General features: G+C 42.2%; 50 protein-coding genes, 1 tRNA gene and 1 pseudogene (2 of these 52 cut by a window edge). 29 read left to right on the top strand and 23 right to left on the bottom strand.

Annotated elements, in window-relative coordinates:
• From GKD17_RS01340 to GKD17_RS01315, 6 genes are all read right to left on the bottom strand, one after another.
• A protein-coding gene (locus GKD17_RS01340) for a MobC family plasmid mobilization relaxosome protein (RefSeq protein ID WP_004310825.1) crosses the window boundary here: on the bottom strand, positions 1-299 show its 5' portion. 85 nt of this gene lie to the left of the window's left edge; the window shows 299 of its 384 coding nt (coding positions 1-299); its start codon is at positions 297-299; the stop codon falls past the left edge of the window.
• A gap of 147 nt (positions 300-446) precedes the next feature.
• Entirely contained in the window at positions 447-1,412 is a 966-nt protein-coding gene (locus GKD17_RS01335; protein ID WP_007834807.1) for a toprim domain-containing protein, read from the bottom strand.
• 163 nt (positions 1,413-1,575) lie between these two features.
• Complete coding sequence (locus GKD17_RS01330; protein ID WP_032936089.1) at positions 1,576-2,649, bottom strand: AAA family ATPase; 1,074 nt, start codon at positions 2,647-2,649, stop codon at positions 1,576-1,578.
• Between the two features lie 5 nt (positions 2,650-2,654).
• Positions 2,655-2,942: a helix-turn-helix domain-containing protein gene (locus tag GKD17_RS01325; protein WP_005633171.1), complete on the bottom strand. Its 288-nt coding sequence runs from the start codon at positions 2,940-2,942 to the stop codon at positions 2,655-2,657.
• A 125-nt stretch (positions 2,943-3,067) separates the two neighbouring features.
• A complete protein-coding gene (locus GKD17_RS01320) occupies positions 3,068-3,976 on the bottom strand; it encodes a hypothetical protein (protein WP_005782044.1) in 909 nt (302 codons plus the stop codon).
• Positions 3,977-4,215: 239 nt separating this feature from the next.
• Positions 4,216-4,299: transfer RNA gene (locus GKD17_RS01315), tRNA-Leu, on the bottom strand.
• A gap of 184 nt (positions 4,300-4,483) precedes the next feature.
• On the opposite strand from GKD17_RS01315, the gene GKD17_RS01310 reads away from it, so the two are divergent.
• Positions 4,484-5,527 (top strand): mannose-1-phosphate guanylyltransferase, encoded by a 1,044-nt coding sequence (locus tag GKD17_RS01310; protein WP_007842037.1) that lies wholly within the window; start codon positions 4,484-4,486, stop codon positions 5,525-5,527.
• Positions 5,528-5,615: 88 nt separating this feature from the next.
• Here the strand turns inward: GKD17_RS01310 and GKD17_RS01305 are convergent, their stop codons facing one another.
• From GKD17_RS01305 to GKD17_RS01295, 3 genes are all read right to left on the bottom strand, one after another.
• Positions 5,616-6,023 (bottom strand): HIT family protein, encoded by a 408-nt coding sequence (locus GKD17_RS01305; RefSeq protein WP_007834797.1) that lies wholly within the window; start codon positions 6,021-6,023, stop codon positions 5,616-5,618.
• Positions 6,024-6,075: 52 nt separating this feature from the next.
• Entirely contained in the window at positions 6,076-6,540 is a 465-nt protein-coding gene (gene greA / locus GKD17_RS01300; RefSeq protein ID WP_007834796.1) for a transcription elongation factor GreA, read from the bottom strand.
• A 200-nt stretch (positions 6,541-6,740) separates the two neighbouring features.
• Positions 6,741-7,889, bottom strand: coding sequence for a thioredoxin-like domain-containing protein (locus GKD17_RS01295; protein WP_008655597.1), 1,149 nt, complete (start codon positions 7,887-7,889; stop codon positions 6,741-6,743).
• A gap of 215 nt (positions 7,890-8,104) precedes the next feature.
• Between GKD17_RS01295 and pnp the strand changes: the two genes are divergently transcribed.
• Positions 8,105-10,240, top strand: coding sequence for a polyribonucleotide nucleotidyltransferase (gene pnp / locus GKD17_RS01290; RefSeq protein ID WP_032936087.1), 2,136 nt, complete (start codon positions 8,105-8,107; stop codon positions 10,238-10,240).
• A 182-nt stretch (positions 10,241-10,422) separates the two neighbouring features.
• Here pnp and rd read toward each other — a convergent pair whose 3' ends face one another.
• Together rd and GKD17_RS01280 are read right to left on the bottom strand one after the other, a co-directional pair.
• Positions 10,423-10,587, bottom strand: coding sequence for a rubredoxin (rd, locus tag GKD17_RS01285; protein ID WP_005845392.1), 165 nt, complete (start codon positions 10,585-10,587; stop codon positions 10,423-10,425).
• Positions 10,588-10,661: 74 nt separating this feature from the next.
• Entirely contained in the window at positions 10,662-11,360 is a 699-nt protein-coding gene (locus tag GKD17_RS01280) for an SIR2 family NAD-dependent protein deacylase (RefSeq protein ID WP_007842034.1), read from the bottom strand.
• Positions 11,361-11,487: 127 nt separating this feature from the next.
• Between GKD17_RS01280 and GKD17_RS01275 the strand changes: the two genes are divergently transcribed.
• From GKD17_RS01275 to GKD17_RS23840, 3 genes and pseudogenes are all read left to right on the top strand, one after another.
• Positions 11,488-12,072 carry an FKBP-type peptidyl-prolyl cis-trans isomerase gene (locus tag GKD17_RS01275; RefSeq protein ID WP_005845388.1) on the top strand — a complete coding sequence of 195 codons (585 nt, stop codon included), beginning with the start codon at positions 11,488-11,490 and terminating at the stop codon, positions 12,070-12,072.
• Between the two features lie 21 nt (positions 12,073-12,093).
• Positions 12,094-12,960, top strand: a complete 867-nt coding sequence (locus GKD17_RS01270; RefSeq protein ID WP_007834791.1) for an FKBP-type peptidyl-prolyl cis-trans isomerase — start codon at positions 12,094-12,096, stop codon at positions 12,958-12,960.
• 113 nt (positions 12,961-13,073) lie between these two features.
• Positions 13,074-14,294 (top strand): annotated as a pseudogene (locus GKD17_RS23840) (IS256 family transposase).
• Between the two features lie 63 nt (positions 14,295-14,357).
• Here GKD17_RS23840 and GKD17_RS01260 read toward each other — a convergent pair.
• A complete protein-coding gene (locus GKD17_RS01260) occupies positions 14,358-16,049 on the bottom strand; it encodes a Na/Pi cotransporter family protein (RefSeq protein ID WP_007834786.1) in 1,692 nt (563 codons plus the stop codon).
• Between the two features lie 143 nt (positions 16,050-16,192).
• On the bottom strand, positions 16,193-17,884 hold the full coding sequence (locus tag GKD17_RS01255; protein WP_007834785.1) for a Na/Pi cotransporter family protein: 1,692 nt from the start codon (positions 17,882-17,884) through the stop codon (positions 16,193-16,195).
• An 81-nt stretch (positions 17,885-17,965) separates the two neighbouring features.
• Here GKD17_RS01255 and GKD17_RS01250 point away from each other — a divergent pair, with 81 nt between their 5' ends.
• Positions 17,966-19,639 carry a nucleoside kinase gene (locus GKD17_RS01250; RefSeq protein ID WP_085961431.1) on the top strand — a complete coding sequence of 558 codons (1,674 nt, stop codon included), beginning with the start codon at positions 17,966-17,968 and terminating at the stop codon, positions 19,637-19,639.
• Between the two features lie 63 nt (positions 19,640-19,702).
• Here GKD17_RS01250 and GKD17_RS23075 read toward each other — a convergent pair whose 3' ends face one another.
• The gene (locus tag GKD17_RS23075) at positions 19,703-19,885 is read right to left on the bottom strand and encodes a hypothetical protein (protein WP_007834783.1); all 183 of its coding nucleotides are present in this window, start codon (positions 19,883-19,885) and stop codon (positions 19,703-19,705) included.
• A gap of 99 nt (positions 19,886-19,984) precedes the next feature.
• On the opposite strand from GKD17_RS23075, the gene hypD reads away from it, so the two are divergent.
• Positions 19,985-22,366, top strand: a complete 2,382-nt coding sequence (gene hypD, locus GKD17_RS01245; protein WP_050764883.1) for a trans-4-hydroxy-L-proline dehydratase — start codon at positions 19,985-19,987, stop codon at positions 22,364-22,366.
• Between the two features lie 4 nt (positions 22,367-22,370).
• Complete coding sequence (locus tag GKD17_RS01240; RefSeq protein ID WP_007834781.1) at positions 22,371-23,279, top strand: glycyl-radical enzyme activating protein; 909 nt, start codon at positions 22,371-22,373, stop codon at positions 23,277-23,279.
• A 51-nt stretch (positions 23,280-23,330) separates the two neighbouring features.
• On the opposite strand, the gene GKD17_RS01235 is transcribed toward GKD17_RS01240, so the two are convergent.
• Positions 23,331-24,704: an aminopeptidase P family protein gene (locus GKD17_RS01235; RefSeq protein ID WP_007855045.1), complete on the bottom strand. Its 1,374-nt coding sequence runs from the start codon at positions 24,702-24,704 to the stop codon at positions 23,331-23,333.
• 128 nt (positions 24,705-24,832) lie between these two features.
• Here GKD17_RS01235 and rpoN point away from each other — a divergent pair, with 128 nt between their 5' ends.
• From rpoN to GKD17_RS01205, 6 genes are all read left to right on the top strand, one after another.
• A complete protein-coding gene (gene rpoN / locus GKD17_RS01230) occupies positions 24,833-26,302 on the top strand; it encodes an RNA polymerase factor sigma-54 (protein WP_007834779.1) in 1,470 nt (489 codons plus the stop codon).
• Positions 26,303-26,306: 4 nt separating this feature from the next.
• Positions 26,307-26,963 (top strand): phosphatase PAP2 family protein, encoded by a 657-nt coding sequence (locus GKD17_RS01225; protein WP_007834778.1) that lies wholly within the window; start codon positions 26,307-26,309, stop codon positions 26,961-26,963.
• A gap of 36 nt (positions 26,964-26,999) precedes the next feature.
• A complete protein-coding gene (gene gcvH / locus GKD17_RS01220) occupies positions 27,000-27,380 on the top strand; it encodes a glycine cleavage system protein GcvH (protein ID WP_007834777.1) in 381 nt (126 codons plus the stop codon).
• A 126-nt stretch (positions 27,381-27,506) separates the two neighbouring features.
• Entirely contained in the window at positions 27,507-28,016 is a 510-nt protein-coding gene (purE, locus tag GKD17_RS01215) for a 5-(carboxyamino)imidazole ribonucleotide mutase (RefSeq protein WP_007834776.1), read from the top strand.
• Between the two features lie 80 nt (positions 28,017-28,096).
• Positions 28,097-29,941, top strand: coding sequence for a 4-hydroxy-3-methylbut-2-en-1-yl diphosphate synthase (locus tag GKD17_RS01210; RefSeq protein ID WP_007842021.1), 1,845 nt, complete (start codon positions 28,097-28,099; stop codon positions 29,939-29,941).
• A 13-nt stretch (positions 29,942-29,954) separates the two neighbouring features.
• Entirely contained in the window at positions 29,955-30,869 is a 915-nt protein-coding gene (locus GKD17_RS01205) for a glutaminase (RefSeq protein ID WP_007847168.1), read from the top strand.
• A gap of 719 nt (positions 30,870-31,588) precedes the next feature.
• Here the strand turns inward: GKD17_RS01205 and GKD17_RS01200 are convergent.
• From GKD17_RS01200 to dut, 6 genes are all read right to left on the bottom strand, one after another.
• Positions 31,589-31,957 carry an RNA recognition motif domain-containing protein gene (locus GKD17_RS01200; protein WP_007834772.1) on the bottom strand — a complete coding sequence of 123 codons (369 nt, stop codon included), beginning with the start codon at positions 31,955-31,957 and terminating at the stop codon, positions 31,589-31,591.
• Between the two features lie 344 nt (positions 31,958-32,301).
• Complete coding sequence (locus GKD17_RS01195) at positions 32,302-33,660, bottom strand: M64 family metallopeptidase (RefSeq protein ID WP_229054380.1); 1,359 nt, start codon at positions 33,658-33,660, stop codon at positions 32,302-32,304.
• A complete protein-coding gene (locus GKD17_RS01190) occupies positions 33,657-34,991 on the bottom strand; it encodes a murein hydrolase activator EnvC family protein (RefSeq protein WP_007834770.1) in 1,335 nt (444 codons plus the stop codon). The genes GKD17_RS01195 and GKD17_RS01190 overlap by 4 nt, the downstream gene beginning before the upstream one ends.
• Positions 34,991-35,824 (bottom strand): DUF4292 domain-containing protein, encoded by an 834-nt coding sequence (locus GKD17_RS01185; RefSeq protein ID WP_007842008.1) that lies wholly within the window; start codon positions 35,822-35,824, stop codon positions 34,991-34,993. Before GKD17_RS01185 ends, GKD17_RS01190 begins: the two co-directional genes overlap by 1 nt.
• Positions 35,821-37,629: a tetratricopeptide repeat protein gene (locus GKD17_RS01180; protein WP_007842003.1), complete on the bottom strand. Its 1,809-nt coding sequence runs from the start codon at positions 37,627-37,629 to the stop codon at positions 35,821-35,823. Before GKD17_RS01180 ends, GKD17_RS01185 begins: the two co-directional genes overlap by 4 nt.
• Before the next feature lie 9 nt (positions 37,630-37,638).
• Complete coding sequence (dut, locus tag GKD17_RS01175) at positions 37,639-38,073, bottom strand: dUTP diphosphatase (RefSeq protein WP_005845350.1); 435 nt, start codon at positions 38,071-38,073, stop codon at positions 37,639-37,641.
• 220 nt (positions 38,074-38,293) lie between these two features.
• Here dut and GKD17_RS01170 point away from each other — a divergent pair, with 220 nt between their 5' ends.
• Positions 38,294-39,625, top strand: coding sequence for a deoxyguanosinetriphosphate triphosphohydrolase (locus GKD17_RS01170; RefSeq protein WP_007834767.1), 1,332 nt, complete (start codon positions 38,294-38,296; stop codon positions 39,623-39,625).
• A gap of 88 nt (positions 39,626-39,713) precedes the next feature.
• Here the strand turns inward: GKD17_RS01170 and GKD17_RS01165 are convergent, their stop codons facing one another.
• Together GKD17_RS01165 and GKD17_RS01160 are read right to left on the bottom strand one after the other, a co-directional pair.
• Positions 39,714-40,694, bottom strand: coding sequence for a GNAT family N-acetyltransferase (locus GKD17_RS01165; RefSeq protein ID WP_007834762.1), 981 nt, complete (start codon positions 40,692-40,694; stop codon positions 39,714-39,716).
• 24 nt (positions 40,695-40,718) lie between these two features.
• Positions 40,719-41,537, bottom strand: a complete 819-nt coding sequence (locus tag GKD17_RS01160; protein ID WP_008655575.1) for a 1-acyl-sn-glycerol-3-phosphate acyltransferase — start codon at positions 41,535-41,537, stop codon at positions 40,719-40,721.
• A gap of 367 nt (positions 41,538-41,904) precedes the next feature.
• Between GKD17_RS01160 and mraZ the strand changes: the two genes are divergently transcribed.
• The 14 genes from mraZ to GKD17_RS01090 form a co-directional block, all read left to right on the top strand.
• Positions 41,905-42,369: a division/cell wall cluster transcriptional repressor MraZ gene (mraZ, locus tag GKD17_RS01155; RefSeq protein WP_007834758.1), complete on the top strand. Its 465-nt coding sequence runs from the start codon at positions 41,905-41,907 to the stop codon at positions 42,367-42,369.
• On the top strand, positions 42,366-43,280 hold the full coding sequence (gene rsmH, locus GKD17_RS01150) for a 16S rRNA (cytosine(1402)-N(4))-methyltransferase RsmH (RefSeq protein ID WP_007834756.1): 915 nt from the start codon (positions 42,366-42,368) through the stop codon (positions 43,278-43,280). The genes mraZ and rsmH overlap by 4 nt, the downstream gene beginning before the upstream one ends.
• Before the next feature lie 4 nt (positions 43,281-43,284).
• Positions 43,285-43,659: an FtsL-like putative cell division protein gene (locus GKD17_RS01145; RefSeq protein WP_007847173.1), complete on the top strand. Its 375-nt coding sequence runs from the start codon at positions 43,285-43,287 to the stop codon at positions 43,657-43,659.
• A gap of 4 nt (positions 43,660-43,663) precedes the next feature.
• Complete coding sequence (locus GKD17_RS01140; RefSeq protein ID WP_007834752.1) at positions 43,664-45,844, top strand: penicillin-binding transpeptidase domain-containing protein; 2,181 nt, start codon at positions 43,664-43,666, stop codon at positions 45,842-45,844.
• A gap of 72 nt (positions 45,845-45,916) precedes the next feature.
• Positions 45,917-47,317 (top strand): UDP-N-acetylmuramoyl-L-alanyl-D-glutamate--2,6-diaminopimelate ligase, encoded by a 1,401-nt coding sequence (locus GKD17_RS01135; protein ID WP_371741509.1) that lies wholly within the window; start codon positions 45,917-45,919, stop codon positions 47,315-47,317.
• A gap of 12 nt (positions 47,318-47,329) precedes the next feature.
• Entirely contained in the window at positions 47,330-48,598 is a 1,269-nt protein-coding gene (gene mraY, locus GKD17_RS01130) for a phospho-N-acetylmuramoyl-pentapeptide-transferase (RefSeq protein ID WP_007834748.1), read from the top strand.
• 9 nt (positions 48,599-48,607) lie between these two features.
• Positions 48,608-49,942 carry a UDP-N-acetylmuramoyl-L-alanine--D-glutamate ligase gene (murD, locus tag GKD17_RS01125; protein WP_007834746.1) on the top strand — a complete coding sequence of 445 codons (1,335 nt, stop codon included), beginning with the start codon at positions 48,608-48,610 and terminating at the stop codon, positions 49,940-49,942.
• A 23-nt stretch (positions 49,943-49,965) separates the two neighbouring features.
• Positions 49,966-51,363, top strand: a complete 1,398-nt coding sequence (locus GKD17_RS01120) for an FtsW/RodA/SpoVE family cell cycle protein (protein ID WP_007834744.1) — start codon at positions 49,966-49,968, stop codon at positions 51,361-51,363.
• A gap of 64 nt (positions 51,364-51,427) precedes the next feature.
• Entirely contained in the window at positions 51,428-52,558 is a 1,131-nt protein-coding gene (gene murG / locus GKD17_RS01115) for an undecaprenyldiphospho-muramoylpentapeptide beta-N-acetylglucosaminyltransferase (protein WP_007834743.1), read from the top strand.
• Positions 52,548-53,924 (top strand): UDP-N-acetylmuramate--L-alanine ligase, encoded by a 1,377-nt coding sequence (murC, locus tag GKD17_RS01110; protein ID WP_007834742.1) that lies wholly within the window; start codon positions 52,548-52,550, stop codon positions 53,922-53,924. The genes murG and murC overlap by 11 nt, the downstream gene beginning before the upstream one ends.
• A complete protein-coding gene (locus GKD17_RS01105; RefSeq protein WP_007834741.1) occupies positions 53,921-54,658 on the top strand; it encodes a cell division protein FtsQ/DivIB in 738 nt (245 codons plus the stop codon). Before murC ends, GKD17_RS01105 begins: the two co-directional genes overlap by 4 nt.
• Before the next feature lie 3 nt (positions 54,659-54,661).
• Positions 54,662-56,173 (top strand): cell division protein FtsA, encoded by a 1,512-nt coding sequence (gene ftsA, locus GKD17_RS01100; protein ID WP_007834740.1) that lies wholly within the window; start codon positions 54,662-54,664, stop codon positions 56,171-56,173.
• Between the two features lie 37 nt (positions 56,174-56,210).
• The gene (gene ftsZ, locus GKD17_RS01095) at positions 56,211-57,515 is read left to right on the top strand and encodes a cell division protein FtsZ (RefSeq protein WP_007834739.1); all 1,305 of its coding nucleotides are present in this window, start codon (positions 56,211-56,213) and stop codon (positions 57,513-57,515) included.
• Positions 57,516-57,536: 21 nt separating this feature from the next.
• On the top strand, positions 57,537-57,671 hold the 5' portion of the coding sequence (locus tag GKD17_RS01090) for a GatB/YqeY domain-containing protein (protein WP_007834738.1). 315 nt of this gene lie beyond the right edge of the window; the window shows 135 of its 450 coding nt (coding positions 1-135); it begins with the start codon at positions 57,537-57,539; the stop codon falls past the right edge of the window.

The following is a 57,671-nucleotide window of genomic DNA, read 5'->3' as shown; positions in this document are numbered from 1 at the left end:
TCCACCGCCACCAGTGCGAAACCTCCAGCATTCGCCCGGTGCGCCAGTTGGTTGATGTTGTTGGCTTCCCCTGCCAGCTTGCGGATGGTGTCCGCATCCTGCCTGTTCAGCCGGGGTATGACCTCCGCCGAAACAACCGCCTGCCGGACATACTCACTGACACGCAACCCGGCTTCCCCGGCTCGCTTCCTGATGGCGTAATACTGCAACTCGGTCAGCTTCGTGCTGACTACCCGTTGCTGCTTCTCTATCCGTTTTTTTGCCGGACGTCCCCCCGGCTTATCCTTTATATTCGTCATGGTTTTTTACATTTAAATGGTATCTTAAAAATTGCGACCAACGGGAGAAATTTTCTTTGCTGTCAAGCAAAGCAAGGTAGTTTCGGTCTACCGAAACATAACCTTGCTCTCCAAGTTAAACCGCCTGCCGCTGGTAATCCTACCGGACTAAATACCCCTGCCTCTCTTTTGTCTTGGGGCGGCACGTTGTCCGGTTTCCTGCTTTATCGCCTGCGCTTGGCTGGTACTGTTCTTCTGTTCCTGCTTCCTGCCGCACAGGTAATCGTTCAAGTCCGAATACCCCCTGTAATTGTCCGAGAAGTCACGCACACGGTAGGAGTATTCCAATTCGATAGCCCGTGTCGCTTCATATCCTGACTTGTCATTGTCAAGCATACAGTGGATGCGTTCATACGGGTACAGCACGCCAATGGCTTTCGGCACATTGACAGTAGAGTTGAGTATAACATAATCCTGCCTGTCAAGGTCGGGCATGGTCGGACAGTTCTTCATCCGGAGCGTGAGGAAAGAAAGATAGTCCATAAAACCCTCGAATACCAAACACTTCTCTCTCGGCTCTCCCTGCTGCCGTATATGGGTGATGTCTTTCGGGGCGATGCAGCCCTTAAAAAAGGAATTGCGAACCTCGTAACCTCCTGCCATATTCGGGAAACCGATAGCAAAGAACGGTCTGCCGTTATGGGTGAAATGAAGTTCCTTACATTCTCTTTTTGCCAGTTCGACATTGATACCCCGTCCCTGCAAGTAACGGAGCAATGCCGGATGGGTCAAGCCACAGACTTCCAAATGTTGGAAACTCGGTTCTGTCCTACGCTGGGGAAAAGAAAAACTGACCGGGCGGACGTGCGGTGTCTGTTCCGCTATCCGGTTTAAAAGGTATGGCAGGCTGTCGGAACAATAGAGTTCCTTTGCCAATGCGATGATGTTGCCGCCCTTGCCTGCGCCAAAGTCATACCAAAGGTTGCGGTCAGTGTTCACCTTGAAAGACGGTTCGTGTTCCTCCCTTAACGGTGATTTGTACCATAAACCGTTACCCTGCCGCTTGACGGGCGAATAACCTAAACTATGCAGATAATCTGCGATGGGTATTTGTTTCACATCTTCGATGTTCATAATATTTTCTTTTTGGGGATTAAAAAATCGTTGAAAAGTGCGCCAGTCCTGTTTAGTCCGTCATATATATACCCGTACCATACTAAACCTGCCTGCTGTCGATACCGGGAAACAGACAGTCCGTTCCGCTTATATATACACCCGGACTAAACCAAACCGACTTTTAATAATGAAAATCGGGATTGTAGCGATAGCCCTTACCCTCTTTCACAATCATGCGCTTGTTCACAAGGAACTTGTTAAGCGACACAAGGACATTGCGTCCACGCTCGTAACCTATACTTGCGTAACCTTGTTTCAATGCCGCTATCACATTGGAATAGCCTTGTACAACCTGCTTGCCAAAACCGTTCTCCAATGCTTCCCGGTGCTGCTGTTCCGTCAGCTCTGTAAGCGGAAAGTTCCTGTCTTGTTTGGGTTGCTGGAATACATAACCGTCCATGACTTCGGGCAAAGCGTTGTCATTGATGCGAAATGCGAACGGGTCAAACTCACGGTCACGTATATGCATCGCCTTTACTTCGCTTATATTGCCGTCCTGCGTGCTTTTCGTGATTTGCAGGACGGTTTCAGCCTTGTTGTTCAGCTCTGTACCAATATGTCCTCTTGTGTTATCATCCCCCTTGTTCAAATGCAGTACGGTGTGGATATGCAGGTTATACCCACTTGACCAGCGCATCAAAAGGTTGATTAGGTCGGTCGATTCGCTCGGACTGTTGATGTCGTACATCAAATCACGGATTCCGTCAATAATGAGCAACCCCACATCGGGCATATTCTCCAACATATAGCCAATTATCTGCTTACGCTTGTCGGGGGTATGTTCTCTTAACACAATGAAAACAAAATCGTCCACATCCTTATCGGTCGGCAGTCCGGCAAGGCGCAAAATACGTTCCATGACCTTATGACAATGGTACTTGCTCTGCTCGGTATCAACATAGAGAATTTTGCGCTTGTTCGGTGGCAGATATGCCGAATACTTCAGAACCTCGTCATTCTTCAATGCAGCCGCAACAATGGCGGAAATGTTGAATGTCTTTTTGCTCTTGGCTTTGCCTGTGGATGCGCTGAAATTGCCCAATGTGCCGATAGTAGAACCGTTCACCCAAAGAATTTCGGGCGGTATTTCATAAGTGTCCGTCACCTTTAGACGAATGGTTTTCCAAAGGGCTGCAAAATCTTCTTTCGTCATGGCTGTGCCTTGTCCGATTTCCTCTTTCTTCTTGTTTTCCATAGCCATTATTTCTTTAGAGGACGGTTAAGGATATACTTCTGCGCTTCCTGCTCTATCTGCGCCTGCGTCTTCACCGGGTTCTGACGCAACCATGCTTCCAGTTCAGCTTTTTCAAAATAAAGCATTTTGCCCTGCGGCTTGTAATGGGGTATCAAGTTACCCGAAGTCAGCTTGTACAGGTAACTTTTAGAAAGGTTCAAGAACCTGCTCGCTTCATCGAAGCTAAGCACATTCTTTGAAAGGAACAACATCTTTTCGAGTTCGGAAACTCTTAACTCCAAGTCTTTTTCCATATCGTTTGGGAATTTAGGTGAAACAATATGAAGGTGCGCACCCTCGTCTTTTGTGTTAACGGGGGCAAAGTTAAGAGGTTGAAAATGAAGTCTAATTGACCTTTGTTTGAGCGTTCAATCTATGCTCAACCTTTTTGCAGTTGTTTGATGTATTTGTCTATGATTTCATATCCTTTCGGATAAATGTTCTTCGCCTGGTCTGTCGCACTCGACAAGTCAGTACGTGTAAGCGGTTCTCCTTTTATCTTCTTCAATATCAACTTGTTGTTTGCTATAACTGACTGCCACTCATAAACGATGTAGTTATAACAGCTGAGTTGCATCATTAGATAAGCCAACAGACGGGTATTATTAACTTTCAATACACCGTCCAACTTACAGTTGAAAAAATCGGTAAGTATTTTGGTGCTGACAGTAGTAGTAAACATATTCGCTTCGTTCACACATTCAGTCAGAAGTTTGATTTCATTGGCTTTCAAAGTGGATTTGAAGGGATTGCTTTTACCCACAATCTTGGCTGGAGTGGTTTCTACACTTTCATCTTTTTCTTTTGGCAAGACTTGTTCTTTAGTGGCAACAGAATCTGTATAGTATTTGCTCTCCTGCTCTTGCAGAAAGTACAAATACTTGGAAAGTACCACAAGGCTAACGATGATGGAAAAATAGGGAAGCCGTTCATCATAGCAAGACGGTTCATGCAAATATGCATCCATATCAAAATCAGAACAGCGGAAAACGATGTACTTTTTCCTCTCATCAGAGTTCAAGTCCTCAAAATAACCGCTTTCCCACAAAAAATCGGGAACATCCATATCCTGTACAATATCACGCACGACACGGTATTTTTGCTGAATGGCTACTATATTTTCAGTGACACGGAAAATTTCCTGTCGCAAATAATCCTTTAGCTGAGCCTGTGTCAGATATTCACGCTTTAAAAATAGTGCATCTACTTTAGTTTTATAGCCATGCGATACGCAACTATCTAATATCTTCTGTATCTCTCTGAAATTGGTTTCTATATGATTTTCCATAACTGTACCTTTATAAATTTGTTCTCAGATACAAATATAAGGTGGAAATCGCATTTTCCGAGAAAACATCAGCAATAATAAGACAGAAAAGAATGCATAAGAGTTAAGAAATCATAAAGATGAAAGGATGAAAACCACAAAAGTACACTCTATTCTTGTTTTTGTCGCTCAGTACACATTTAGTACGCCTTACAGAAAGGAAAAACCCTGATAATCAGTCGATTATCAGGGTTTATTAGTACCCAGACCCGGGGTCGAACCGGGATGGAAGTGAATCCACTGGTGTTTGAGACCAGCGCGTCTACCGATTCCGCCATCTGGGCATCTTTTAAAACCTTATTTGTTTCTCGATTGCGGTTGCAAAGGTACTGCTTTTTTTCATATCTGCAAACTTTTCGGCACTTTTTTTCAAAAAAAGATAAATATACTACGATTTATGGGATAACGGACAATGGTTTTCTAAAAATAAGCCCTATATTAGCGGAAACTTTAAAACGATTTTATATCATGACAAACAGCAATAATTATTGTGTCATCATGGGGGGAGGTATAGGTAGTCGGTTTTGGCCATATAGCCGCAAAAACCTTCCTAAACAATTCCTTGATTTCTTCGGGACTGGACGTTCTCTAATACAACAAACGTTTGATCGTTATAAAAAAATAGTCCCTATAGAAAACATCTTTATTACAACCAACGTGCTGTATAAAGAACTGGTCCAAGAACAACTCCCAGAATTGGACAAATCACAAATTTTATTGGAACCCACTCGCAGAAGCACTGCTCCATGTATAGCTTGGGCTTCCTATCACATAAAAAAATTCAATCCAAATGCCAATGTCATTGTCGCACCGTCCGACCATCTGATTTTAAAAGAAGATGAATTTAAAGCTGCAATTTTGAAAGGACTGGAATTTGTTTCAAACTCTCCTCAATTACTAACATTAGGCATCAAACCTAACAGACCGGAAACCGGTTATGGCTATATTCAGATTGAGGAAGAAAAACAAGGAGACTTCTTTAAAGTAAAAACATTCATTGAAAAGCCCCAACTGGAATTTGCCAAAGTATTCGTAGAAAGTGGAGAATTCTATTGGAACTCAGGGATCTTCTTATGGAATATCAATACAATTTTAGAAGCCTTCAATGAGATTATGCCCGAAGTTTGTACCAAACTGACTAACGGAGAAGAAGATTTCGCTTCCTGTCCCAATATCTCCATTGACTATGGAATCATGGAGAAGGCCAACAATGTTTTCGTCCAATTGTGCGACTTCGGATGGGCAGATTTAGGTACATGGGGCTCCCTGTATGATATATCATCCAAGGACCAAGAAGGTAACGTTGTAGTAAACGGAAACTCCTTATTATATAACAGCTATAATAATGTAATAGTAGTGCCAGAAGGGAAATTAGCCGTAATACAGGATCTAGAAGGTTATTTAGTAGCCGCAAGAGACAATGTATTACTCATTTGCAAAAAAGATGACGAAAGCGCTATCCGAAAATTCGTGAATGACGTACAAATCAAGCTAGGAGATCAGTTTGTATAAAGACAGGTGACCGGAGTTTAATCATAAAGGAAAGCGGGAAACAGAATATCCGTTTCCCGCTCTTTATATTTACTAAGAAAGAAAAAGATTACTTGTCACCACCTTCCCAGGCTTGATTGATTGCTGTCGCCACCTCCACAAATTCTTCATTTGTCAGTTTCAACTTCGGATTAGAAAAAATCATATCCGACTCTTTCTGAATAGGAATCAGATGAATATGTGCATGAGGGACCTCTAATCCGATTACCGCCTCACCTACTTTCTTACACGGAAAAACTTTTTGAATGGCAAGTGCCACGCTCTTTGCAAAAACATGCATAGCAGCCAGTTCATTGTCCTCCAAATCAAAGATATAGTCCACCTCACATTTCGGAACAACCAACGTATGCCCTTTGGTTAACGGATTGATATCCAAAAAAGCATAGAACTGATCATTTTCAGCCACTTTGTAGCTAGGAATCTCACCTGTAATAATTCTACTAAATATTGTTGCCATATCTATAAGTATTAAATAAGGCAGCCCCGCATAGCGGACCTGCCTTATAATATTAAAATGAAATATTCACAACTTCTAAGCTGATTTTACCCTGCGGAATAGTGATTTCAGCCACATCACCCACTTTTTTTCCTAACAAACCCTGTGCTATCGGAGTATTTACCGAAATCTTGCCCAATTTTAAATTCGCCTCGCTTTCGGCTACGATAGTATAAACCATCTTCATTCCAGTCTTGACATTCTTCAATTCTACTTTCGTCAAAATTTGCACTGTATCTGCGTTCATTTTTGAAGTATCAATAATTTTAGCATCACCAATAGTTGATTTCAGCTGGCTGATCTTCATCTCCAACAGACCTTGCGCCTCTTTGGCAGCATCATATTCGGCATTTTCTGACAAGTCCCCCTTATCACGCGCTTCGGCAATAGCCGACACAATTTTGGGACGTTCTACTGATTCCAGATATTTCAGTTCCTCAATCAGTTGCTTGTAACCTTCTTCTGACATATAAGCCATAATGTTTTCCTCCTTTTAAATTATATAATTATTTATTGTTCCAGTTATACCTATAAAAACAAAAAGAATTCCGACATGGAAATGTCGGAACCCTCTTTGGTATTTCAAGTACTGCAAAGATAGACTTTTATCTAATACGAGTCAAGTTTATAAGGATGCTATGTAACATGTTTAAACAAATTCAACTCATAATTAGCTTTTTACAAGAGTTTTTTAATGGCTTCATCCAAATCTTTAATATTCTCACCACGAGCACTCAATTCATTATTACGATTTACCAAAAATATCGAAGGCAGATTAGTTACGTTATATAATGAAATGTATGAAGAATAAACACCATTAGCATCACGTACACAGACCCAAGGCAGATTATCTGCAGATGTTTTCCAAAAGTGTTCATCACCATCCAGTGAAATCTGGTAAATCTCGAACCCTTGAGAAGCATACTTATTATAAAGTTCACGTAACGCCAAATTATGCGCAGCAGACATTGCATTGTTATATACAGTAAAATCGATCAGCACCACTTTACCCTTCAAATCGGTCAGACTGCGTGTATTGCCTTTCAAATCCTTCAGCTGAATATCAATAATGCTAGCTTCTTTGATTTTATCTTCAGGGATTTCCATGGTTTGCTGACGGGGAGTACGGGTATTCTTCATTCCTTTTATAACCATATTATACAGGTTACGTGAACGGTCTGCATGTGGATAAGCATTATTCAGACTCGTAGCCACCGCAGCGAAACACTTCACATCCTCCTTATTTGTCAAAGGATCAAAAATCATATACCCATTCAACGACTGGAATAAAGCGAAATAAGCGTATGGCATATTTGGAGCCGCAAAGATATATTCTCGTTTCACTTTATTCTTGTAATTGTTTACCATAGCCAAAAGACTGTCTTGTGCGATACCCGCAGGGATATTACGATTCTGGCCGAGTTTGTCCACATTCTTCTGCAAATCAGCTTGTAGCAACACCAATTCCTTAATTTTCAAATTGTTTTCCGAACCTTCAATACGATAGGCAGTCGCAAAATCATTTATCTCAGCCTTAACTGATACAGTTTCCGTAGAGTCTACAGCAAAGTTTATCACTTTATTATCCAAACGCAAACGATAGAATTCAGGAGATTCCGGACGCTTCTGCGCAAAACTAAAACTTCCGCTACTGCCCAATTTTGTCGAATCAAGCGCTACTATGCCATCCAATCCCGACGCTTCCAAATAAAGCATCTTATCTTCAGCACCATTAATTTCACCTTGAACTTTGAACTTCGGTTCATTGTCGCAGGCGCTCAACCCTATCAACAGAAGTGCGAGCAAAAAATATACATTCTTTTTCATCGCTAAAATTAATATAAATGTGTGTTCTCTTAATAATTTTGAATGCAAAGATACGTCTTTTCGTGGTTTGTCAAAGCATTTATCCACCTTCTTACACATTAAAATGAAAAAAAACAGTAATCATAGTAACTTTTTATCTCATTCTCACCAAATTAGAAGAATAAATGCCTATCTTTGCACGAATTTTAGACGAAAAATATATTAAAACATTTTTTATGATCAATCCTATTGTTAAGACGATCGAGCTTCCTGATGGTAGAACCATCACACTCGAAACGGGAAAGCTGGCAAAACAGGCAGACGGTTCTGTAATGCTCCGCATGGGTAACACCATGTTGCTAGCTACTGTTTGTGCAGCAAAAGATGCAGTTCCCGGTACAGATTTTATGCCCCTCCAGGTAGAGTACAAAGAAAAATATTCAGCATTCGGACGTTTTCCCGGTGGCTTTACCAAAAGAGAAGGCAAAGCTTCGGATTATGAAATCCTGACTTGCCGACTGGTAGACCGCGCATTGCGTCCTTTATTTCCCGATAATTTCCATGCAGAGGTTTACGTAAACATTGTTCTTTTCTCAGCTGATGGAATAGATATGCCTGATGCATTGGCAGGATTGGCCGCTTCAGCAGCATTAGCCGTTTCCGACATTCCTTTCGGCGGACCGATTTCTGAAGTACGTGTAGCACGTATCGATGGTCAGTTCGTTATCAACCCCACTTTCGAACAACTTGGGAAAGCTGATATGGATCTGATGGTTGCTGCCACATATGACAACATCATGATGGTAGAAGGCGAAATGCAGGAAGTCAGCGAACAAGACTTACTGGCTGCTATGAAGGCTGCTCACGAAGCAATCAAAGTTCATTGCAAAGCGCAGATGGAGCTGATGGAAGAGGTCGGTTCTACAGTAAAACGTGAATATTGCCACGAAGAAAACGATGAAGATTTGCGCAAAGCTGTACGCGAAACTTGTTACGATAAAGCATACGCCATCGCTGCTTCAGGAAACAGAAACAAGCATGAACGTCAGGATGCTTTTGACGCCATCCGCGATGAATTCAAAACTCAATATACAGAAGAAGAACTGGAAGAAAAAGGTACATTAATCGACCGTTACTACCACGATGTGGAAAAGGAAGCTATGCGTCGTTGTATTCTTGATGAAGGCAAGCGTCTGGACGGACGTAAGACGACTGAAATTCGCCCTATCTGGTGCGAAGTAGGTTATCTGCCCGGTCCTCATGGTTCTGCCATCTTCACCCGTGGTGAAACTCAGTCTTTAACTTCTGTCACATTAGGTACCAAACTAGATGAGAAAATTGTAGACGATGTTCTGGATCAACACAGAGAACGATTCTTGTTACACTACAACTTCCCTCCTTATTCTACTGGTGAAGCAAAAGCACAACGTGGTGTAGGTCGTCGTGAAATCGGGCACGGGCACTTGGCATGGCGTGCTTTAAAAGGACAAATTCCTACAGGATACCCGTACACAGTACGTGTAGTATCTGATATCATGGAATCAAATGGTTCTTCTTCAATGGCTACTGTCTGTGCAGGAACCCTTGCATTAATGGATGCCGGTGTTGCCATGAAAAAACCAGTTTCAGGTATTGCCATGGGCTTGATTAAGAATGCAGGTGAAGAAAAATATGCCGTATTATCTGATATTCTTGGCGATGAGGATCACTTGGGTGATATGGACTTTAAGGTTACAGGTACTCGTGATGGTATCACTGCTACACAGATGGACATCAAGGTAGATGGCCTGTCATTCGAAATCTTGGAAAAAGCGTTACTGCAAGCAAAAGAAGGCCGCGAACATATTCTTAACAAGTTAACCGAATGTATCGCCGAGCCTCGTAAAGATTTGAAACCGCATGCTCCTCGTATTGAAACGATGACTATTCCTAAAGAGTTCATTGGGGCTATCATCGGTCCGGGCGGAAAGATTATCCAAGGTATGCAGGAAGAGACTGGAGCAACCATCACGATTGAAGAAACTGATGGGGTAGGCCGTATTGAAATTGCGGGAACAAACAAGAAATGTATTGACGATGCTATGCGCATTATCAAGGGTATCGTTGCTGTTCCCGAAGTCGGTGAAGTCTATGTAGGTAAAGTCCGTTCAGTAATGCCATATGGTGTGTTCGTAGAATTCTTGCCTGGAAAAGACGGATTGTTGCATATCTCTGAAATTGACTGGAAACGTCTTGAAACAATAGAAGAGGCCGGTTTAAAAGAAGGGGACGAAATAGAAGTGAAATTACTTGATATTGACCCCAAAACAGGTAAATTTAAACTCTCTCACAAAGTATTACTGCCTCGTCCTGAAAAACAAGAAAAGAAATAAGAACATTCTTTATTTATACCATAAAGAGCGCAACCTGTTATAGGTTACGCTCTTTTTTTAAAAGATTAACCATTTATAATAATGTAAAATAAATAGCGCAACTAAATAATTAATCGCGCTATCTGATATATCATACAGAAGAAACTCCTCCGCTTTATATGATATCCGGTTATAAGATGGGATCAATCTTCTTGAACTTCGAAATCATCTTTACCTACTCCGCAAAGAGGGCAAACCCAATCATCTGGAATATCTTCAAATGCTGTTCCCGGAGCTATTCCACCTTCAGGATCTCCTTCTGCCGGGTCATAAACCCAACCACATACTGTGCAAACGTACTTTTTCATAATTGTCTCTGTTTTATGTTTTAAATGTTCTTTAAATACATAACAAATATACAATGAAATTGTTTACTTGCAAACTATCTCACTAATATTTTTTTTAACTCTTCCATTCCTTCGGACGCACCTTTCTGAATTACATGCACTTTACGCCCCGATGCAATGGGCACCTGCTTAGGATCTATTAAATAAACAGGAGTGTTGGCAGGCACATAATTCAACAAACCGGCAGCGGGATATACATTAAGCGAAGTTCCTATAATTAAAAAGATATCAGCTGTTTCAGCATATTCAATTGCAGTTTCAATCATAGGAACAGATTCACCAAACCATACAATGAATGGACGAAACTGAGAACCGTCTCCGGCCAAGTCTCCCAAATGTATCTCATATTCTTCCGGCTTTAATTCTTTAATATAAGCTGGATTATTAGGTTCCCAACTAGATGTCACTTTGGTCAGTTCGCCATGTAAATGAATAATATGCGAACTTCCAGCACGCTCATGCAAATTATCAATATTTTGAGTAATTACAGTCACATTAAAGAATTTTTCCATCTCAGAGACCAGTTCATGCCCCTGGTTAGGCTTTACAGCAAACAACTGTTTACGACGCTCATTATAAAAATCAATCACCAATTTAGGGTTTGCCGCATACCCTTCTGGAGTAGCCACTTGCTCCACCGGATACTGATCCCATAAACCACCTGCATCACGAAATGTACTGATACCGCTTTCAGCACTCATTCCAGCACCTGTTAAAACTACTAAATTCTTCATTTCTAGTCCTCCTCTTTTAACTAAACACACAAAAATAAGAAAAATTAAATTGTTAAAAACAGATTCATTCAAATAAAACACCTACCTTTGTGCGTTTTGTATAAAACATCTTATAAAATAAATAGTTATGGATAAATTCAGTTACGCCATCGGCCTTGGTATTGGCCAGAATTTATTGAGCATGGGTGCTCAAAGTATTAATGTTGAAGACTTTGCTCAAGCAATCAAAGACGTATTAGATAGAAAAGAAACGGCTATCAGCCACAACGAAGCACGTGAAATCGTAAACAAGTACTTTGAAGAGCTGGAAACCAAATTGAATGCAGAGAATATTGAAAAGGGAAAATCATTTTTGGAGGAAAACGCAAAAAGACCGGGAGTCGTGACACTTCCCAGTGGCTTACAGTACGAAGTGATTACAGAAGGTAACGGAAAAAAACCGAGTGCAACCGACCGTGTAAAATGCCATTATGAAGGTACCTTGATTGATGGGACTTTGTTTGACAGCTCTATCAAACGCGGCGAGCCGGCTATCTTTGGTGTGAACCAAGTAATCAAAGGATGGGTGGAAGCACTCCAACTGATGACTGAAGGTGCTAAATGGAAACTTTTCATTCCTTCAGAACTAGCCTATGGAGCACAACAAGCAGGAGAAATGATTCCTCCTCACAGCACATTGATTTTTGAAGTAGAATTAATCGAAGTATTATAATTATTAAAGCATTTAAGGCAAATGAAAAAAATTAGTTTTTTTGTAGCAATCGCTGCTGCAGCCAGCTTGGCTTCTTGTACAGCCCAAGCACCGAAAGCAAACATGAAGAATGACGTAGACTCACTTTCTTACATGATGGGTATCACCAACACGCAAGGTCTGGATATGTATATGAGCCAACAACTAGGCGTTGATACAGCCTATATGTCCGACTTCATCAGAGGTGTTAAAGAAGGTACCAGCAAGACTAGCCCTAAAGACGTTGCTTATATGGCAGGTCTTCAGATTGGTCAACAAGTTGGTGGACGTATGTTCGATATGATGAGCCAACGTATTTTCGGAAATGACTCTACTCAAAGTTTAAGTAAAGAAAACTTTCTGGCAGGTTTCATGGCTGCTTTGCAGAAAAAAGGCATGAATGTTACTATGGAAGAAGCCAACGCTTACGTTCAGTCTAAGGCAGAAGCAATCAAAGCAAAAGCTACTGAAGCCCAGTTCGCTGAAAATAAAGCTGCCGGTGAAAAATTCCTAGCTGAAAATGCAAAGAAAGAGGGTGTTAAAACTACATCAAGCGGCTTACAATATAAGATAATTAAAGAAGGTAACGGCGCTATTCCTACCGATTCTTCTAAAGTAAAAGTAAACTATAAAGGTACTTTGATTGATGGAACTCAGTTCGACAGTTCATATGATCGTAAAGAACCGACTACTTTCCGTGCTAATCAGGTAATCAAAGGATGGACTGAAGCGCTAACAATGATGCCAGTAGGATCTAAATGGGAACTTTACATCCCTCAAGAGCTAGCTTATGGTGCACGTGAAGCCGGTCAGATTAAACCTTTCTCTACTTTGATTTTCGAAGTAGAACTAGTTGGCATCGAAAAATAACCTCATTTAATACGATTTAGGCACTATAAAATATTTTGTGTAAATGTAAAATACGGGATTCAGTATTGGGTTCCGTATTTTTTATTTAATAGCTTTGCAAAATGAAGAAGATTATGAAAGAGAAGAATCATGCAGTGCCTGATGAGGTATTAAGTAAGAAGTTCCTTAACCAGTTCAAGACAGAAGCTGATGTCAGCAAGTTTCTGAAACAACTACACGCGCAGGTATTGGAGAAAATGCTTGAAGGTGAGATGGATGCGCATCTGGGTTATGAGAAAAATTCGGTTTCCGGTCATAACAGCGGTAATTCCCGTAACGGCAGCTACCCCAAGAAAATCCAAACTGAACACGGTGAAGCGATCATACCTATTCTCCATGACCGTAACGGTGAATTCGAGTCCATAGTTGTTCCCAAACACGAGGGTCGTGGGTTTTCCATAGAAAAACTTGTTATCTCCCTATATGCCAAAAGAATGAGCGTGTCCGACATTGAAGAGGAAATGCGTGAAATCTATGAAATAGAACTGTCCACATCAGCCATTTCCATCATCACGAACAAAGTCAACCAGGGCTGCTCAGGAATAACAGAACCGCCCTTTGGATCCGGTCTATCTCATCGTTTGGATGGATGGTATTGTATTCAAGGTTCGTGACAACGGAAAAATCATCAACAAGACTGTCTATCTCTGTGTCGGTTTGAAACAGAACGGCTTGAAAGAAGTCCTTGGCATGTGGGTGGGAAAATCAGAAAGTTCTTCATTTTGGATGGGTGTCCTGACAGATTTGAAGGCCCGCGGAGTGCAGGACATACTGATTACCTGCACTGACAACCTGAACGGGTTTACCGACATCATACGTGCCGTATTTCCTCTGTCTTCCACGCAAATACGTGTTGTATATCAGATCAGGAACTCCTGTAAATATGTCGTTTACAAGGACAAGAAAGAGTTTACAGCCGATATGAAGAGCATCTATAACGCGCCCAACAGGAGGCTGCTGCCGTGGAACTGGATAATTTGGAAAAGAAATGGGGAGGGAAGTACCCTTATGCCATCCTCTCATGGAGGAATAACTGGGATGACCTGACTGTTTTCTTCCAGTTCCCATTGGAAATCAGGAAAATAATCTACACTACAAACCTCATTGAAAATCTGAATGGAAAAATCAGAAAGTACACTAAATCAAAACTTTCATTCCCGTCGGATGATGCGGTGAAGAAAATGGTATACCTCGCTCTGATGGAGATTGAGAAGAAATGGACAATGCCGATTACTAACTGGGGATTGATTATGAACCAATTTATGCTTATTTTTGAAAACGGGATTCAGATATAAGAGACTTATAACTGAATCCCGTTTCTATTTACACAAAATATGGATACTACCACGATTTACAAATCAAATTTTCTTTTCCTTTATATCTGTACGCGCCTCAACAACATTAACTACATAATCGCCTAATTTTTCGCATTCACTGATAATATCCATATAATGAACCCCCATCTGATAATTATATTCCTTATTATTCACATCCAATACATTCTGATCCTTCAACTGGTTACGGTAATTGTTTATCTCATTCTCTATATTAAATGATTTGTTAGGATCAACCAAATAATATTCGTCTTCTTCCAAAGATACCATTTGTTGTAGTGCATTATCCGTCAATTGAAGCATCTGATGAATATGGTCATATTGTTTTTCCGTAAAATCTTCATTCCCTCTGAATTTATGATTGATAGTACGCGCCAAATGATAACAGCTGTCACCAATACTTTCCAACTCAGTCACTTCACGCAACATGGTACGTATTTTCAATTTACTTTCTGAACTCAGCCGCCCTTCAGAAACTTCATTCAGATAATTGGCTATCTCCAGCTCCATATTATCACTGATATTTTCATATTTCTCTATCCGGCTAAATAATTTGTTGAAATCATTCTCATTCGTAGTATGCAATAGATCACGCACCATACCAAACATACGGCGAGTACGCTCAGCAAACAAATTAATTTCTTTCCTTGCCTGGACAATAGACAATTCAGCAGTAGATAACATACCACCAGAGATAAAACGCAAACGGAATTCCTCCTCATCCTCTTTTGGTCTGATTACCCAACAGACCACCTTTTCAATCGGTCCAATAAACCAAATCAATATCAACACATTACAGATATTAAAAGCTGTGTGGAAAGCCGAAAGTTTATAAGTAATTGCCACTTCAGGCGATACTCCTGGAAATAAGCGGTTAATCATTCCACTCACCATATCTACAAACGGATGGAAAATACATAAAATCCATACCACCCCAAATATATTAAAAATAAAATGAGCCAACGCCGCCCGCCTTGCTTGCGTATTCGCCGTCAAAGCTGCAATATTAGAAGTTACAGTAGTACCAATATTCTCGCCCATCACCAGTGCAATGCCCAAATACAAATCAAGCACACCACTGGAACAAAGAATCAATGTAATGGCCATAACCGCAGCAGAAGACTGTGCGCACATTGTTATTATTCCACCTATCAACAAGAATGATAAAATGGAAAAAAATCCCCATTCCTTGCAAGAGGTAATAAAACTGATGATAGCTGCATTATGCTCCAAATCCATATGCATGGCATTCTCACGTAACGTAGTCAATCCCAAAAACATGAACGAAAATCCAAAAATAAATTCCCCAAAAGATTTTTTCTGACTTTTATTAGAAAAGATTAAAGGAACAGCCAATGCAAAGAGAGGAAAAATAAGATTATTCATATCGATCTGGAAACCGAAAATAGACATAATCCAAGCGGTCACCGTAGTACCAATGTTAGCTCCCATAATTACAGAAATAGCCTGCCCCAAAGTCAGCAATCCCGCATTTACGAAACTAACTGTCATTACCGTTGTCGCAGTAGAAGACTGTACAGAAGCTGTCACAAATGTACCAGTTAACAGCCCGGTAAAACGGTTCGTGGTCATTGCCCCCAGAATATGACGCAAATGTCCGCCTGTCAGTTTTTGCAAGGCCTCACTCATGGTTTTCATCCCATACATCAGAAGTGCCAGTGAGCCTATCAGTTTCAAAAAAACAAATATTGACATGTAGATTCTCTTTTATTTATACCCTCTTCTTTATTACACTTTATTAAAAAAGACACAGAGGTACAAAGTATTTAATCCGTCATGAGTTAAACCTTGCACCTCTGCATCTATATCATTGTTCTGTTCACCATAGCCATTTCAGGTTAGGATTTCTTTTCCTTCACATTGCTACTGGCTTCCACCACATTAACTACATAATCGCCCAGTTTTTCACATTCTCCAATGATATCCATATAGTGTACACCCATCTGATAATCATACTCCTTATTATTCACATCCAGTACATTTTGATTCTTTAGCTGATTACGATAGTTATTTATTTCATTCTCTATATTAAACGATTTATTCACATCCACCACATGATGTTCATCTTCCACCAACGAAACCATTTGGGACAAAGCATCATCTGTCAACTGGAACATCTGATGAATATGATCATACTGTTTCGGAGTGAAATCCATATCACTCCGATGCTTACGATTAATTGTACGTGCCAAATTATAACAGCTGTCACCAATACTCTCTATTTCAGTCACCTCACGAAGCATAGCACGAATCTGCAACTTACTCTCAGAACTCAAACGCCCGTCGGATACCTGATTCAGATAATTAGCAATCTCCACCTCCATATTATCACTTATATTCTCATATTTCTCAATACGGCTGAACAATTTGTTAAAGTCATTGTCATTTGTGGTATGAAGCAGATCCCGCACCATGCCAAACATACGATGAGTACGCTCTGCAAAGAGATTGATTTCCTTGCGTGCCTGCAATATAGAAAGCTCCGCAGTAGAAAGCATACCACCTGTAATAAAGCGCAAACGATATTCTTCATCCTGCTCTCTCTGAGGAATGATTTTACAGACTGTTTTCTCTATCAACTTAACAAACCAAATAAGAATCAACACATTGCATATATTAAAAGTAGTATGAAAAGCAGACAGTTTAAAAGATACGGCAACAGCCGGATCTGCTGTTTTCATTATATCTTCTACAAACCATGAAACCCCCATAGTTACAGGCTTGAAAAGACATAATACCCAAATAACCCCAAAAACATTAAACACCAAATGAGCCAGCGCAGCCCTCCTAGCCTGCGTATTAGCAGTCAGTGCAGCAAGGTTGGCTGTTATGGTAGTACCAATATTCTCGCCAAGCACCAATGCAGCCCCCAACTCAAAACTAATCCAACCATTGGCACACATAATTAAAGTAATAGCCATCGTTGCCGCCGATGCCTGTACAATCATAGTCAGAACTGTACCGATGACAACAAATAAGATAACAGAACCAAATCCCATATCGGTATAGTTCTGAACAAAAGACAACATTTCGGGGTTTCTACTTAAGTCAGGAGCATTCGTCTTCAAGAGAGAGAGGCCCATAAACAAAAAAGAGAAACCGAATATAAATTCTCCAATGGATTTACGGTTACTCTTTCCTGAAAATAATAAAGGTACGCCAACAGCCAATAACGGAAGCGCCATAGCAGCAATATCTACTTTGAACCCCAATGCAGATATAATCCATGCAGTAACAGTGGTACCGATATTCGCCCCCATAATGACCCCAATTGATTGTGAAAGCGTAAGGAGTCCGGCATTAACAAAACTTACTACCATAACAGTAGTAGCAGAAGAGGATTGAATTAACGCAGTGATAAGAACACCGGTTAACACTCCGGTTACCCGGTTGGTGGTCATCGCTGTGAGGATTTTACGCAGTCTGTCACCAGCAAACTTTTGCAGCCCCTCACTCATGATTTTCATTCCATAAAGGAATAGCGCCAGTGAACCTAGCAGCTTTAAGAAATCATAAAAAGAATACTCCATCTTTAATTAATTTGGTAGGAATTGGCTAATCTCCCTTTTATTCAGTAAATTTCAAGCCGTTTCACTACGTTAGTAATAATTATTACGATTATGTTACAAATCTGTTGCAAAAATAACAATATTTCAAAGAACTTCCCAATCGGAAGCTCACTTTTGGATATTTATAATGGTTTTAATCTAGATATCCCATATGGACCAGTCAGTGCCAAAGTCAATAACAAAGTAGAAGGGCTCAATTACCGGGCCTATAATAATAAGGATGTGGAATTCCTGAATATGCTAAATCCTTCGGGAATGCGCACTTATGTCCGTTCACTTTGCTTCATCTTGTGCAAAGCGGTGGAGGACCTATACCCTGATGGAAAAATCATGCTTGAACATCCCGTATCCAAAGGATATTATTGCGACTTGCAGATAGGGCACGAGACCGGACTGGATGATGTTTCCCGTATTAAGCAGCGAATGAAAGAGATTGTGGAAGCCAACATCCCTTTCCATCGTTTTGAATGTCATACAACTAAAGTAGTAGAACTATTCTGCCGGAAAGGAATGATGGACAAAGTAAAACTACTTGAAACTTCAGGAGAACTTTACTCCTATTATTATACTTTGGAAAATACCATTGACTACTACTATGGCAGCCTGCTGCCCAGCACCGGATATATCCGCAAATTCGACATAGTGAAATACTATGACGGCTTGTTGCTGCGTGTCCCCAACCGTCAGAATCCGGAAGTACTAGAGGAAGTGGTAAAACAAGAAAAAATGCTGGAAGTATTCAAAGAACATCGTCGTTGGAATCAGATTTTAGGCGTAGGGACTGTAGGAGATTTCAATGTGGCCTGTAATGAAGGCTATGCCACCGATCTGATTAATGTGTCCGAAGCCTTGCAGGAAAAAAAGATTTCCAATATTGCCGATGAGATATACCACAGAGGAAAAAACGGTCAAAGAGTAAAACTGGTTCTTATCTCCGGTCCATCCTCTTCTGGTAAAACGACTTTCAGCAAACGGCTCAGTATTCAGTTGATGGCAAACGGTCTGAAGCCTTACCCCATCTCCCTGGACAATTATTTTGTTGACCGAGAAAAGACACCAAAAGATGAAAAAGGTGATTATGATTACGAATCATTGTATGCATTAGATTTAGAGTTCTTCAACAAGCAATTACAAGATCTGCTTCATGGAAAGGAAGTGGAATTACCACGTTTCAACTTCACCACAGGAAGAAGGGAATTTAAAGGTGACAAACTTAAGATTGACGATAACATGATATTGATTCTCGAAGGGATCCATGCACTTAACCCCGAGTTAACTCCTCATATTCCCACCGAAAATAAATATAAAATATATGTATCGGCATTAACCACTATTCTGCTGGACAATCATAATTATATTCCGACTACCGACAACCGTTTGTTGCGCCGTATTATCCGCGACCACAAATACCGTGGCTATTCCGCAGAAGAAACGATCAGAAGATGGCCCAGCGTACGTGCCGGAGAAGAAAAATGGATCTTTCCATATCAAGAAAATGCAGATGCCATGTTCAATTCTGCCCTATTGTTTGAACTGGCCATTATGAAAGATTATGCTATTCCCATTCTAAGGAATGTCCCCAATAACAAACCGGAATATTCAGAAGCATATCGTTTACGCAAATTCTTGGAATATTTCGCTTCGGTACAAGATAAAGAATTGCCTCCTACCTCTTTACTGAGAGAATTTTTAGGAGGAAGCAGTTTCCGGTATTAACCTGTTATTAAACAGTATATAAGGTTTGTTTATGTGCGAAACAAACAGTAATTTCGACCACTATTAAACAAGTATAAGCGAATGCACTCCAAAGGCTATAGAAAACTGTTCAACTGCCTGATGTTCTACTGCTAAGAACATTTCTTCTTCAGGAGGGTATGCCAAAAGCCAGCAGACTGTACATTCATTAGCCACCATAAAGATGGATTGAATGACAGCGTATCTTACTTTTGGCATACGTTTCATTCTATTGATATCTTCTTCTGCATATCAATCGGTCGGCTCCTTCAATCCGTCCTTATGGGAATTCCTATTTATGAACAAATAAACCTTATTATAACTCTTATGATAACAACAACCAACGGAATGACAGACCGTATCCAACGCCTGCGTCAAGAATCTTTTAACGCACAACCTTCTCTGTCCATAGAACGTGCTCTGATAGAGACCGAATTTTACAAAGAAAACGAAGGGAAATATCCAATTCCCATTCTAAGAGCACTGAACTTTCTTGAAATCTGTAAACGGAAAACTATATACATAGGTAAAGACGAACTGATTGTAGGTGAACGTGGACCACATCCCAAAGCCGTATCTACTTTCCCTGAACTGACCTGTCACAGCGTGGAAGACCTTCATGTGTTGAACACCCGCGAATTACAGCGCTATACCATCAGCCAAGAAGATATAGACACCTATGAACGCGAGGTTATTCCTTATTGGAAAGGGCGCACCCAACGCGAACGCATCTTCAATCACGTTCCCAAAGAATGGAAAGAAGCTTACGAAGCAGGAATGTTCACTGAATTTATGGAACAACGAGCCCCCGGTCATACTTCCTTGGACGGAAAAGTTTATCAATATGGCATGCTGGATCTGAAAGAACGTATTGCCCATGAGCTGAGAAATCTGGATTTCATGAATGATCCAGAAGCAACCGACAAACAAGAAGAACTGACCGCCATGTCCATCTCCTGTGATGCCGCTATCATTTTTGCCGAACGCCATGCTGAACTGGCCGAAAAGATGGCTGGACGAGAAACCGATCCGAAACGCAAAAAGGAACTGAAAAAAATAGCGGAAATCTGCCGATGGGTTCCTGCACATGCCCCACGTACTTATTGGGAGGCCATACAGATGTACTGGTTTGTCCATCTCGGCACCATTACAGAGCTGAACGGATGGGACGCCATGAATCCAGGACATTTTGACCAGCATCTCACTCCTTTCTATGAAAATGACCTAAAAGAAGGAATACTGACTCGTGCAGAAGCCAAAGAACTAATATCATGTTTTTTTATCAAAATAAATAATCAGACAGCCCCACCCAAAGTTGGCATCACCGCCAAAGAAAGCGGTACCTACAATGACTTTACCAATCTGAATATCGGTGGCATCAAACGCGATGGTAGCAACGGGGTCAGTGAAGTATCCTATATCATGCTCGAAACAGTAGATGATCTTCACCTGTTACAACCCGGAAGCGCCCTGCACATCAGTGTATGCACCCCAGAGCGTTTCCTGCGCGAAGGCTGCAAAGTAATCCGTAAGGGCTACGGCTACCCATCCGTATTCAATCCCGACACATACGTCATGGAACTAATGCGACAGGGAAAGACACCGGAAGACGCTCGCGAAGGCGGATGTAGCGGATGCATAGAAGTAGGCGCTTTCGGAAAAGAAGCTTACGTACTGACCGGTTACCTTAACGTCCCCAAGATATTGGAAGTCACCTTGCACAACGGAACTGATCCTGTGTCAGGCAAGAAAGTAAGCTTAGAAACAGGAGATCCCCGTACCTTCCGGACTTATGAAGAACTTTATGACGCATTCCTTAAACAAATCCATTATTTTGTAGATATGAAAGTACGTGTCAGCAACTACATTGACCGTATGTTCGCCAAATACGCTCCCGCCACTTTCCTGTCTTTGTTCATTGATGACTGTATTGCCAAAGGAAAAGATTATTATAACTGCGGACCGCGTTATAACACAACCTATATTCAATGCACCGGTTTAGGTACTATTACCGACAGTCTCTCCGTTCTGAAAAAACATGTATTCGAAGAACGTAAATTCAATATGGAGCAAATCATCCATGCTACCGACACCAACTTCGAAGGACAGGAAGCCATGCGACAATTCATTCTGAACCGCACACCTTTCTTCGGTAACGATGACGAATATGCAGACCGTATCGCCATCCAGGTCTTTAACGACCTTTACGACGCCATCGAAGGAAAGCCGAACACCAAAGGCGAATGCTTCCATTTGAACATGCTGTCTACTACCTGTCACGTTTACTTCGGCAAAATGATGAATGCCACCCCCAACGGCCGTCTGGCCGGACGTGCCATCAGTGACGGTACCTCACCCTCACACGGAGCAGATACCCACGGGCCATCCGCCGTCGTAAAATCATTAGGCAAACTAGACCAGGTGAAAAGCGGAGGTACTCTGTTGAATCAACGTTTCCTGCCCTCACTGCTGAAACGTGATGAAGACCTGGCCAAACTAGCAAGCCTCATCCGCAGCTATTTCGCCTTAGGAGGACATCACATTCAGTTCAATATAGTAGATACCGCCACCTTACATGCCGCCCAAAAGCATCCTGAAGAATATCGGGACCTGTTGGTACGCGTAGCTGGGTATAGCGATTATTTCAATGATATGAACGCAGATTTACAATATGACGTAATAGCCCGCACGGCACAAGAAACCTTCTGACAAAATGAATCTGATTTTCGACATCAAACGCTATGCTATCAATGACGGACCGGGCATCCGTATCACACTTTTCATGAAAGGATGCCCGCTCTCGTGCGTATGGTGCCATAATCCCGAAGGCATTCGTAACGGAAAAGACAAACTATACACAGCCAAGAAATGCCTTGGCTGTGGAACTTGTCTGAAAGTATGCCCCAACGGTGCACTGACACTGACTCCCGAGGGTATTGTCACCGACAAACAAAAATGCGTGTTATGCGGACGCTGTGCCGAAGAATGTCCGGCAATGGCTATCGAGATATCAGGAACGGAATATACCGCCGAATACCTGATACATGAAATAGAAAAGGAAATCCCATTTATGGATCAATCGGGCGGTGGGGTCACTTTTTGTGGTGGAGAACCGTTGCTTCATCCCAAATTCTTGATTGATATGCTGAAACGTTGCGGACAACAGGGAATTCATCGGGCGGTAGATACCACCCTACTTGCCCGCAAAGAAACGGTGGATGAAGTGATGCGGAATTGTGAATTATTACTTATCGACTTAAAATCAATGGACAGTACCGTACACCAAACATTTTGTGATGTTCCCAATGAATTAATTTTGGAAAACATCCGCAGAGTAGCAGAAGCCGGTTTCCCTTATTATATCCGCATTCCATTGATTGAAGGAGTGAATGCAGATGAAAAGAACATAAAGCAGTCTGCCGAATTTTTGGCCAGTCTTCCACGGCATCCTGAGATAATTAACCTATTACCTTACCATGATATAGGAAAGGGAAAGCATACAAAGCTAGGCAGTATCTATAATCCTAAAGGATATAAAATGCAAACGCCATCCGAAGAAGTACAACAGCAGTGCATACAAATCTTGACTGATTACGGTTTAAAGGTAACCATAGGTGGATAATTATATATCATCGGGGGTAGATAAAAGTATTTCTATCTACCCCCAATAATTTTATCGCAAAGCCTCCACCTCTTCTGTAGTAAAAGGAACCTTCTTACCTAAAAGACGTGCCCCGTCCTCCGTTATCAAATAATCTTCCTCATTACGCAAACCTGTAAAGTCACGATAACTCTCCAGCTTATCATAATTGATAAAGTCCTTAAAGCGTTTTTCCGCTTTCCAATAATCAATCAGTTCGGGAATAAAATAGATACCCGGTTCTATAGTAAGCACAAATCCCGGTTCTAAAGGTCTGGCCAGCCTTAATGACTTACGGCCGAACTGAGTGCTTTTCGGTTGTCCGTCATAGCCGACCCATACCTCTCCCAAATTCTCCATATCGTGCACATCCAATCCCATCATGTGTCCTAGTCCGCACGGAAAAAACATAGCATGCGCCCCAACGGCCACCGCTTCAGCAGGATCACCTTTCATAATGCCCAGTCCTTTCAGCCCTTCACAAATCACTCTACAGGAAAGTTCATACACCTCCTTAAAAGGCACTCCGGGCTTCAATGCACGAACCGCTGCCGTGTGTGCGGCAACCTGAATGTCATACACTTCTTTCTGACGGATAGTAAACGTTTTATCCGCACAAATTGTAGACGACATATCACCAGCATATCCCATTTCAGTTTCCGCACCAGCATCCACCAACAGCATATCCCCCGATTTCACCGTATGCCCATGATAATGGTTATGCAAAGTCTGTCCGCATACCGTGGCAATAGTAGGAAACGAAAATCCACAACCATTGGCCTGTGCCACCGCTTCCAATGCAGCCACCACTTCCCATTCCTTCATTCCTATACGTAACACTTTCATAGCTGTAATGTGCATATCAGCCGTCACATTACAAGCACGTTCAATTTCAACCAACTCCTCAGCAGTCTTATAATTCCTCATATTCACGACTCCACGAATAAACGGAACAGACGGCTGTTCCATGCCAAGCTTTATATCCAACCAGTCCAACAGCTTCAATCTGTGCTCCGCACGATAAACAGGCAGATAATGAATCACCTGTCTTTTAGCAACAGCTTTTTCCAAATACTTCTTCAAATCCGCGGCAGGACGAGTTTCCGTCACTCCCACCCTCTGCGCTTTCTCACACAAGGCAGGCTGGATTCCCATCCATACAATATGATCCATAGTCAGCTCATCCCCGAAGATAATTTCCTTATCCTCATCCACATCGATAATGGCAGCCAACCCAGCATAGGGCAAGCCGAAAAAATAAAGAAAAGTAGAATCCTGGCGGAAATGATAAGTATTATCCTCATAGTTCATGCCACTCTCCTCGTTGCCTAGAAATAGCAAGAGACCTGTTCCCAGGCTTTTTTTCAAGCTGTTACGGCGGGTTGTATAAGTTTCTTTTGCAAACATAATCTTGTGTTTTTTGTATGGATGACAGGCAAAGATAACCATCCCCTTAAAATAATCCCAGAAAAAAGGAAGATTATTACAATACAATTTCCTATTTTTGTCGCAATAAACAAGGAAATAAAAATATTATGGCACAAGGCTCACGTCAAGTACAAACACAAGCCCAGCAACAAATACAGACTTTATCTCCACAACAAATACTGGTAGTGAAATTGCTGGAACTGCCCACTGTGGAGTTGGAAGAACGTATCCATTCCGAAATACTGGATAATCCGGCCCTGGAGGAAGGGAAAGAAATGCCCGATAATGAAGATGACAACACAGAATACGCAGAAAACGAAGACGAAAATACGGAGTCGAACGAGGATTTTTCATTAGGCGATTACAGTAACGAAGATGATATTCCCGATTATAAACTACAGGAACATAATCGTTCCAAAGAAGGAGTAGCCGAAGAAATCCCTTTCTCGGATGCCGTATCTTTTTATGAAATATTGAAAGACCAGTTGCAGATGCAGGAACTTACCCCAGAACAACGAGATATAGCCGAGTACTTGATCGGTTCATTGGACGATGACGGCCTGTTACGCAAAAATATGGAGTCTATCATGGATGAACTTGCCATCTATCGGGGCATCTATACCACTGAAGAAGAATTGAATAAAATATTAGAAATAATCCAAGACTTTGATCCGGCAGGTATCGGTGCCCGCAGTTTACAGGAATGTCTTCTGTTACAAATACAAAGAAAAGCCGATTCGCCGTTGAAACAAATAGAACTGGACATCATCGGTAAATGTTGTGATGAATTTACCCGCAAAAATAAAGAAAGGATTATCCAAAAACTAGGTATTACCGAAGAACAATATAATGAGGCGGTGAGCGATCTCACCAAGCTGAATCCTCGTCCGGGCAGTTCACTGGGTGAAGCAATGGGTAAAAATATGCAGCAGATTATTCCCGATTTCATCGTAGAAACGTATGAAGACGGCACCATTACTCTAAGTTTAAACAATCGTAATGTTCCTGAGTTGCGTCTGAGCCGTCAGTTCACCGAATTGCTGGATGAACACACTCGCAACAAAGACAATCAGAGCAAGGCCTCAAAGGACGCACTGATGTTCCTAAAACAAAAAGTAGATGCCGCACAAGGTTTTATCAATGCCGTAAAACAGCGACAACACACGTTACTCACCACCATGCAAGCCATTATAGATATTCAACGCCTCTTCTTTTTAGAAGGAGACGAATCCTTGCTGAAGCCCATGATCTTGAAAGATGTAGCCGAACGCGCGGGATTGGATATTTCCACCATATCACGGGTAAGCAACAGCAAATATGTACAAACAAACTATGGTATCTATTCGTTGAAATTCTTTTTCAGCGACGGTTACACCACCGAAGACGGTGAAGAACTCTCTGTCCGCGAAATCAAGCGCATTCTGAAAGAATGTGTAGATACCGAAGACAAAGAAAAACCTTACACTGATGATGAACTGGCCGAAACACTAAAGACGAAAGGCTATCCCATAGCCCGCCGTACTGTAGCCAAATACCGCCAACAGCTTAACATACCCGTCGCACGATTAAGAAGGTAATATTATGAAAGCTAACGAAACAACCGAAGCAATAAGAGTAGCCAAGAAAAATAGTCCGCTTGAAGTCAGCTCACGTATCATATCAGGCATATTCACGCCTTTTATGATTCCTTTTGTGGCATTTTTCCTACTTTTTTTCTTCACTTATCTTCGTATCATGCCCATCCAGTACAAACTGATAGTATTGGGCATAGTCTACTGTTTCACCATTCTGATGCCAATGCTCGCCATCTACCTATTTCAAAAAATAAACGGTTGGGGGATTCATGAATTGGGACACCGCGAAAAACGTTTCGTACCATACGCGCTGACTATCATCAGCTATGTCACCTGTCTCATCACTATGTACAAGATACATCTGCCCCGCTATATGTCGGGTATTATCGTAGCCGCCCTCATCTGCATGATCCTTTGCACACTGATCAATTTCAAGTGGAAAATCAGCACACACGTGGCAAGCAGCGGCATGATGGTAGGCGGATTATTATCCTACAGCTTTATATTCAATTTCAATCCTATATGGTGGCTCTGTTTTTTCATTTTGCTATCCGGAATGCTTGGCACAGCCCGTATCATTGTAAAACAGCATACCTTATTAGAAGTTTTAGCCGGATTTATTGTCGGATTGTTTTGTGGTGTCATTGGAATTTTGTTTATTTGAAAAAAATTAGTATTAACCTTATAAATTGAAAACATTATGGAATTTCCAAGCAATGTAAAGTATACCAAAGAACACGAATGGATACGAGTAGAAGGTGATATAGCTTATGTAGGCATCACTGATTATGCACAAGAGCAACTAGGTGACATCGTATTCGTAGATATCACTACTGAAGGAGAAACTTTAGAAAAAGACGAAGTTTTCGGTACTATTGAAGTAGTAAAGACTATTTCGGACTTGTTCCTTCCCGTTTCAGGAGAAGTTCTGGAACAGAACGAAGCATTGGCCGACAATCCCGAATTAGTAAACCAAGACCCGTATGGTAAAGGGTGGCTGATTAAGATTAAGCCCAATGACACTAATGACGTTAACGATTTGTTGGATGCTGAAGGATATAAAGCATTAGTCAACGAATAATATAAATTCCCGTTAGGGAATTGTTCAGGCGCGGATTACGCGGATCTCACGGATTTTTCTATCCGCGTTCATCCGTATAACCCGTGCTTGAAGTAAATATATAAACCAAACAATAACAAAAAAACAATGAAACCTATCGTAAGTATTATCATGGGTAGCACTTCCGACCTTCCCGTAATGGAAAAAGCTGCCAAATTACTGGACGAGATGCACGTACCTTTCGAAATGAACGCCCTTTCGGCACACCGCACTCCCGAAGCTGTGGAGGAATTTGCGAAAAATGCTGCAGGCCGTGGAATTAAAGTCATCATTGCCGCTGCCGGCATGGCTGCCGCACTTCCCGGTGTCATTGCTGCAAATACCACACTACCTGTTATCGGTGTACCCGTAAAAGGTTCAGTTCTTGATGGCGTAGACGCACTTTATTCTATCATCCAAATGCCTCCCGGAATTCCTGTAGCTACCGTAGCAATCAATGGAGCCATGAATGCTGCCATTCTGGCCGTACAAATGCTAGCATTGAGTGATACAGAACTGGCTGCTAAATTTGCAGACTACAAAACCGGTTTAAAAAAGAAAATTGTAAAAGCCAATGAAGAATTGAAAGAAATCAAGTTTGAATATAAAACGAATTAACTAGTGGTGAGTGATTAATACCCATGCAGCATTCCAGCGCAGCTCACTAATCACTCACCACTCACCACTAATCACTAAACATGGATTTATTTAATTACTCCCGCCGCAAATCTTCCGAAGTCCATATCGGAGGCACTCCTTTGGGTGGAAACAACCCCATCCGCATCCAAAGTATGACCAACACCATTACTATGGATACTGAAGCATGTGTGGAACAAGCCAAACGCATTATAGATGTGGGCGGTGAATATGTACGTCTTACCACACAAGGTGTACGTGAAGCCGAAAACCTGAAAAATATCAATATCGGATTACGCTCTCAAGGATATGACACCCCGCTGGTAGCCGATGTGCATTTCAATCCCAAAGTGGCTGATGTAGCGGCACAATATGCGGAGAAGGTGCGCATCAATCCGGGAAACTATGTAGACCCGGGACGTACTTTCCGGAAACTGGAATACACTGACGAAGAGTATGCGCAAGAAATAGAAAAGATACGTGCACGCTTCGTTCCTTTTCTAAATATCTGCAAGGAAAACCACACCGCCATCCGCATCGGGGTAAACCACGGTTCTCTGTCAGACCGCATCATGTCTCATTATGGCGACACCCCCGAAGGTATGGTAGAATCGTGCATGGAATTCCTGCGTATCTGTGTTGCGGAACATTTCAACGATGTGGTTATTTCCATCAAGGCATCCAATACCGTAGTAATGGTCAGGACGGTCCGTCTACTGGTAGAGGAAATGGAAAAGGAAAATATGGCTTTCCCGCTTCATCTGGGTGTTACCGAAGCAGGGGATGGCGAGGACGGAAGAATAAAATCCTCATTAGGAATAGGTGCACTCCTTGCCGATGGCTTGGGAGATACCATTCGTGTCTCATTGAGCGAGGCTCCTGAAAATGAAATTCCGGTAGCCCGCAAACTGGTTGATTATATACTAACTCGGGAAGGACATCCTTTTATTCCTGGAAAAAAAGCTCCGCAATTCAACTACCTATCTCCGGGCCGCCGGAAGACTAAGGCCGTCCGGAATATTGGAGGGGATAATCCTCCTGTAGTAATAGCCGAACGTCTGGAAGGGTCTTTCGAAACCAATCCTCAATTCAAACCTGACTATATTTATTGCGGTGGAAGTGTACCCAATTCACGAGATAACAATATAGCCTATCTAGTGGATGCCAATGCATGGAATCCAGAAGACAAAAATGTCTATCCGGCATTCAACTACCAGCAGATGATAGAATTACATCACACGGTTTCCGATCTAAAATTCCTGTTCCTGCCCTATATGGCTATGAATGACGAAGTAATCGCAGCCCTCAAACTGCATCCCGAGGTGGTAATCATCGCCCAAAGCAATCATCCCAACCGCCTCGGCGAATATCGTGCCATGACACACGAACTGATGAATGAAGGTTTAGAAAATCCGGTCGTATTCTTCCAATACTATCAGGAAACGAAAACTGAAGATCTGCAAATCAAAGCGGCAGCTGATATGGGTGCACTAATTTTTGACGGACTCTGTGACGGCATCTTCTTGTACAACCAAGGTTCTTTGAGTCATATAGCGGTAGACACCACTGCATTTAGTATCCTGCAAGCCGGCAGAATCCGAACCAGCAAAACGGAATACATTTCATGTCCGGGCTGTGGTCGTACCTTATATGATTTAGAGTCTACGATTGCCCGCATCAAAGCAGCCACCTCGCATTTGAAAGGTCTGAAAATCGGCATTATGGGCTGTATTGTCAATGGTCCCGGCGAAATGGCGGATGCCGACTATGGCTATGTAGGTGCCGGTCGTGGAAAAATCAGCCTCTATAAAAAGAAAGAATGTATAGAAAAAAACATTCCCGAAGACCAGGCTGTTGAGAAGTTGATCGAACTCATCAAAGCCAATGGTGACTATACAGAAAAATAAAAACGTCCAAATCATGGATTATCAACAGATTCTAAAAGACATCTATCAAAAAATCCAGCCCTACGCCTCTATTGGCAAACAGGCTGATTACATTCCGGCACTTGCCAAAATCAACCCAGATCAATTCGGAATGTGCATCCATACGATACAAAACAAAACTTTCATGCATGGAGAAGCCATCACCGGCTTTTCCATCCAAAGTATTTCGAAAGTCTTTTCACTTGCCATGTGTTTGAGTCTTGAAGGAGATAATCTATGGAAAAGAGTAGGTAAAGAACCTTCGGGAACAGCTTTCAACTCATTAGTACAACTGGAGGTAGAAAAAGGAATTCCTCGGAATCCCTTTATTAACGCCGGAGCCATTGTAATGACTGATATCCTGCTGAACCATTTGAAATACCCCGAAGAAGAATATCTTCGTTTCGTCCACTCAATCAGCGGGAATAACCAGATCCATTATAATGAAGAAGTAGCCCTGTCCGAACGTGAAAACGGTTATCTGAATGCGGCAATCACCAACCTGTTGAAATATCATCATAACATCGACAATGACATAGAACGTGTACTTCATTTCTATTTCCTTCAATGCTCCATAGAAATGAGTTGTTATGATTTATCCAAAGCCTTTTTGCCGTTTGCCAACCATAAACAAGCTTTTACATTCGAAGGAATCACACTGACCGCCTCTCAAGTGAAACGTATCAATGCCATCATGCAAACATGTGGGTTCTATGACGAAGCAGGAGAATTTTCTTATCTGGTAGGCCTTCCGGGGAAAAGTGGTGTGGGAGGCGGTATAGCCGCAGTTTACCCACTACGATATTCAGTTGCAGTGTGGAGCCCGAGATTGAATCAAAAAGGAAATTCCGTTATGGGAATCAAGGCACTAGAACTATTGACAACACAAACACAGGAGTCTATTTTCTAGAAAAGCTAACAATCTCTCTATACTAAATCATTTTCTTTCCTGTTGAAATAATCCAGAATAAAGTTGAATATAACACGCATAATACTTATAGCCTTTTTATAAAGATAAAAAGAAGTCCCTGGAATGTATGTGGAAATTATTGATAATGCTTAATAAATAACCGTTTTTATCCTCTTTACTATTACAAAAGGCATTCATAGAGATGTTATTCCCCAAAGGAATATCTTCCGTTTGCCATAAACAAAAGAAAGATTAAGTCGTTTCTAGCCGACAGCCAAAGCCTTTTGAAAGACACTTTTGAAGGACCAACTCATATTATAACTAAGAATTAACTATGTAAACCATACTTATAAAAATGATTTAACCTAAAGGAAGAAAACATTAACCCAGATGATAAAACGATTTTTAAAATCCACAAAAAATGAACAAGATAATCCGGATAGGGAAATCCGAATACCACCGAAATGAAATACCAGAACAAAAACAAACAGTCGGATATAGTCTCTACCTTGGAAACTAAAGGATTTATATCCGAACGAAGATATTAAAATGGAAAGATTTCATAACAAACAATTGGAAACAAGATTTTTAGACAACCATAAAAATCTGAAGAAAAAATTGAGAAAATTAATTTTATATCCTGAAAAGGCACTATAAAAACCTGCCTCAGCATTTCAAATGTCCAAAGCAGGTTTCTTTATATTTTATAGAGATACAGATTAATATCTGTTTCTGCCACCTCCATAGCCATTGTCTCCGCGACCACCACCGTAGCCACCACCACGACTGTTGTTACCACCACGATAACCACCACCATTGTTGCCATAACTACGACGCGGACGTTCTTCTCTAGGACGCGCTATTGACACAGAAAGAGTTTTTCCATCCATGTCAACTTCATTAAGAGCTGCAATCGCTTTATCTCCAGCTTCATCATCAGCCATTTCAACAAAACCATATCCCTTAGAACGACCGGTCTCTCTGTCCATTATAATCTTAACAGAAACAACTTCACCATACTCTGCAAATAATTCTCCAAGTTCGGCTTCACTCATATTATAGTTAAGCCCTGCAATAAAAATGTTCATTTTAAAATAAATGTTTTAATAAAAAAATAAGTACGTTTTGCTATTAGGAATCTTACAGAGAGACAAACGATTCTACCATCATCACTAAAGAATAAGTTGGAAAAGTATTAATGTACTTCTATGAGGATACTTAATGCAGGGGACAAATGTACGCAATTAGACTTGAACTCAAAACTAATTGGAGATTTATTTTTAATAATAAATGTTTTTTTCATTCTCTTCGAAAGGGCAGACAAGTTTTAAAACGGAAAATAACCGTTCCTCAAATACATATTTATACTTTAATAGCTATTATACAGAAAGTTACCCAGTACTACATATCAAAAAGATACAGAGAAAGAGAATCAATCTATAATAACAGGAGATGCTAAAGGAATAAAGTGATTCCGATCTACACTTCCAGCATTCATACGCTTTAATGCAGACTTCCGGTTTACTGCATCATATTCAAGGAACTTATCACGACTATAGCTTTCACCAGCCAGTTTCATGACACGACGATAAATAGCCTCCCGGCAAGGAGCATTAAAACCGCCGACATTATAGAGCATGATACTGATATTCGTCGGACGCCAGACACCTGACCGATATCCGTATGCTCCTTCCCATGCTCCCAGTCTTTCATTAACATAACGTTTGTCAGAGATAAAATAATTCCATTTCACTTTCGTTATATCCGGAGTGAAATCAATGTTAGAATACCATCCATACCGGTCTGCAATTTCTTTTAGTTCCGCCATAACATTTGACGGGATTTCACCGTCATACACATCATCATATTCATCTCCCAAATATCCGAAGCCATGCCCCACTGCTTCATGATGAATAATCTGTGCAAAACGTTCATCATCATTATCCACATAAGGACAGAATGCTATGGAATAGCCCAAAGAATGCATATAGGTGGTACCGGCATAGCGAGGACTATTCATGACTACAATCATCGGTGTATTTCTAACAGAATTACCCAACAGAGGCACTTTAGTAGCATATTGCTTACATTTTTCATTATCGCCTTTTATGGAAGTGCCTCCTGTAAAAGTAGTTCCTAGAGCTGTTCCACCGCCAATGCTGTCGGATACTGAAACAACAGTGACACTATAAACATCAAAATACTCCCGTAAAGAATGCATCGGCTCCACAGAAAAATAGGAATCCATCGCCTTTTGCATCATTACCTCGTATTTTCCACCTCTCCCCATATCCATTTCCACAAACCCGTCTCCCATCATTACAAGATTAATTCCCCACCCTTTCGTATGTTCTTGCCAAGTTCTTACATCACCATCTTTAGAAAGAGTTGCCAGATAATTGAAATTTTGACGGACGATAACAGTATCCGCAACTTCTCCACACTGAATTATCACTTCACCTTCTCTATCCTCGGCAGAGGGATTGGAAGCCAATGTAATAATAAGTTCATTATCCCCCTTATTACCGGTTAACGGTGACACAGCTAACCAATCTCCAGCCAAATCAGCAGTCTTTATAGCAACAGACCATCCTGTTGTTGCAATAAAAGCAAGGGTATCCTCCCCTCCGTCCGAAGTGAAAACAAGCCGGGTATTTTCCGTGGAAGGGATAGTAATGGAAGGAATTTCAGGAACAGGAGCTACAGGAAGCTCTCCAGTTTCCGAACAAGCTACGACAAACAACAAAGTAATAAAGTACAGAAATACAAAAAGAAAACTTATCTTTTTCATCTTCCCAACCATAATTCCGGATTAAGTTTAGCCGTTTCCTTACGAAGTTGAAAATGCAAGACCGTATTACCCGAACTATCTGTATGGATAGTTCCAAGAACAGTACGTGTATTGACTTTGCTGCCTTTAGAAACCGATACGGAAGAAAGGTTGCAATAGACGGAGATATAATTACCATGACGCACCAATATATTGTTCAAGCCATTATATTGGAAAATGGCCGAAACTTCTCCATCAAAAACGGCGCGTGCCTGTGCTCCCGGTTTACCTTTGATATCAATCCCTTTATTATCCAGCTTCACATTACGCAAACCATCTACGGCATACTGTCCGTAATGGCTGACAATCACGTATGGGCCGGTAATGGGAACCGGCAAAATACCTCGATTACGTTCAAAACTACCCGACAGTTGACGGTCCTCATTGTTCAGACTGAACTTCTCCACCGGAGCGGCCTTCCTTGTGTCCTCATTTTTTTCCGTAGATTTAGAGCGGGTTACCCCTCCCGTAGTTTTATTTTCCGCTTTCTTAGCTGCAGCAGCCTTTGCGGCAGCCTCAGCAGCGGCTTTCCTACGGGCTTCTTCCTCCGCACGTTTTCTAGCTTTCTCTATTTCAATCTCAATCAAACGATCAATTTGGGCATTCAATTGCTCTGCTGAACGTTTTTTCTTCCTTATTTCGTTTTGTATACCTTTCTGCTTCTTTTGCAGATTCGCTAAAAGAGTCTGCCGTTCCTTTTCCTGAATTTCCAGTTTGATCTTTTCGGCCTCACCTTGTTTTAAAAGATTCTGTTTGGCATTCTTAGTTTGTTCCACTTCTCTTTTTTTAGCGGCAATTTGCTTCTGCTTACGTTCTATCTCCATTCCCTGAAGACGCTGGAAGTTTGCATATTCCTGCACATAACGCATACGACGGTAAGTCTGGCTCAAGTTCTCGGCAGAAAAAATAAACATTAATTTCTCTTGAACAGACTTGTTACGATACATATATTGCACCGAAATCTCATACTTCTGCTTCTTGTCTTTCAAATCACGCTGAAGTTTATTCAGTTGCTTCTGCAAAGAGGCGATCTCACTTGTCAATATATGAACATCACTCTCTATGGTATTGATATATTTTCTTCTCTCCTCAATCTGACCTGTCAGTAAAGCAAGGTTATCCAACTGGCTTTTCACATCCTTTTTGGTAGATTGCAACAGAGTTTCAGACTCGGCAATCTGCTGATGAAGTTCCTTCCGTTTGGCTTCAAGCTCCCTTATTTTCCGAGTACTTTGCGCTAAAAGAGTACTTAAAAAGCAACAGGCTATGAGTAATAAGAAGATACGTTTCATTATTTAATAAGCTGTTTTAGCAAATCTTGCAATTCTATCTTTTCGTATTTTTGAGGCACTTCAGTGTGACTTTCCCAATCTTTGTTTGTAGAAAGTCGGGAAAGTTCGAACACTGCCGTAACCGGTTGCTTCGCTCCTTCAAAAGACACTGTCATAGACGCCGGAAATTGTTTCTGCTCCAACGGACGAAACTTATCATAACGCCAATTTATCCCGTACCGGGTACCGGACAAGCCGATATGACTTTCTTTCAGCAGCCCATCATTTGTATTGGTACGAAAACGGTAGGCGAAATGTTTGCCGTTTTTTACTTCTATTAATGCATTTTCGTTTTCAGGACGCACAGCAAAGGACGAAATATCACGGACAGTCAGCACCTTTTTTCCCGGAAGAAAAATTTCATTCATAAACAAGGCCTGCAAAGTATGAAAATCCAAATCAGCCTTTGCCAGATTTTTCAATTCATCAAAAGGGACTTGTACATAACGTTTGTTCATACGATCCATCACTAAAACTCCGTCCGGAGATATTTCAGCACGTGCCACTTCAATACCCAAAAATGGAGCGATAGAAAGCTGGATTACTTCATCACGTTTCATGCGCAACGTACCATTTACTTTAGTCGGTCCTTTACCGTTCAAGTCAACGGCCAATGACATTTTCGCAGTAATTGCATCCCATCCCGGAGAACGGCTAATCAGCTCTTCCATATATTCCGACTCGGATAAATTGCCAATAGATACCCCTTTCTTCATACTCCGGGTAGATGAACATGAAGAAATAAATATAATCAGCAAAGCACTAAACAAATAAAAACAGACACGTTTCATCATTCTGCAAAGTATTTCTTTTGTACAATCTTCTTTCTCAATAAGTTCAATTCCTTTTCACTACGTTCTTCACTACCTTCTTGAGGAGGCTCCTTGGATAATTTTTCCGCTTGTTGCCAATATTCCAAAGCCTTTTCACGATCTCCATTCATGTAGTAAATATCTCCACAATGCTCTACAACAACGGAACTTTTACTTCCATCATTCTGCATAGCCTGGTCAATGTAAATTTTTGCTTCTACATATTTACCTTTCTCAAAAAGTATCCAGGCATAGGTATCCAGATACGTACCATTGGTAGGTTCGGCCTTTACGGTACGGTAACTCATTTCTTCCGCTTTATCCAGGTTTTTACGCTCTACAGACAGGTAATAGGCATAATTATTCAAGGCCCCTATATTGTTTTCCTTATAAACCAAAGCGGAATCGTATGCGGCATATGCCTCCACATTCATCTTCTTTATATGATAAAGATCCCCCATAATGGCATAGAAATCAGAAACGATATCCTTATTGCTTTTATCTGTTACTTGATTCACTCCTTTTTTAAAAACCTCCAATGCCTCGTCTGTTTTCTCCTTCTGATGATAGGCCAATCCCATATAATAGTAGAATTCCAATACATCCGGAGTATATTCCAAAGCAGGAGCACATAATTTGATTACTTCATCCATATTCTGCTCACGAATGGCAAAGCTCAACAGCTGCAAGCGTGCCGGCGTATTTTCCGGATCAATTTCAAGCACTTGGTGCAAAACAGGGGTTGCCTCTTTATCCATCTTTTTCGTCAGAAGATATTGGGCCGCCAACATAGCGATATCTGCATTCTCTTGTTTTTCCTTCAATATAGAAGTAAACAGGCCTGCTATTTTCGTACTGTCCTTGTTTGTTTGCTCAGAACGCAGAATAAGCTGGCGCATAATGTTCATCTTTGTATCGCTATCCACATTATCATTCAGCAAAATAGTATCCAACTGTACCTGATACAAACTATCCTGCCCTTTTTTCTCGTAATAAGAAGCCATAGAAAGCAACGCCGGCGCATAGCCCGGTTCTTCCTTCAATACTTTCTGATAAGTTTCGTATGCTTCTTCTTCCTTACCGTTGTTCAGATAGACATCTCCCAAAATGGTAAGATAACGCATGTCATATGGATATTCTTTCGCCAAATTCTCAATCTCCGTAAATGCCTGCTGATCATTGTTCATGGCCAGATACATGCGGAATTTCTCCATGCTGATTTGTTCAGACTTCCCATCCAAGGCTTCAAGGCGGTTCAATGTATTAACTACCTGCTGATAATCCTTGGTACGGGTATAGAGATCAATCAAAGCCATCAACGGTTCCAGACGTGAGGGGAACTGACTCGCCATATCCTCATAAACATAAATGGCTTTCGGGTAATTTCCCTTACCTTGATAATAGGCTGCCAAAGTTTGCTTGTACCAAAAACTCTTAGGGTCGGCATCCACTGCCTTCTTCAAAGCCTCCTCCCCTTTTTCCGGCTGATTGAGAAACATATGGAACCGGGAAATCTCGAACAAAGTAGCAGCTCCTTGTGGATAAATGTCCAAACAGTGACTATACATTTCGAAAGCCGCATCCAAGTCACCTTTTTCTTTCATCCGGAGCGCTTCCAAAAAGAAATAGTCGTATTTACGACGTTGCTCCGGAGTAAGCGGATCCTTTTCCTCCACAACAGTTTTATTTCCGGACACCCCGGAAGTTCTCTTCACCGTACCGCATGAAACAAGCATGCCTATCAGACATACACATAGCATGGGCACATATTTCAATCTTCTATTCATTGTTTCCTTTTACTTTTTTCCGGTATGTCCAAAGCCACCTGCACCACGTTCCGTTTCGTCCAACACCTCCACTTCCTGCCATTCGGCATGTTCGTGACGGGCTACAACCATTTGCGCAATGCGCTCCCCATCTTCTATCATAAAATCCTCAGATGACAAATTGACCAGGATAATACAAATTTCACCACGATAATCGGCATCAATTGTGCCCGGAGAATTCAGGACTCCGATGCCTTTCTTAATAGCCAGCCCGCTACGTGGACGGATTTGCGCTTCAAAACCTTCAGGCAATGCGATATAAAGTCCCGTAGGAACCAAACAACGTTGCAAGGGTTTCAGCACAATCGGTTCGTCAAGATTAGCACGGATATCCATCCCTGCCGATTGCCCGGTAGCATACTCGGGTAAAGCATGTTTTGATTTATTGATTACCTGTATTTTCATAATTTTAACAATTTATCAATATGCTTATGTGGCAATGCTAATAATTTGCAGACAACAAGCACAGTCCAGACCTGGCGCAGCCAATTGGCATATTAACAAATCAGCACATTACCACATGATTAATAAAGTGCGAATTTACACATTTAGATGGATTTATCTAAGCGTTTACAGTTTTTTAAACGGAAGTTTCTTACTTTTGCAAACAGATAAAGCCTGAATTATGAACTGGAAACAATTAATATCAAATAAACGCTTCGGCATGGAAGAACTGCACGAGGCCCGTAAAGATGACCGTTCCGAATTCCAACGCGATTATGACCGTCTCATCTTCTCAGCACCTTTTCGCCGTTTGCAAAACAAAACTCAAGTATTTCCTTTACCGGGTAGCGTATTCGTACACAACCGGTTGACTCACAGCCTTGAGGTGTCTTGTGTAGGACGTTCTTTAGGAAACGATGTCGCCAACCAGCTTCTGAAAAAGCACCCAGACTTGGTCGACTCCCATATATCGGAAATAGGTTCTATCGTTTCAGCCGCATGTCTGGCACACGATCTGGGAAACCCACCTTTCGGCCATTCGGGAGAAAAAGCCATTTCAACTTACTTCTCGGAAGGACAAGGAATGGCATTGAAAAAAGAACTTTCACCGATGGAATGGGATGATTTAACCCACTTCGAAGGAAATGCCAATGCATTCCGCATCCTTACCCACCAATTTGAAGGAAGACGGAAAGGAGGATTCGTAATGACCTACTCCACATTGGCGTCCATCGTAAAATATCCTTTTTCCTCACAATTGGCAGGAAAGAAATCAAAATTCGGTTTCTTCTTAAGCGAAGAGGCTGATTATCAGAAAATAGCCAGAGAATTAGGCATCATCCAGCTCAGCAAGCCGGATGAGCCTTTACGCTACGCACGCCATCCGTTAGTCTACCTGGTAGAAGCCGCGGATGATATTTGTTATCAGATGATGGACATAGAAGACGCGCATAAATTAAAACTTCTGACACATGATGAAACCAAAGGACTGTATATGCTGTTCTTTGATGAGAAAAGAAAAAAACGCATTGAAGAAGTTTGCCGGATTGTAACAGACGTCAATGAACAGATAGCTTATTTACGTTCTTCGGTCATCGGTGCACTAATAAAGGAATGCACAAGAGTATTTACTGAAAATGAAAAAAAGATATTAGCCGGGGAGTTTGAAGGCGCACTGATAAAGCACATTTGCAGTCCATTGAAAGAGGCCTATGAGAATTGTTCTGCAATTGCCTTGCAAAGAATCTATCGTTCCAGTGATGTACTGGACATAGAATTGGCAGGGTTCAGAGTTATCAGTACCTTGATTGACCTGATGATCAATGCAGTGCGCTCTCCGGAAAAAGCGTATTCACAACTACTGATCAATCGCGTATCCGGACAGTACAATGTCAACGCACCTACTTTATATGGAAAAATTCAAGCTGTGCTGGATTACATATCGGGCATGACAGACGTATATGCGCTCGACCTCTACCGGAAGATCAAAGGCAACAGTCTGCCGGCAGTATAATAAAAACATTGTCAGATGCGAGCAAGATGAATCCTGTAAATTTTATCTGCACCTGACAATGTTTCCCCCAATATTACTATTAGTCCGATTATTTGGTCAGTATGGGATGAGCGCCTGAAGTTATTTTCAAAGCTTCAGGATGTTGCTTTACAAACGATTCGATATGGCGCACCCGTTTGTCTTCCAGGATTTCATTTACCGCAATCAGAATTCCGGTTTCCTCCACATCTCCGAATCCATAATTAATCGCTGTTCCAAACATACGCATCGTAGGAGACAGACTCATGTATGCGTTGACCAAAGGAGGAATATTATATCCCAGCTTACGCACTTCCGTATTCAAAATCTTGTAGTCTTCTTTAAAAGAATCATAACAGAAAAGATTTTCCAACATTTTCTTATCTGTTTCTATTTCCAGCGGTTTCATCGGAGTTATCAACTTATCTTTATCACCAAAATGTTTATTCAGGAAGTATAATATCATATCACGCCCCTGACGATGATAACTAGGATACATAGTCATCTTACCAAAAAAATATTTCACATTAGGCTTAATCACGGTTAATGCACCCAAACCATCCCACAAATTATCCAAAGCAAACAATCCCTTGGAACCGGCACGGGTTGACTGGTACTCTAATGTAACGAACGAACGCCCCAACTCCACCGTATAAGGCAAATATTTTTTCAAAAAAACTTCCGAGAAATTAAACATGTGAGCAGTAGCCAGCAAAGGCTTTCCATGTTCATCAAATTGCACCTCATCCCCCAAGAGATAACGATAGCCTCCCAAAATCTCCTCCGCTTCAGGATTCCATACAACTAATTGCTTATAGGGATTTTCCATCACGTCATATTCATCGATATCCATCGCCTTTCCTGTTCCGCCACCTGCAGCACGAAAGGCTATTTCCCTTAACCGGCCAATCTCCTTCATCACATTTGGCGAATCCTGATGCGTAATGACATAAATTTCATTATGACTTTTATTCGTAAACCTCAGGCGTTTATCCTCGGAAAGTTCCGCCTTGAGAATCTCTTTGCTAATCGGTGCAATAATTTCTTCCATATCTTTTATTCTCTCTTTTGTCCATTATAGCTTGTAGACTACATCTTTTACAAACTGCGCCCACTGAGCCGGGGTCTTTGTCTTGTCGAAAGTTTGCCAAGGAATGGGTTTTCCAATGGTCAAGGTAAAGGTTTTATGACGATTTTTCAACATTTCATCTGCCAAGTAAAGCATAGCAATATTAAACTTAATGCCAAGGGCCTTACATATATTTGCCAAATTATAGAAAAAGTCTGAATTCCGGCCCTCAAAGTGCAAAGGTACCACATCACGATGCGTTTCAATACTTTTAGTGACAAATGTCTTTTTCCATTCCAAATCCTTGATTTCCCCACCCTGTCTACGGGAACATAACCCCGCAGGAAACATAATGATATGATTATCCGAGGCAAACCCTGCCTCTACCATCTTTGGGAAATCCCTGGATTGCGAGCCTGTTTTATTGATAGGAATACACAAAGGAGCCAAACCATGCAAATTCATCAACAAATCATTGACCAAATAGCGTACATTACCATTGTAATGTTTTCCCAATATATACCCCAAAGCAACTCCATCCTGTCCTCCCAGCGGGTGATTGCTAACAAAAGTACATTTACCGTTTTCAGGCAAGTTTTCCAAACCTTTTATCTCCACTTTTGCATCTAGGAACTCCATACAAGCTTCCAGAAAGTCAACTCCGACTTTATTTTTGGAGTCTTTTAAAAAGACATTCAGTTCATCCTGATGCACAATACGCTTCAGGTACGAAACGACAAAACGGGGAATATATTTATATTTTTTCCCGGCTTTCGTTTTCAATATCTTTTCTATGTCGATTAAAAATATAGAGTCGTCAGTCATTTTGCAAACGTTCTTTTCCATGCAAAAGTAACTTATCTTTTTTTATATTGGCAATTTATGACAGAAAAAACTCTTAATCTCTAAAGAAATTAAGAGTTTTTGTATATGAAACTATACAAATTCTTTCATTTTTGCGCAAAATAAAAACGAATGTGCAATAGTTTGGTTTCGTTTTTCAACCTCCGACAGCCAACTCTTTCCATTATTTTTTATCATAAAATCATTAAATTTAAACGTACTGTTTACCAAGCTACTAGCTACATTAACAGCCTGTTGAAAACTTCTCGAAATATTTTCTTAAAATATTGTGGGGAATTGTGGGGAATTGTGTAATTTTACACCTTGAACAATATAATAAGGTGTAGATATGCGATTTCTTGGGAATTCTGAAGCAAAGACGGACGCAAAAGGCAGAGTGTTCCTGCCTGCCGTATTTAGGAAGCAGTTACAAGCTGCCTCCCAAGAATGCTTGATTTTACGCAAAGACACCTACCAAGACTGTCTGGTTCTTTACCCCGAAAATGTGTGGAACGAACAAATGAATGAACTACGTTGTAAGCTCAATCGTTGGAATTCCAAACACCAAATGATTTTCCGTCAGTTCGTTTCGGATGTAGAAGTTATCACATTGGATGGAAACGGGCGCTTTCTGATTCCAAAACGATATTTGAAATTAGCTAAAATACAGCAAGATGTACGCTTTATCGGATTGGACGACACTATAGAAATCTGGTCTAAAGAACTAGCAGACAAACCCTTCATCACGCCGGAGGACTTTGGAAAAGAATTGGAAGAAATTATGGGAACTAATAACAACGTAGAAATAGAATGAGTGAAGCAAAACAGATATATCATATACCGGTATTATTAAACGAGAGCGTAGACGGAATGAACATTCAACCCGGAGGTATTTATGTAGACGCCACTTTCGGTGGCGGAGGACATTCCAAGGAAATTCTAAGCCGGCTGGATAGCACCGCGCATCTATATAGTTTTGACCAAGATGAAGATGCCGAGAAAAATATTGTAAGCGACAGCCGCTTCACTTTTGTGCGTAGTAACTTCCGCTACCTTTCCAACTTTCTGCGTTATTATGACGTGGAAGAGGTAGATGCCATTTTGGCCGATCTAGGAGTTTCCTCACATCACTTTGACGACTCCGAACGCGGATTCTCATTCCGTTTCGAGGGCAAATTGGACATGCGGATGAACAAACGTGCAGGCATGACAGCAGCAGATGTGGTGAATACCTATGACGAAGAACGTTTGGCTAATATTTTCTATTTATATGGTGAATTAAAGAACAGCCACAAACTGGCATCAACCATCGTTAAAGCACGAGGGGTAAAACAAATTATCACCATCGGTGATTTTCTTGAAGTCATCAAACCGCTTTTTGGGCGGGAACGTGAAAAAAAAGAACTCGCAAAGGTGTTCCAAGCTTTACGTATAGAGGTAAATCAGGAAATGGAAGCATTGAAAGAAATGCTTTATGCAGCAGCCAAAGCACTGAAACCGGGAGGCAGACTGGTAGTAATCACCTATCATTCCTTAGAGGACCGCATGGTAAAAAATATCATGAAAACCGGAAACATAGAAGGCAAGGCCGAACAGGATTTCTTTGGTAATGTACAGACACCTTTCAAATTAGTCAACAGCAAAGTTATTGTTGCCGGCAACGAAGAAGTGACATGCAATCCGCGCTCCCGAAGCGCCAAGTTGAGAATTGCAGAAAAGAGATAACGAGATGGAAGAAGAACTGAAACAAAATGCACAACAACCTAAAGACGGACAATCTGCTTCGCCCAAGCACATGTCTATCCGCAGCATATTGGGAGGAGATATCCTTGCAAACGACTTCTTCAAAAGACAAACCCGTTTGCTGATTCTCATCATGATCCTGACTGTACTATACATAGACAACCGTTATAGCAGTCAACAGGAACTCATTGAAATTGATAAGTTGAAAAAAGATTTGATCGATATCAAATACGATGCATTGACACGTTCTTCCGAACTGATGGAAAAGAGCCGCCAATCACGTATTGAAGAATATATTTCGACGGAAGACAGCCCCTTACAAACGGCTACCAACCGTCCTTATTTAATAAAGAAAGACTAAGCCCATGATGCCCAACCAAAAAAACATAATGCTCCGCTTCTCCTTCATCATCCTGGTCATGGTGTTGATAGGCATTGCCATTATCTGCAAAGCCGGTGTCATCATGTTTGCCGAGCGTCAATACTGGAAAGACGTAGCCGACCGTTTTGTAAAAGAAAACGTCACCGTACGTCCTACCCGTGGCAACATCATCTCATCCGACGGCCAGCTGATGGCAAGCAGCCTTCCCGAATATAAGATTTACATGGACTTCATGATAAATAAGAGGAAGGGCGAAACCGAAGAAGAGGAAAAGACACGGCTGAAGCTACAACATATCAAAGACTCAGTTCTTTATGCAAATCTTGACACAATCTGCAAAGGATTACATGAAATATTCCCTGATAAAAGTGCCGCCTTTTTCAAGCAGCACATCAAAAACGGAAGAAAAAAAGAGAGCCGCAGTTGGCTACTCTACCCCAAACGCATTTCTTATATACAATATAAAGAAGCAAAACGTCTGCCCGTATTTAATCTGAACAAATACAAAGGCGGATTCCATGAACAGGCATTCAATCAGCGGAAAAAGCCTTTCGGCTCACTAGCTATGCGTACATTGGGAGATATGTTTCCTGATATAGAACAAGGTGCAAAGAACGGGCTGGAACTTTCATACGATTCCATATTAAAAGGCAGAAACGGTATCACTCATCGTCAAAAGGTAATGAACAAATACCTGAACATTGTAGACATCCCTCCTGTAGATGGCTGTGATATCATTACAACCATTGATGTAGGTATGCAAGACATCGCAGAAAAAGCATTGGTAGATGAATTGAAAGAAATCAACGCCACTGTAGGCGTCGCTATTCTGATGGAAGTGCAGACGGGAGACATCAAAGCTATCGTCAACATGACCAAATGTAATGACGGCATTTACAGAGAAATACGCAATAACGCCATCTCAGACATGATGGAGCCAGGCTCTACTTTCAAAACCGCATCCATACTGGTAGCACTGGACGACGGAGTCATCACTCCGGAAACGGTGGTAGAAACCGGTAACGGAGTCTATATGATGCACGGTCGCTATATGAAAGACCACAACTGGCATCGTGGAGGCTACGGCACTATCAACACAACAAAATCATTGATGGTGTCCTCAAACATCGGTGTATCACGGTTGATCGATGATCATTATCATGATAATCCGGAAAAGTTTGTACGCGGACTGCATCGAGTAGGCATTGCCACTCCGTTAGATCTCGATATTCCCGGTGCCGGCAAGCCGAACATCCGCATCCCCAACAAAGACTTGAGCAATTGGTCACGTACTGCACTGGCATGGATGTCTATTGGCTATGAAACCCAAATTCCCCCCATCAATACACTGGCATTTTATAATGCTATAGCCAATAACGGAGTAATGGTCAAGCCTCGTTTTGTGAAATCAATAGTCAAAGACGGGCAGGTGGTGGAAGATATTGCTCCTGAAATACTCAACCCGGCCATCGCTTCCCCCAAGGCTATCAGCGAGATACAAACAATTTTGGAAAAAGTTGTCAGCGAAGGGCTGGGAAAGAAAGCAGGATCCAAGCAATTCCATGTATCCGGGAAAACCGGTACTGCACAGGTTTCACAAGGGAAAGCCGGATACACTAATGGCACACGCCGTTATTTGGTAAGTTTCTGTGGATATTTTCCTTCAGAAGCGCCTAAATACAGTTGCATTGTAGCCATCCAGAAACCTGGACTCCCCGCCTCGGGTGGTTTGATGGCCGGCAGCGTGTTCAGTAAAATTGCCGAACGCGTATTTGCCAAACATCTGGCACAAGATTTGAAAGAAGCAAAAGACTCAACTTCTATCCTTATTCCGGATGTGAAAAACGGGGATATAAGTGCGGCGCATTATGTACTGAACCGGATAAATGTAAATTCATCCGGAGTTTCGGAACAATCAACCGAAGGCAAACCGGTATGGGGAAATGTGACTAGTAATCCGGACAATGTATTATTCAACAAAAAAGACATTAACAATAAACTTGTACCAAGTGTTATTGGTATGGGCGCAAAGGATGCTGTCTATCTACTTGAAAGCATGGGATTGAAAGCCCGCATTACCGGCATCGGTAAAGTGAAGTCACAAAGTATCCCGGCCGGCAACACTTTGCGCAAAGGACAGACCATACAATTACGATTAAATTAACAGTGTAACAGGAAGAATATGAAACTGGAAAAGATTATTAAAGGAATAACAGTCAATGAAATCATAGGTGATATGGCCCAAGAGATTTCGGGAATAAACATGGACTCGCGCCTGATAGAGCCTGGTCATATTTTCATTGCTGTAAAAGGGACGCAGACTGACGGACATACTTATATTCAAAAAGCAATAGAAAAAGGAGCCCGTACAGTGGTATGTGAAAACCTTCCTGAGACATTAATTGAAAATGTTACCTACATAAAAGTGAACGACACGGAAGACGTTGTCGGGAAACTAGCAACTACGTTTTACGGTGACCCCACCTCGAAATTGGAACTGGTCGGTGTTACAGGCACCAACGGAAAAACTACTATTGCTACCTTATTATATAATATGTTCCGTAAATTCGGATATAAAACAGGACTCATTTCCACTGTATGCAATTATATAGATGAGGAAGCCATTCCAACTGACCATACCACCCCTGACCCTATTACACTAAACAAACTGCTGGGACGCATGGCAGATGAAGGATGCAAATATGCCTTTATGGAAGTAAGCTCACATTCAGTCGCACAAAAACGGATTGGTGGTTTAAAATTTGCAGGCGGTATATTTACCAACCTTACCCGTGACCATCTGGACTACCATAAAACTGTAGAGAACTATCTGAAAGCCAAAAAAGCATTCTTTGACAGTCTGCCTAAAACAGCCTTTGCCTTAACCAATCTGGATGACAAAAACGGATTGGTCATGACTCAAAATACCAAAGCAAAGGTACACACCTATTCGCTGCGCAGTTTGAGTGATTTTAAAGGAAAAGTGCTGGAAGATGGATTCGAAGGAATGCTGCTTGATATAAATAATGTGGAAGTCAATGTACAGTTCATCGGACGCTTCAATGCTTCCAATCTGCTGGCAGTCTATGGAACAGCCTGCCTGCTTGGGAAAAAAACAGAAGAGGTACTGCTGGCATTGAGTACTCTTCGCCCCGTTGCCGGGCGTTTTGACTCACTGCGCTCACCCAAGGGATACACCGCCATTGTGGACTATGCCCATACTCCGGATGCCTTGGAAAATGTGCTGAATGCCATTCACGAGGTTCTGAATGGCAAAGGTAATGTAATTACGGTAGTAGGCGCCGGCGGCAACCGCGATAAAGGCAAACGCCCCTTGATGGCACAAGAAGCGGTAAAGCAAAGCGATAAGGTCATTATCACCTCTGACAATCCCCGTTTTGAAGAGCCGCAGGAAATCATCAATGATATGCTGGCAGGACTGACTAAAGAGGATATGCGTAAAGTGATAAGCATAGCCGACCGTAAAGAAGCAATCCGTACAGCTTGTATGCTAGCCCAAGCTAAAGATGTCATTTTAGTTGCCGGGAAAGGACACGAGAATTATCAGGAAATCAAAGGTATAAAGCACCATTTCGACGATAAAGAAGTATTAAGAGATATTTTTGCTAATGAATAAACCAACCAAAAGATGTTATATTATTTATTTCAATATTTAGAAAAGTTTGATTTTCCCGGAGCCGGTATGTTCGGTTACGTTTCATTCCGTTCATTGATGGCAATCATTTTATCATTGTTGATCTCGGCTATCTTCGGTGAATATTTCATCAACCTGCTCAAACGTAAACAAATAACCGAAACCCAACGTGACGCATCTATAGACCCTTTTAATGTGAAAAAAGTTGGTGTGCCGACGATGGGAGGTATAATTATTATTGTCGCAATTCTCATACCTTGCCTTTTATTGGGGAAACTGCATAATATTTACATGATATTAATGTTAATTACCACCATTTGGCTAGGCACATTAGGCTTTTTGGATGACTATATCAAGGTTTTCCGTAAAGACAAAGAAGGGTTGCACGGCAAATTCAAGATCATCGGCCAAGTAGGTTTAGGACTCATTGTGGGACTCACCTTATATTTAAGTCCGAGCGTTGTTATCCGTGAGAACGTAGAAATACAAAGAGGGGGAGAAATTGTAGAAGTGGTGCACAAAGAACAAGATCAGAAATCCACTAAAACTACGATTCCTTTCTTCAAGAATAATAATTTGGATTATGCTGATTTCGTAGGCTTCCTGGGAGATAATGCCCAAACTGTAGGTTGGATTATTTTCGTATTAGTTACCATTTTCGTAGTTACTGCCGTATCTAACGGCGCCAACCTGAATGACGGGATGGACGGGATGGCAGCCGGAAATTCTGCTATCATCGGTCTTACCTTAGGCATATTGGCATACGTATCCAGCCACATCGAATATGCAGGATACCTTAATATCATGTATATTCCCGGCAGTGAAGAACTGGTAATCTTTATCTGCGCCTTTATCGGCGCGCTGATCGGTTTCCTTTGGTACAATGCTTTTCCCGCCCAAGTATTTATGGGCGATACCGGCAGCTTGACCATTGGTGGTATCATAGCGGTATTTGCAATCATCATTCATAAAGAGTTGCTTATACCTATTCTCTGTGGAATCTTCTTGGTAGAAAACCTTTCGGTTATTCTACAGGTGAGATATTTCAAAAGCGGAAAAAAGAAAGGGCATTTGCAACGCGTATTCAAACGTGCACCTATCCACGACCATTTCCGTACTACATTAGCACAGTTAGACCCCAATTGCAGTTATCTGTTCATGAAACCCAACAGCGTATTCCATGAATCAAAAATCACGGTACGCTTTTGGATTGTCACCATCGTACTCGCTGCAATTACGATTATTACATTAAAGATAAGATAAACGAAGATTATGGCTAAAAGAATTGTCATACTAGGAGCTGGAGAAAGCGGTGCGGGAGCAGCCGTTCTGGCAAAGAAACAAGGTTTCGACACCTTCGTTTCAGACATGTCCACGATTAAGGACTCATACAAAAACATGCTGAACGAGCGAGGCATCGAATGGGAAGAAGGCAAACATACCGAATCTCTCATTCTGAATGCGGATGAAGTGATCAAAAGTCCGGGTATTCCGAATGATGCCCCGATGATTCTTAAATTAAAGGCACAAGGTACCCCTATCATCTCCGAAATAGAATTTGCGGGACGTTATACCAATGCCAAAATGATTTGCATTACAGGAAGTAATGGAAAAACAACAACGACTTCGCTGATTTATCATATCTTCAAGAAAGCAGGTATGAATGTGGGACTAGCCGGAAATATCGGTCAAAGTCTGGCATATCAGGTAGCAGAATACAACTATGATTATTATGTAATCGAGTTAAGCAGCTTCCAATTAGACAACATGTACAAGTTCCATGCCAACATTGCCGTATTGATGAACATCACGCCGGATCATCTGGACCGTTACGATCACCAGATGCAAAACTATGTGGATGCAAAATTCCGCATTATCCAGAACCAGACTCCGGACGATGCCTTCATCTTCTGGAACGATGACCCCGTCATCCAGCGTGAATTACATAAATATGGCATTCATGGCCATTACTACCCTTTTGCCGAAAGGAAAGAAGAAGGAACCGCCGCATACGTGGAACAGGACAAAGTTTATTTTACAGAACCAATCGCTTTCAACATGGAACAGGAAGAACTGGCACTGACCGGAACCCATAATCTCTTTAACTCCATGGCGGCCGGTATCTCTGCCAACCTGGCGGGTATCCGCAAAGAATGCATCCGCGAGGCCTTGGGTGATTTCAAGGGAGTGGAACACCGCCTTGAAAAAGTCTGCCGGGTAAGAGGAGTAGATTACATCAATGACTCCAAAGCTACCAATGTGAATTCCTGCTGGTATGCTTTGCAAAGCATGAAAACCAAAACCATCCTGATATTAGGTGGAAAAGACAAAGGCAACGATTATAACGAAATTGCCGACTTGGTAAAAGAAAAATGTACCGGATTGATCTACATGGGATTACACAATGAGAAATTGCATGCTTTCTTTGACAAGTTCGGCCTGCCTGTAGCCGATGTACAAAGCATGAAGGATGCCGTAGATGCTGCTTACCGGATGGCCAAGAAAGGTGAAACCGTATTATTAAGTCCTTGCTGCGCCAGCTTCGACCTTTTTAAAAGTTACGAAGACCGTGGCGAGCAGTTCAAGGAATGTGTAAGAAACCTGTAATATAATATTAAGGTATATAGATAATGGATCTGATAAAAGACTTGTTCAAGGGCGACAAAGTAATCTGGATTATTTTCCTGTTTCTTTGCCTGATCTCTATCGTCGAGGTATTTAGTGCCGCCAGCACACTTACCTACAAAAGTGGGGATCATTGGGGGCCTATCACCCAGCACAGTGTCATCCTGATGGTAGGTGTGTGCATTGTGGTGCTGGTACATAACATCCCCTGCAAATATTTCCGTGTACTTCCCTTCTTCCTGCTGCCTATATCAGCTGTTTTGCTGATATTTGTAATGGGTATGGGATTGATTACCGGAGACCGTGTCAATGGCGCAGCCCGTTGGATGACCTTTTTCGGCATCCAGTTCCAGCCTTCCGAACTGGCAAAAATGGCTGTGATTATTGTCACCGCCTTTATTCTATCCAAGTTTCAGGAAGAAGACAACGCCAATCCGAAAGCATTCAAATATATAATGTGGATCACCGGAGTTGTTTTCATTCTGATTGCTCCCGAAAACGGTTCTACCGCAGCATTGCTGTTCGGAGTAGTCTTTTTAATGATGGTGATCGGCCGGGTACCTTGGAAACAGTTGGCCAAGTTAATGGGAACTGTCGGAGTCGTGGTGATACTTTTCGTAGGCATAGTGATGGTTATGCCTACACATAAACTGAACAAAGTTCCCATGATGCACCGTGTAGAAACCTGGCAGAACCGCATTAAAGGTTTCTTCGAGGATAAAGAAGCCGTTCCTGCTGCCAAATATGATATAGACAAGGATGCCCAGATAGCACACGCCAATATTGCTATAGCCTCCAGCAATATCATAGGAAAGATGCCGGGTAACAGTGTACAACGGGATTTCCTGTCACAAGCGTTCTCAGACTTCATCTTCGCCATCGTCATAGAAGAATTAGGATTACTGGGAGGCGCCTTTGTAGTGATCCTCTACATCTGGCTGTTGATGCGGGCGGGTAAAATAGCCCGAAGAAGTGAAAAAAGTTTTCCTGCCTTTCTGGTGATGGGCATCGCCCTGCTACTGGTATCTCAGGCGATGCTTAACATGATGGTGGCCGTAGGTCTGTTCCCCGTCACCGGACAACCCCTGCCGCTTATCAGCAAAGGAGGAACCTCTACACTCATCAACTGCGCCTACATCGGTATGATATTAAGTGTCAGCCGCTACGTAGCTGAGCAAGAAGAGAAGAAAGCTGCCGAGCAACAGGCGTTGGAAGAAGCCGAACTGGCAGCCAAGGCCGAACGGCGCCAGGAAATAGTAGCCGCCATGCAGGAAGCCATTACTACACTTCCGTCAGGTGACACAGCCGCCACTTCCCTCCCGTCGGAGGAAAACTCGCTGTCCGATGACTTGAAGGCATTACTGAATGCGGCCGGGAAGCGGGAGCCGGAAGAAGAAATATAATATAAACCATTCATTTTAAAAGTATTATTTATACTTTTGCGAATAATTCGACTAAAAAGGAATTATGGAAGAAAATTTAAGAATCATCATCAGCGGAGGAGGAACCGGGGGACACATTTTCCCCGCAGTCTCTATTGCCAACGCCATCAAGGAACAACATCCCGAAGCGGAAATTCTGTTCGTAGGTGCTGAAGGCAGAATGGAGATGCAACGCGTTCCTGCTGCCGGATACCCTATAAAAGGATTACCTGTTGCCGGATTCGACCGTAAGAACTTATTAAAAAATATTTCGGTTCTTTTTAAATTGGTCAAAAGTCAGCTATTGGCACGTAAAATCATCAAGGACTTCAAGCCACATGCAGCAGTAGGTGTAGGCGGATATGCCAGCGGTCCCACTTTGAAAATGGCCGGGATGATGGGTATTCCGACACTGATACAAGAGCAGAACTCTTATGCCGGAGTAACCAACAAACTATTGGCAAAGAAAGCCCGCAAAATATGTGTGGCATACGACGGCATGGAACGTTTCTTTGAAAAAGACAAGATTATCCTGACCGGCAACCCCGTCCGCCAAGGACTGCGCAACCATCACATCAGCCGTGAAGATGCTATCCGCTCTTTCGGGCTGGACCCATCCAAGAAAACAATCCTGATTGTAGGAGGAAGCTTGGGAGCACGCACCATCAACAACTGCGTGATGGAAGGTTTGGACAAGATTAAAACATCCGGCGCGCAGTTTATCTGGCAAACCGGAAAAATATATATCGACGAAGCACGCGCCGCAGTAGCCCAAGCCGGTGAGTTACCAATGCTCCATGTAACCGATTTTATCAGTGATATGGCCGCCGCATACAGTGCTGCCGATTTAATAATCAGCCGTGCAGGTGCAGGTTCTATCTCTGAGTTCTGTTTGTTGCAGAAACCCGTCATTCTGGTTCCGTCGCCTAATGTGGCCGAAGATCATCAGACCAAGAACGCACTGGCGCTGGTCAATAAAAACGCAGCGCTCTATATCAAGGACGCCGCTGCCAAAGAAGCTCTGCTGGACAAAGCAGTTGAAACCGTGAAACAGCCGGAAACACTGAAAAGTTTAAGTACAAATATTGCTAAATTAGCCTTTACCGACTCAGCCAACGTTATTGCCCGGGAGGTATTCAAACTGGCTGATAAATACAGAAAAGAAAATGGACGTTAACACATTAAAATCAGTTTATTTCATCGGCGCCGGAGGCATCGGCATGAGCGCATTGGTACGCTACTTCCTGTCAAAAGGCAAGAAGGTAGGCGGATATGACCGTACGCCCAGTGAACTGACAGAAAAGCTGATAGAAGAAGGAGCAGCCATCCATTACGAAGAAAACACGGGACTGATAACGGATGCATTCCGCAACCCGGCAACTACATTAGTTGTCTATACTCCAGCTGTCCCCGACACACATAAAGAGTTTACCTATTTCCGGGAAAACGGTTTCGAGATACATAAACGTTCGCAGGTATTGGGAATGCTTACCCATGCAGGAAAAGGACTTTGTGTAGCCGGCACTCACGGTAAGACCACCACTTCCACCATGACAGCCCATCTGTTACACCAATCCCATGTAGGATGCAACGCCTTTTTGGGAGGCATCTCAAAGAATTACGGCACCAACCTGCTGTTGTCTGACAGTAGTGAATACATGGTTATTGAAGCCGATGAGTTCGACCGTTCTTTCCATTGGCTCTCTCCCTACATATCGGTGATTACCGCAACAGATCCCGATCACCTGGATATCTACGGAACCAAAGAGGCTTATCTGGAAAGCTTCCGCAAATACACCTCACTCATCCAGCCGGGAGGTGCATTGATTGTACGCAAAGGCATCGAACTGCAACCGGCCTTGCAGAATGGCGTGAAGCTGTACACCTATTCTAAAGAAGAGGGTGACTTTCATGCAGAGAATATCCATATTGGAAACGGTGAGATTTTCTTTGATTATGTATCACCACTGGGAAATATCCCCAATATACAGTTAGGTGTCCCCGTCAGCATCAACATAGAGAATGGAGTAGCTGCCATGGCTTTAGCGCAGATGAGCGGATTGACCGATGAAGAAATAAAGAGAGGTATGGCAAGTTTCCGCGGAGTAGACCGTCGTTTCGATTTCAAGATAAAGAACGACAAGGTAGTTTTCCTGAGCGACTATGCGCACCATCCTTCCGAGATAAAGCAAAGCATACTCTCCATGCGTGCCCTCTACCGGGACAAGAAGCTGACGGCTATTTTCCAGCCACACCTCTACACACGTACCCGTGATTTCTACAAAGATTTTGCCGACAGCCTTTCCTTGTTGGACGAAGTCATCCTGGTAGATATCTATCCGGCACGCGAGCAACCCATCCCCGGCGTCACCAGCAAACTGATTTACGACCATCTGCGTCCGGGCATCGAGAAGAGCATGTGCAAGAAAGAAGAAATTCTAGACGTACTGAGCAAGAAAGATATAGAAGTATTAATCACCCTGGGTGCGGGCGACATAGATAACTATGTACCCCAAATCTGCGGATTACTGAATAAAAGATGATAAAGAAAATTCTCATACTCCTGTTTCTGTTGCTAATAACCGCCTACCTTATTGTAGCCGTTACCGCTTTCAACACCAAGCCTGCCGATCAGGTTTGCAAGGGTATGGAATTGATTATCAAGGACAGTATAGACCATGGCTTCATCAGCCAGAAAGAAGTACTCCGCTTACTGAACGGTAAGAAACTCTCCCCCGTGGGCAAGAAGATGGGCGACATCAACACCCGCCTGCTGGAAGAAGAACTCAGCCAACATCCCTTGATTGAAAATGTGGAATGTTACCGTACACCGGGATGCAAAATAGGTATCGAAGTGACACAGCGCCTCCCCATCCTCAGAGTGATGGCAAACAATGGAGACAACTATTATATTGACAATAAAGGAAAAATTATGCCGATACCCAACAGTTCGGCACACGTAGCTGTTGTTACAGGATACGTGGATCGTGATTTTGCCGTCAAGGAACTATATACGTTAGGAGCCTTTCTACAAGCCCATCCGCTATGGGATGCCCAGATAGAGCAGATCAATGTGACACAGGCCAAAGAACTGGAACTGGTTCCACGAGTTGGTGAACATATCATATTCTTAGGCAAGCCCGGGAATTATGAGGAAAAGTTCGAGAAACTAAAAACTTTTTATGAGAAAGGACTGAACCAAGTAGGCTGGAACAAGTACAGCCGCATCAGTCTGGAATTTAATAATCAGATTATTTGTACTAAAAAAGAGAAGTAAGATATGGCAGCAACAGATTTTATAGTAGCGATAGAACTGGGATCCTCCAAGATCACAGGTATTGCAGGAAAGAAACATGCGGACGGAAGCATACAAGTGCTGGCCCTCGCCAGCGAAAACTCTTCGGATTTTATCCGTAAGGGAGTGATTTACAATCTGGATAAAACCGCACAAAGCCTTACTTCGATTATCAAGAAACTGGAATCGACATTAAAGGCTTCTATCGGAAAGGTCTATGTAGGCATCGGAGGACAATCTCTACGCACCATCCGTAATACGGAGGTACGTCATCTGGAAGAAGAAACCAAGATTTCACAGGAACTGATTGACTCCATTATGGACAGCAACCGCGAAGTCCCCATCATAGACCAGGAAATACTGGAAGTAGCACCTCAGGAATATAAAGTGGGCATCAACCTGCTGGCCGATCCTGTAGGAGTTCCCAGCGATCATATAGAAGGGCGTTTCCTTAATATCATCGCCCGCAGCAGCGTGAAGCAGAACATTGACAAATGTTTCAAACAGGCAGGAATCGAAATAGCCGACTACATCATCTCACCGTTGGCCCTGGCCAATGCCGTACTGACCAACAGTGAAAAACGCTCGGGCTGCATGTTCATCGACTTTGGCGCAGATACGACTACTGTATCTGTTTACAAAAACAACATACTCCGCCATTTGGCAGTCATCCCATTGGGAGGCAGCAACATCACCAAAGATATTTGCAGCCAGCAAATTGAAGAGGAAGATGCCGAAGAATTGAAAAAGAAATACGGCAATGCTTATGCCGACAAGTCGGAGGACGGAGATGACAACCCTACCTACTCGCTGGACGGGAAATGCAGTATTGAGTCACACTTACTGGAAGACATCGTAGAAGCACGTATCAATGAGATACTGGCCAATGTATGGAACCAGATTGTTCTTTCGGGATATGAAGACAAACTGCTGGCAGGAGCTATCATTACCGGTGGTGCCGCCAATCTAAAGAATATGGAGGAAGCATTCAGTAACCGTACCAAAATAGAAAAGGTTAGAATGGCCAAAGAAAGTCAGCTAAGTCTGAAAGGCGGTATGGTGGAACTGAAAAAAGATGGTACATGCAATACGATCATCGCTTTACTAGGAGCTGGAAAAGAAAACTGTTACCGTCCGGAACGTCCTATGAAACCCGTACAAGTACCTCTCTTCGATGAAAGCGGCGAGAATGTGGAAGACAAAAGGAAAAGAGAGAAAGAAGAAGCAGCCAGAGCAGCAGCGGCAGCCAAGAAAGCAGAGGAAGAGGAGAAGCTGCGAAAAGCCACTTGCGAGAACCTGATAAGAAACGCAAAAGAACTGAAAGAGGCAGGCAAATACAAAAATGCCCTGTCGCAACTGGCCAAAGCACGCGATTTGGGAGTAGCAGAAGCTTTGAACCAAATACGCGACCTGGAAAAAGAAATCAAGAGTTTGAAAGAAGCCAACAGTCCGATCAAACGGCTGACCGACTTGTTTGGAAAGATTCTGGAAGAATAATAACGAATTACATCACCTTAATATAATATAGAAGATTATGTCTGATGAAACTATAATGCCATTCGATTTCCCGGCAGAAAACCCGACTATCATTAAAGTAATCGGTGTGGGAGGTGGCGGCGGCAATGCCGTAAATCACATGTATAAAGAAGGTATACACGATGTAACATTTGTTGTGTGCAACACAGATAACCAGGCGTTGGCCGAATCCCCCGTTCCCGTGAAGTTGCAACTGGGAAAAGAAGGATTAGGGGCCGGAAACCGCCCGGAGCGTGCACGTGAAGCAGCCGAAGAAAGCATAGAAGATGTAAAAGGAATGTTGAACGACGGCTGTAAAATGGTATTTATCACTGCCGGAATGGGAGGAGGTACCGGAACCGGTGCGGCTCCGATCATTGCCAAGACAGCCAAAGATATGGATATCCTCACCGTAGGTATTGTCACCATTCCGTTCCTTTTTGAAGGAAACCGGAAGATTGACCAGGCACTGGACGGCGTGGAGAAAATGAGCCAGCATGTAGATGCCCTGCTGGTGATTAACAATGAACGTCTGCGTGATATTTATTCGGACTTCAGCGTGATGAACGCTTTCGGCAAAGCGGATGACACTTTATCTATCGCAGCCAAGAGTATTGCCGAGATTATCACCATCCGCGGTACCATCAACCTGGACTTCAATGATGTGAAAACGGTATTAAAAGACGGTGGTGTAGCCATTATGAGTACGGGATACGGCAAAGGGGAAAGCCGTGTGAGCCAGGCTATCAATGATGCGCTCCATTCCCCGTTGCTGAACAACAACGATATCTTCAACTCGAAGAAGATCCTGTTCAACATCTCTTTCAGCACCAAGAGCGAGTTGATGATGGAAGAAATGAATGAGGTTCATGACTTCATGAGCAAATTCGGTAAAGACGTGGAAACCAAATGGGGGCTCTATATTGACGAGTCGCTGGAAGAGCAGGTGAAGTTCACCGTACTTGCCACCGGTTTCGGCATCAAGGATGTACCGGGCATGGACAACATGATGAACAAACGCACCATCGAGGAACAAAAGAAACTGGAAGAGCTGGAGGAAGAGGAACAGCGCAAAGATGAACGTCGTGGAGATTACTACGGCAAAGACACCTTCAAGAACAGCAACAAGAAGAAACGCCACAACATTTACATCTTCAGTCTGGAGGATCTGGACAATGATGATATTATCAGTATGGTGGAAACAACCCCTACTTTCCAACGTACCAAAACTGTGTTGGAAAGTATCCAGTCCAAAGCAATAGCCGAAGAAGAGGAAACGTTCAATAACGATACCGAAAACGGCGGAATAACGATCACATTTTAACAACTAAAATAGAAAAGAACTATGGATTTATTTGACGTAATCAGCAACGATATCAAAGAGGCTATGAAAGCCAAGGACAAAGTGAAACTGGAAACTTTGCGTAATGTGAAAAAATTCTTCCTTGAAGCAAAGACAGCACCGGGCGCCAACGACACT

It is taken from the genome of Phocaeicola dorei (assembly GCF_013009555.1).
GTDB classification, from domain to species: Bacteria; Bacteroidota; Bacteroidia; order Bacteroidales; family Bacteroidaceae; genus Phocaeicola; species Phocaeicola dorei.
The sequence above is the reverse complement of the archived record's forward strand: the minus strand, read 5'-3'. Positions and strand labels throughout refer to the sequence as shown.

What these genes read in the sequence shown, in the direction of transcription:
- GKD17_RS01335 (WP_007834807.1), bottom strand. Translation starts at nt 1,412, where the DNA reads ATGAACATCGAAGATGTGAAACAAATACCCATCGCAGATTATCTGCAT.
- GKD17_RS01330 (WP_032936089.1), bottom strand. Translation starts at nt 2,649, where the DNA reads ATGGAAAACAAGAAGAAAGAGGAAATCGGACAAGGCACAGCCATGACG.
- GKD17_RS01325 (WP_005633171.1), bottom strand. Translation starts at nt 2,942, where the DNA reads ATGGAAAAAGACTTGGAGTTAAGAGTTTCCGAACTCGAAAAGATGTTG.
- GKD17_RS01320 (WP_005782044.1), bottom strand. Translation starts at nt 3,976, where the DNA reads ATGGAAAATCATATAGAAACCAATTTCAGAGAGATACAGAAGATATTA.
- GKD17_RS01310 (WP_007842037.1), top strand. Translation starts at nt 4,484, where the DNA reads ATGACAAACAGCAATAATTATTGTGTCATCATGGGGGGAGGTATAGGT.
- GKD17_RS01305 (WP_007834797.1), bottom strand. Translation starts at nt 6,023, where the DNA reads ATGGCAACAATATTTAGTAGAATTATTACAGGTGAGATTCCTAGCTAC.
- greA (WP_007834796.1), bottom strand. Translation starts at nt 6,540, where the DNA reads ATGGCTTATATGTCAGAAGAAGGTTACAAGCAACTGATTGAGGAACTG.
- GKD17_RS01295 (WP_008655597.1), bottom strand. Translation starts at nt 7,889, where the DNA reads ATGAAAAAGAATGTATATTTTTTGCTCGCACTTCTGTTGATAGGGTTG.
- pnp (WP_032936087.1), top strand. Translation starts at nt 8,105, where the DNA reads ATGATCAATCCTATTGTTAAGACGATCGAGCTTCCTGATGGTAGAACC.
- rd (WP_005845392.1), bottom strand. Translation starts at nt 10,587, where the DNA reads ATGAAAAAGTACGTTTGCACAGTATGTGGTTGGGTTTATGACCCGGCA.
- GKD17_RS01280 (WP_007842034.1), bottom strand. Translation starts at nt 11,360, where the DNA reads ATGAAGAATTTAGTAGTTTTAACAGGTGCTGGAATGAGTGCTGAAAGC.
- GKD17_RS01275 (WP_005845388.1), top strand. Translation starts at nt 11,488, where the DNA reads ATGGATAAATTCAGTTACGCCATCGGCCTTGGTATTGGCCAGAATTTA.
- GKD17_RS01270 (WP_007834791.1), top strand. Translation starts at nt 12,094, where the DNA reads ATGAAAAAAATTAGTTTTTTTGTAGCAATCGCTGCTGCAGCCAGCTTG.
- GKD17_RS01260 (WP_007834786.1), bottom strand. Translation starts at nt 16,049, where the DNA reads ATGTCAATATTTGTTTTTTTGAAACTGATAGGCTCACTGGCACTTCTG.
- GKD17_RS01255 (WP_007834785.1), bottom strand. Translation starts at nt 17,884, where the DNA reads ATGGAGTATTCTTTTTATGATTTCTTAAAGCTGCTAGGTTCACTGGCG.
- GKD17_RS23075 (WP_007834783.1), bottom strand. Translation starts at nt 19,885, where the DNA reads ATGAAACGTATGCCAAAAGTAAGATACGCTGTCATTCAATCCATCTTT.
- hypD (WP_050764883.1), top strand. Translation starts at nt 19,985, where the DNA reads ATGATAACAACAACCAACGGAATGACAGACCGTATCCAACGCCTGCGT.
- GKD17_RS01240 (WP_007834781.1), top strand. Translation starts at nt 22,371, where the DNA reads ATGAATCTGATTTTCGACATCAAACGCTATGCTATCAATGACGGACCG.
- GKD17_RS01235 (WP_007855045.1), bottom strand. Translation starts at nt 24,704, where the DNA reads ATGTTTGCAAAAGAAACTTATACAACCCGCCGTAACAGCTTGAAAAAA.
- rpoN (WP_007834779.1), top strand. Translation starts at nt 24,833, where the DNA reads ATGGCACAAGGCTCACGTCAAGTACAAACACAAGCCCAGCAACAAATA.
- GKD17_RS01225 (WP_007834778.1), top strand. Translation starts at nt 26,307, where the DNA reads ATGAAAGCTAACGAAACAACCGAAGCAATAAGAGTAGCCAAGAAAAAT.
- gcvH (WP_007834777.1), top strand. Translation starts at nt 27,000, where the DNA reads ATGGAATTTCCAAGCAATGTAAAGTATACCAAAGAACACGAATGGATA.
- purE (WP_007834776.1), top strand. Translation starts at nt 27,507, where the DNA reads ATGAAACCTATCGTAAGTATTATCATGGGTAGCACTTCCGACCTTCCC.
- GKD17_RS01210 (WP_007842021.1), top strand. Translation starts at nt 28,097, where the DNA reads ATGGATTTATTTAATTACTCCCGCCGCAAATCTTCCGAAGTCCATATC.
- GKD17_RS01205 (WP_007847168.1), top strand. Translation starts at nt 29,955, where the DNA reads ATGGATTATCAACAGATTCTAAAAGACATCTATCAAAAAATCCAGCCC.
- GKD17_RS01200 (WP_007834772.1), bottom strand. Translation starts at nt 31,957, where the DNA reads ATGAACATTTTTATTGCAGGGCTTAACTATAATATGAGTGAAGCCGAA.
- GKD17_RS01195 (WP_229054380.1), bottom strand. Translation starts at nt 33,660, where the DNA reads ATGAAAAAGATAAGTTTTCTTTTTGTATTTCTGTACTTTATTACTTTG.
- GKD17_RS01190 (WP_007834770.1), bottom strand. Translation starts at nt 34,991, where the DNA reads ATGAAACGTATCTTCTTATTACTCATAGCCTGTTGCTTTTTAAGTACT.
- GKD17_RS01185 (WP_007842008.1), bottom strand. Translation starts at nt 35,824, where the DNA reads ATGATGAAACGTGTCTGTTTTTATTTGTTTAGTGCTTTGCTGATTATA.
- GKD17_RS01180 (WP_007842003.1), bottom strand. Translation starts at nt 37,629, where the DNA reads ATGAATAGAAGATTGAAATATGTGCCCATGCTATGTGTATGTCTGATA.
- dut (WP_005845350.1), bottom strand. Translation starts at nt 38,073, where the DNA reads ATGAAAATACAGGTAATCAATAAATCAAAACATGCTTTACCCGAGTAT.
- GKD17_RS01170 (WP_007834767.1), top strand. Translation starts at nt 38,294, where the DNA reads ATGAACTGGAAACAATTAATATCAAATAAACGCTTCGGCATGGAAGAA.
- GKD17_RS01165 (WP_007834762.1), bottom strand. Translation starts at nt 40,694, where the DNA reads ATGGAAGAAATTATTGCACCGATTAGCAAAGAGATTCTCAAGGCGGAA.
- GKD17_RS01160 (WP_008655575.1), bottom strand. Translation starts at nt 41,537, where the DNA reads ATGACTGACGACTCTATATTTTTAATCGACATAGAAAAGATATTGAAA.
- mraZ (WP_007834758.1), top strand. Translation starts at nt 41,905, where the DNA reads ATGCGATTTCTTGGGAATTCTGAAGCAAAGACGGACGCAAAAGGCAGA.
- rsmH (WP_007834756.1), top strand. Translation starts at nt 42,366, where the DNA reads ATGAGTGAAGCAAAACAGATATATCATATACCGGTATTATTAAACGAG.
- GKD17_RS01145 (WP_007847173.1), top strand. Translation starts at nt 43,285, where the DNA reads ATGGAAGAAGAACTGAAACAAAATGCACAACAACCTAAAGACGGACAA.
- GKD17_RS01140 (WP_007834752.1), top strand. Translation starts at nt 43,664, where the DNA reads ATGATGCCCAACCAAAAAAACATAATGCTCCGCTTCTCCTTCATCATC.
- GKD17_RS01135 (WP_371741509.1), top strand. Translation starts at nt 45,917, where the DNA reads ATGGCCCAAGAGATTTCGGGAATAAACATGGACTCGCGCCTGATAGAG.
- mraY (WP_007834748.1), top strand. Translation starts at nt 47,330, where the DNA reads ATGTTATATTATTTATTTCAATATTTAGAAAAGTTTGATTTTCCCGGA.
- murD (WP_007834746.1), top strand. Translation starts at nt 48,608, where the DNA reads ATGGCTAAAAGAATTGTCATACTAGGAGCTGGAGAAAGCGGTGCGGGA.
- GKD17_RS01120 (WP_007834744.1), top strand. Translation starts at nt 49,966, where the DNA reads ATGGATCTGATAAAAGACTTGTTCAAGGGCGACAAAGTAATCTGGATT.
- murG (WP_007834743.1), top strand. Translation starts at nt 51,428, where the DNA reads ATGGAAGAAAATTTAAGAATCATCATCAGCGGAGGAGGAACCGGGGGA.
- murC (WP_007834742.1), top strand. Translation starts at nt 52,548, where the DNA reads ATGGACGTTAACACATTAAAATCAGTTTATTTCATCGGCGCCGGAGGC.
- GKD17_RS01105 (WP_007834741.1), top strand. Translation starts at nt 53,921, where the DNA reads ATGATAAAGAAAATTCTCATACTCCTGTTTCTGTTGCTAATAACCGCC.
- ftsA (WP_007834740.1), top strand. Translation starts at nt 54,662, where the DNA reads ATGGCAGCAACAGATTTTATAGTAGCGATAGAACTGGGATCCTCCAAG.
- ftsZ (WP_007834739.1), top strand. Translation starts at nt 56,211, where the DNA reads ATGTCTGATGAAACTATAATGCCATTCGATTTCCCGGCAGAAAACCCG.